Annotated in this window: 58 protein-coding genes, 1 pseudogene, 2 riboswitches and 1 other annotated feature (1 of these 62 running past the window's edge); of the genes and pseudogenes, 37 read left to right on the top strand and 22 right to left on the bottom strand. The window is 36.9% G+C overall.

The annotated features are described in order from the left end of the window. The 6 genes from H9650_RS17460 to H9650_RS17435 form a co-directional block, all read left to right on the top strand. Positions 1-281 carry the end of a sugar ABC transporter ATP-binding protein gene (locus H9650_RS17460; RefSeq protein WP_144541304.1) on the top strand. The gene continues 1,216 nt to the left of window position 1, outside the view, so 281 of the gene's 1,497 nt are visible here — the last part of the coding sequence; its start codon lies beyond the left edge, outside the window; its stop codon occupies positions 279-281. Further along, complete coding sequence (gene rbsC / locus H9650_RS17455) at positions 268-1,209, top strand: ribose ABC transporter permease (RefSeq protein ID WP_144541302.1); 942 nt, start codon at positions 268-270, stop codon at positions 1,207-1,209. Before H9650_RS17460 ends, rbsC begins: the two co-directional genes overlap by 14 nt. Before the next feature lie 15 nt (positions 1,210-1,224). Next, positions 1,225-2,151 carry a ribose ABC transporter substrate-binding protein RbsB gene (gene rbsB / locus H9650_RS17450; RefSeq protein WP_144541301.1) on the top strand — a complete coding sequence of 309 codons (927 nt, stop codon included), beginning with the start codon at positions 1,225-1,227 and terminating at the stop codon, positions 2,149-2,151. Between the two features lie 259 nt (positions 2,152-2,410). Next, positions 2,411-2,962 carry a biotin transporter BioY gene (locus H9650_RS17445; RefSeq protein WP_144541299.1) on the top strand — a complete coding sequence of 184 codons (552 nt, stop codon included), beginning with the start codon at positions 2,411-2,413 and terminating at the stop codon, positions 2,960-2,962. Positions 2,963-3,447: 485 nt separating this feature from the next. Further along, the gene (locus tag H9650_RS17440) at positions 3,448-6,258 is read left to right on the top strand and encodes a CHASE3 domain-containing protein (RefSeq protein WP_191697778.1); all 2,811 of its coding nucleotides are present in this window, start codon (positions 3,448-3,450) and stop codon (positions 6,256-6,258) included. A gap of 12 nt (positions 6,259-6,270) precedes the next feature. Beyond that, the gene (locus H9650_RS17435) at positions 6,271-7,128 is read left to right on the top strand and encodes a CheR family methyltransferase (RefSeq protein WP_151112800.1); all 858 of its coding nucleotides are present in this window, start codon (positions 6,271-6,273) and stop codon (positions 7,126-7,128) included. Between the two features lie 144 nt (positions 7,129-7,272). Here H9650_RS17435 and H9650_RS17430 read toward each other — a convergent pair whose 3' ends face one another. Beyond that, positions 7,273-8,409, bottom strand: coding sequence for a SpoIIE family protein phosphatase (locus tag H9650_RS17430; protein ID WP_151112802.1), 1,137 nt, complete (start codon positions 8,407-8,409; stop codon positions 7,273-7,275). A 280-nt stretch (positions 8,410-8,689) separates the two neighbouring features. On the opposite strand from H9650_RS17430, the gene H9650_RS17425 reads away from it, so the two are divergent. The 3 genes from H9650_RS17425 (at position 8,690) to H9650_RS17415 (ending at position 9,881) form a co-directional block, all read left to right on the top strand. Beyond that, a complete protein-coding gene (locus H9650_RS17425) occupies positions 8,690-9,160 on the top strand; it encodes a YbaK/EbsC family protein (protein ID WP_151112804.1) in 471 nt (156 codons plus the stop codon). A 16-nt stretch (positions 9,161-9,176) separates the two neighbouring features. Further along, the gene (locus tag H9650_RS17420; RefSeq protein WP_191697777.1) at positions 9,177-9,653 is read left to right on the top strand and encodes an NUDIX hydrolase; all 477 of its coding nucleotides are present in this window, start codon (positions 9,177-9,179) and stop codon (positions 9,651-9,653) included. Between the two features lie 75 nt (positions 9,654-9,728). Continuing rightward, positions 9,729-9,881, top strand: coding sequence for a DUF1540 domain-containing protein (locus tag H9650_RS17415; protein WP_144541288.1), 153 nt, complete (start codon positions 9,729-9,731; stop codon positions 9,879-9,881). 117 nt (positions 9,882-9,998) lie between these two features. Here H9650_RS17415 and H9650_RS17410 read toward each other — a convergent pair whose 3' ends face one another. Further along, entirely contained in the window at positions 9,999-11,453 is a 1,455-nt protein-coding gene (locus tag H9650_RS17410; RefSeq protein ID WP_191697775.1) for a phospholipase D family protein, read from the bottom strand. Positions 11,454-11,651: 198 nt separating this feature from the next. Here H9650_RS17410 and H9650_RS17405 point away from each other — a divergent pair, with 198 nt between their 5' ends. The 6 genes and pseudogenes from H9650_RS17405 to H9650_RS20905 form a co-directional block, all read left to right on the top strand. Continuing rightward, the gene (locus tag H9650_RS17405; RefSeq protein ID WP_225216152.1) at positions 11,652-12,632 is read left to right on the top strand and encodes an ABC transporter substrate-binding protein; all 981 of its coding nucleotides are present in this window, start codon (positions 11,652-11,654) and stop codon (positions 12,630-12,632) included. 18 nt (positions 12,633-12,650) lie between these two features. Then, on the top strand, positions 12,651-13,658 hold the full coding sequence (locus H9650_RS17400; RefSeq protein ID WP_144541284.1) for a FecCD family ABC transporter permease: 1,008 nt from the start codon (positions 12,651-12,653) through the stop codon (positions 13,656-13,658). Next, a complete protein-coding gene (locus H9650_RS17395) occupies positions 13,651-14,682 on the top strand; it encodes a FecCD family ABC transporter permease (protein WP_404814918.1) in 1,032 nt (343 codons plus the stop codon). Before H9650_RS17400 ends, H9650_RS17395 begins: the two co-directional genes overlap by 8 nt. 10 nt (positions 14,683-14,692) lie before the next feature. Next, a complete protein-coding gene (locus tag H9650_RS17390) occupies positions 14,693-15,490 on the top strand; it encodes an ABC transporter ATP-binding protein (RefSeq protein ID WP_191697773.1) in 798 nt (265 codons plus the stop codon). Positions 15,491-15,493: 3 nt separating this feature from the next. Further along, positions 15,494-16,270, top strand: a complete 777-nt coding sequence (locus H9650_RS17385) for an alpha/beta hydrolase (protein WP_151112814.1) — start codon at positions 15,494-15,496, stop codon at positions 16,268-16,270. A gap of 19 nt (positions 16,271-16,289) precedes the next feature. After that, positions 16,290-16,430, top strand: a pseudogene (locus H9650_RS20905) (AMP-binding enzyme); the annotation flags it as partial. A gap of 44 nt (positions 16,431-16,474) precedes the next feature. On the opposite strand, the gene H9650_RS17375 reads toward H9650_RS20905, so the two are convergent. From H9650_RS17375 to H9650_RS17365, 3 genes are read right to left on the bottom strand one after another with little or no spacing between them, the layout of a single operon-like run. After that, positions 16,475-17,131, bottom strand: a complete 657-nt coding sequence (locus H9650_RS17375; RefSeq protein ID WP_191697771.1) for a GAP family protein — start codon at positions 17,129-17,131, stop codon at positions 16,475-16,477. A gap of 9 nt (positions 17,132-17,140) precedes the next feature. Then, the gene (locus H9650_RS17370; RefSeq protein WP_191697770.1) at positions 17,141-17,884 is read right to left on the bottom strand and encodes a MerR family transcriptional regulator; all 744 of its coding nucleotides are present in this window, start codon (positions 17,882-17,884) and stop codon (positions 17,141-17,143) included. Position 17,885: 1 nt separating this feature from the next. After that, positions 17,886-18,032, bottom strand: a complete 147-nt coding sequence (locus H9650_RS17365) for a hypothetical protein (RefSeq protein WP_191697768.1) — start codon at positions 18,030-18,032, stop codon at positions 17,886-17,888. Between the two features lie 137 nt (positions 18,033-18,169). On the opposite strand from H9650_RS17365, the gene H9650_RS17360 reads away from it, so the two are divergent. Beyond that, a complete protein-coding gene (locus tag H9650_RS17360; RefSeq protein ID WP_191697766.1) occupies positions 18,170-18,844 on the top strand; it encodes a DUF4097 family beta strand repeat-containing protein in 675 nt (224 codons plus the stop codon). Positions 18,845-18,912: 68 nt separating this feature from the next. On the opposite strand, the gene H9650_RS17355 is transcribed toward H9650_RS17360, so the two are convergent. The 3 genes from H9650_RS17355 to H9650_RS17345 form a co-directional block, all read right to left on the bottom strand. Beyond that, positions 18,913-19,209 carry a phospholipase gene (locus tag H9650_RS17355; RefSeq protein WP_191697764.1) on the bottom strand — a complete coding sequence of 99 codons (297 nt, stop codon included), beginning with the start codon at positions 19,207-19,209 and terminating at the stop codon, positions 18,913-18,915. Between the two features lie 534 nt (positions 19,210-19,743). After that, positions 19,744-20,133 (bottom strand): hypothetical protein, encoded by a 390-nt coding sequence (locus H9650_RS17350; protein WP_151112822.1) that lies wholly within the window; start codon positions 20,131-20,133, stop codon positions 19,744-19,746. 228 nt (positions 20,134-20,361) lie between these two features. After that, on the bottom strand, positions 20,362-20,874 hold the full coding sequence (locus H9650_RS17345) for a helix-turn-helix domain-containing protein (protein WP_151112824.1): 513 nt from the start codon (positions 20,872-20,874) through the stop codon (positions 20,362-20,364). A 162-nt stretch (positions 20,875-21,036) separates the two neighbouring features. Between H9650_RS17345 and H9650_RS17340 the strand changes: the two genes are divergently transcribed. The 3 genes from H9650_RS17340 (at position 21,037) to H9650_RS17330 (ending at position 24,536) form a co-directional block, all read left to right on the top strand. Further along, on the top strand, positions 21,037-22,377 hold the full coding sequence (locus H9650_RS17340; protein WP_191697762.1) for an MFS transporter: 1,341 nt from the start codon (positions 21,037-21,039) through the stop codon (positions 22,375-22,377). A gap of 72 nt (positions 22,378-22,449) precedes the next feature. Next, positions 22,450-23,433 (top strand): ornithine cyclodeaminase family protein, encoded by a 984-nt coding sequence (locus H9650_RS17335; protein WP_191697760.1) that lies wholly within the window; start codon positions 22,450-22,452, stop codon positions 23,431-23,433. Positions 23,434-23,558: 125 nt separating this feature from the next. Continuing rightward, complete coding sequence (locus H9650_RS17330) at positions 23,559-24,536, top strand: ring-cleaving dioxygenase (protein WP_144541264.1); 978 nt, start codon at positions 23,559-23,561, stop codon at positions 24,534-24,536. A gap of 270 nt (positions 24,537-24,806) precedes the next feature. Here H9650_RS17330 and H9650_RS17325 read toward each other — a convergent pair whose 3' ends face one another. The 4 genes from H9650_RS17325 to H9650_RS17310 form a co-directional block, all read right to left on the bottom strand. Beyond that, a complete protein-coding gene (locus H9650_RS17325) occupies positions 24,807-25,949 on the bottom strand; it encodes a DHHW family protein (RefSeq protein ID WP_191697758.1) in 1,143 nt (380 codons plus the stop codon). A 13-nt stretch (positions 25,950-25,962) separates the two neighbouring features. After that, positions 25,963-27,348, bottom strand: coding sequence for an MBOAT family O-acyltransferase (locus tag H9650_RS17320; protein WP_191697756.1), 1,386 nt, complete (start codon positions 27,346-27,348; stop codon positions 25,963-25,965). A gap of 6 nt (positions 27,349-27,354) precedes the next feature. After that, entirely contained in the window at positions 27,355-27,840 is a 486-nt protein-coding gene (locus tag H9650_RS17315) for a DUF4358 domain-containing protein (RefSeq protein WP_191697754.1), read from the bottom strand. 213 nt (positions 27,841-28,053) lie between these two features. Further along, the gene (locus H9650_RS17310; protein WP_191697753.1) at positions 28,054-28,545 is read right to left on the bottom strand and encodes a QueT transporter family protein; all 492 of its coding nucleotides are present in this window, start codon (positions 28,543-28,545) and stop codon (positions 28,054-28,056) included. A 6-nt stretch (positions 28,546-28,551) separates the two neighbouring features. Further along, positions 28,552-28,596: riboswitch (PreQ1 riboswitch) on the bottom strand. 540 nt (positions 28,597-29,136) lie between these two features. On the opposite strand from H9650_RS17310, the gene H9650_RS17305 reads away from it, so the two are divergent. From H9650_RS17305 to H9650_RS17295, 3 genes are all read left to right on the top strand, one after another. Then, positions 29,137-30,105, top strand: a complete 969-nt coding sequence (locus H9650_RS17305) for a tRNA dihydrouridine synthase (RefSeq protein WP_191697752.1) — start codon at positions 29,137-29,139, stop codon at positions 30,103-30,105. Positions 30,106-30,422: 317 nt separating this feature from the next. Further along, entirely contained in the window at positions 30,423-30,938 is a 516-nt protein-coding gene (locus H9650_RS17300) for a sigma-70 family RNA polymerase sigma factor (RefSeq protein ID WP_151112836.1), read from the top strand. After that, entirely contained in the window at positions 30,931-32,142 is a 1,212-nt protein-coding gene (locus H9650_RS17295; RefSeq protein ID WP_191697751.1) for a hypothetical protein, read from the top strand. Before H9650_RS17300 ends, H9650_RS17295 begins: the two co-directional genes overlap by 8 nt. 768 nt (positions 32,143-32,910) lie before the next feature. Here H9650_RS17295 and H9650_RS17290 read toward each other — a convergent pair. After that, positions 32,911-33,705, bottom strand: a complete 795-nt coding sequence (locus H9650_RS17290; protein ID WP_191697749.1) for a polysaccharide deacetylase family protein — start codon at positions 33,703-33,705, stop codon at positions 32,911-32,913. Positions 33,706-33,813: 108 nt separating this feature from the next. On the opposite strand from H9650_RS17290, the gene H9650_RS17285 reads away from it, so the two are divergent. Next, complete coding sequence (locus H9650_RS17285; RefSeq protein WP_154309997.1) at positions 33,814-34,443, top strand: NUDIX hydrolase; 630 nt, start codon at positions 33,814-33,816, stop codon at positions 34,441-34,443. Positions 34,444-34,530: 87 nt separating this feature from the next. Then, positions 34,531-34,911, top strand: a complete 381-nt coding sequence (locus H9650_RS17280) for an SET domain-containing protein (RefSeq protein WP_144541244.1) — start codon at positions 34,531-34,533, stop codon at positions 34,909-34,911. A gap of 96 nt (positions 34,912-35,007) precedes the next feature. Here the strand turns inward: H9650_RS17280 and H9650_RS17275 are convergent, their stop codons facing one another. The 6 genes from H9650_RS17275 to dapF form a co-directional block, all read right to left on the bottom strand. After that, positions 35,008-36,363: a tripartite tricarboxylate transporter permease gene (locus tag H9650_RS17275; protein WP_144541242.1), complete on the bottom strand. Its 1,356-nt coding sequence runs from the start codon at positions 36,361-36,363 to the stop codon at positions 35,008-35,010. Then, positions 36,360-36,803, bottom strand: coding sequence for a hypothetical protein (locus tag H9650_RS17270; protein WP_144541240.1), 444 nt, complete (start codon positions 36,801-36,803; stop codon positions 36,360-36,362). Before H9650_RS17270 ends, H9650_RS17275 begins: the two co-directional genes overlap by 4 nt. A gap of 1 nt (position 36,804) precedes the next feature. After that, entirely contained in the window at positions 36,805-38,073 is a 1,269-nt protein-coding gene (locus H9650_RS17265; RefSeq protein ID WP_151112842.1) for a hydroxymethylglutaryl-CoA reductase, degradative, read from the bottom strand. A 126-nt stretch (positions 38,074-38,199) separates the two neighbouring features. After that, positions 38,200-38,751, bottom strand: a complete 552-nt coding sequence (locus tag H9650_RS17260; protein WP_144541236.1) for a helix-turn-helix domain-containing protein — start codon at positions 38,749-38,751, stop codon at positions 38,200-38,202. A gap of 132 nt (positions 38,752-38,883) precedes the next feature. Next, positions 38,884-39,444, bottom strand: a complete 561-nt coding sequence (locus H9650_RS17255) for a 3D domain-containing protein (protein ID WP_225216151.1) — start codon at positions 39,442-39,444, stop codon at positions 38,884-38,886. Between the two features lie 176 nt (positions 39,445-39,620). Then, complete coding sequence (gene dapF, locus H9650_RS17250; RefSeq protein WP_151112846.1) at positions 39,621-40,469, bottom strand: diaminopimelate epimerase; 849 nt, start codon at positions 40,467-40,469, stop codon at positions 39,621-39,623. A 171-nt stretch (positions 40,470-40,640) separates the two neighbouring features. Between dapF and H9650_RS17245 the strand changes: the two genes are divergently transcribed. Next, positions 40,641-41,201, top strand: a complete 561-nt coding sequence (locus H9650_RS17245; protein ID WP_318245421.1) for an STM3941 family protein — start codon at positions 40,641-40,643, stop codon at positions 41,199-41,201. A gap of 129 nt (positions 41,202-41,330) precedes the next feature. Here the strand turns inward: H9650_RS17245 and ypfJ are convergent, their stop codons facing one another. Then, complete coding sequence (gene ypfJ / locus H9650_RS17240; RefSeq protein WP_151112855.1) at positions 41,331-42,182, bottom strand: KPN_02809 family neutral zinc metallopeptidase; 852 nt, start codon at positions 42,180-42,182, stop codon at positions 41,331-41,333. Between the two features lie 111 nt (positions 42,183-42,293). On the opposite strand from ypfJ, the gene H9650_RS17235 reads away from it, so the two are divergent. From H9650_RS17235 to H9650_RS20815, 3 genes are read left to right on the top strand one after another with little or no spacing between them, the layout of a single operon-like run. Next, positions 42,294-43,328, top strand: a complete 1,035-nt coding sequence (locus tag H9650_RS17235) for a S66 family peptidase (RefSeq protein WP_191697744.1) — start codon at positions 42,294-42,296, stop codon at positions 43,326-43,328. Positions 43,329-43,331: 3 nt separating this feature from the next. Next, entirely contained in the window at positions 43,332-44,420 is a 1,089-nt protein-coding gene (locus H9650_RS17230) for an NAD(P)/FAD-dependent oxidoreductase (protein ID WP_191697742.1), read from the top strand. 21 nt (positions 44,421-44,441) lie between these two features. Then, entirely contained in the window at positions 44,442-45,350 is a 909-nt protein-coding gene (locus H9650_RS20815) for a methyl-accepting chemotaxis protein (protein WP_151112861.1), read from the top strand. Here the strand turns inward: H9650_RS20815 and H9650_RS17220 are convergent. After that, positions 45,343-46,005, bottom strand: a complete 663-nt coding sequence (locus tag H9650_RS17220; protein WP_191697740.1) for an HAD family hydrolase — start codon at positions 46,003-46,005, stop codon at positions 45,343-45,345. The genes H9650_RS20815 and H9650_RS17220 overlap by 8 nt on opposite strands. Before the next feature lie 76 nt (positions 46,006-46,081). On the opposite strand from H9650_RS17220, the gene H9650_RS17215 reads away from it, so the two are divergent. The 7 genes from H9650_RS17215 (at position 46,082) to H9650_RS17185 (ending at position 52,446) form a co-directional block, all read left to right on the top strand. Then, a complete protein-coding gene (locus H9650_RS17215; protein WP_151112865.1) occupies positions 46,082-46,372 on the top strand; it encodes a hypothetical protein in 291 nt (96 codons plus the stop codon). Between the two features lie 171 nt (positions 46,373-46,543). Continuing rightward, positions 46,544-46,645: riboswitch (purine riboswitch) on the top strand. Between the two features lie 135 nt (positions 46,646-46,780). Further along, a complete protein-coding gene (locus tag H9650_RS17210) occupies positions 46,781-47,371 on the top strand; it encodes a xanthine phosphoribosyltransferase (protein ID WP_144541217.1) in 591 nt (196 codons plus the stop codon). Further along, positions 47,364-48,644: a nucleobase:cation symporter-2 family protein gene (locus H9650_RS17205; RefSeq protein WP_191697738.1), complete on the top strand. Its 1,281-nt coding sequence runs from the start codon at positions 47,364-47,366 to the stop codon at positions 48,642-48,644. Before H9650_RS17210 ends, H9650_RS17205 begins: the two co-directional genes overlap by 8 nt. A gap of 77 nt (positions 48,645-48,721) precedes the next feature. After that, positions 48,722-49,039, top strand: coding sequence for a YbjQ family protein (locus H9650_RS17200; RefSeq protein WP_144541213.1), 318 nt, complete (start codon positions 48,722-48,724; stop codon positions 49,037-49,039). A gap of 211 nt (positions 49,040-49,250) precedes the next feature. Next, complete coding sequence (locus H9650_RS17195) at positions 49,251-50,525, top strand: MDR family MFS transporter (protein WP_191697736.1); 1,275 nt, start codon at positions 49,251-49,253, stop codon at positions 50,523-50,525. Positions 50,526-51,028: 503 nt separating this feature from the next. Next, the gene (locus H9650_RS17190) at positions 51,029-51,991 is read left to right on the top strand and encodes a GNAT family N-acetyltransferase (RefSeq protein WP_225216150.1); all 963 of its coding nucleotides are present in this window, start codon (positions 51,029-51,031) and stop codon (positions 51,989-51,991) included. Between the two features lie 11 nt (positions 51,992-52,002). Beyond that, positions 52,003-52,446: an SRPBCC family protein gene (locus H9650_RS17185; RefSeq protein ID WP_191697733.1), complete on the top strand. Its 444-nt coding sequence runs from the start codon at positions 52,003-52,005 to the stop codon at positions 52,444-52,446. A gap of 100 nt (positions 52,447-52,546) precedes the next feature. On the opposite strand, the gene H9650_RS17180 is transcribed toward H9650_RS17185, so the two are convergent. After that, positions 52,547-53,914, bottom strand: coding sequence for an aspartate kinase (locus H9650_RS17180; protein WP_154310007.1), 1,368 nt, complete (start codon positions 53,912-53,914; stop codon positions 52,547-52,549). A 370-nt stretch (positions 53,915-54,284) separates the two neighbouring features. Beyond that, positions 54,285-54,510 (top strand) — a binding site (T-box leader). Between the two features lie 57 nt (positions 54,511-54,567). Between H9650_RS17180 and H9650_RS17175 the strand changes: the two genes are divergently transcribed. Then, positions 54,568-55,716: a pyridoxal-phosphate-dependent aminotransferase family protein gene (locus tag H9650_RS17175; protein ID WP_154310008.1), complete on the top strand. Its 1,149-nt coding sequence runs from the start codon at positions 54,568-54,570 to the stop codon at positions 55,714-55,716. Positions 55,717-55,754: 38 nt separating this feature from the next. After that, positions 55,755-57,341 carry a phosphoglycerate dehydrogenase gene (gene serA / locus H9650_RS17170; protein ID WP_191697732.1) on the top strand — a complete coding sequence of 529 codons (1,587 nt, stop codon included), beginning with the start codon at positions 55,755-55,757 and terminating at the stop codon, positions 57,339-57,341. Positions 57,342-57,671: the final 330 nt, after the last annotated feature.

Genomic DNA, 57,671 nt, shown 5'->3' with positions numbered 1-57,671 from the left:
AATGGTTAGGCATTGAGCCTGATATTTTAATATTGGATGAACCGACACGAGGAGTAGACGTAGGAGCGAAAAAAGAAATTTACTCCATTGTGAACACACTTGCTGAAAACGGAGTATCTATTATCATGATATCCTCCGAGCTTCCTGAAATCATTGGAATGGTCGATCGAGTGCTCGTGATGCATGAAGGAAAGATAACTGGTGAAATAACCAAAGAAGAAATGTCACAAGAAAAAATAATGCATTACGCTACCGGAGGGGACAAAGTTGCTAAAATCTAGTTCACAATCAGTGCTACAAAAATTAGGGCCATTGCTAGGACTAATTTTACTAGTGGTAATCATCACTATTATGAGTCCAAACTTTTTAACTGTAAATAACTTAATGAATGTTCTAAGACAGGTTTCTATCAATGCTCTTATCGCATTTGGGATGACCTTTGTTATCTTAACTGGAGGGATTGACTTATCAGTAGGATCGATTTTAGCTCTTACGGGAGCTGTCACAGCAGGGTTACTTGCTGGTGGAATGGATCCAATTTTAGCAATGCTAATAGGTCTTGTTTTAGGGGCAATTTTAGGGGCAATTAACGGAATTATTATTTCTAAAGGGAATGTTGCTCCATTTATCGCTACTCTAGCAACAATGACTATTTATCGAGGACTAACCTTAGTTTATACAGAAGGTAGACCAATTTCAGGATTAGGAGATTCACTATCATTCCAAATGATTGGGAAAGGATACTTCTTGGGTATACCTGTGCCAGTTGTAACAATGGTTGTTGCATTTGCAGTACTTTACTTTATTTTGAAAAAGACGACATTTGGACGTAGAGTTTATGCAGTCGGAGGTAACGAGGAAGCTTCTCGTCTTTCTGGTATTAAGGTTGGCCGAATTAAAATTTATGTTTACGCATTAACTGGAGCTTTAGCAGCCCTTGCTTCGCTTATTTTAACATCTCGTTTAAATTCAGCTCAGCCTACCGCCGGTAACATGTTTGAACTAGATGCAATCGCAGCGGTAGTTCTTGGTGGTACAAGCTTAACAGGTGGTCGTGGTTGGATCGTTGGTACTTTAATCGGGGCTCTTATAATAGGTGTCTTGAATAATGGTCTAAATCTAATTGGTGTATCCTCCTTCTTCCAGCAAGTGGTGAAGGGTGCAGTTATATTATTAGCGGTTTTAATAGATCGCAAAAAAACAGTATAAAGGAGAAAAAACAGTATGAAAAAACTTTATTTTGCTTTACTGTTAATCGTAGCATTGTTCCTAGCAGCATGTTCAATGGATGCACCAGGCTCTGAGAAATCCGATTCTAAAAAAGAATCTACAGGATCAAAGGGTGACTATAAAATTGGTTTATCTGTTTCCACTTTAAACAATCCGTTTTTCGTAACATTAAGTGATGGAGCAGAAGCAAAAGCAGATGAATTAGGAGCAACAGTTACAGTTGTTGACGCACAAGATAATGCTTCAAAACAAGCAAGTGATGTAGAGGATTTAATCCAACAAGGCGTTGACCTTATTATCATCAATCCAGTAGACTCACAAGCAGTAGTTTCATCTGTAGAATCAGCAAATGCAGCAAATATTCCAGTCGTAACAGTTGACCGCAGTTCAGAAGGTGGAGAAGTAGTAGCCCATATCGCATCAGATAATGTTGCTGGTGGAGAGCTTGCAGGTGAATATTTACTAGAATTAGCAGGAGAAGGCGCTGCAGTAGTTGAATTAGAGGGTATCGCGGGATCTTCTGCAGCTCGTGACCGTGGCCAAGGTTTCAATAATGTGGCTGATGGTAAATTAGACGTTGTAGCTAAACAAACAGCAAACTTTAATCGTGCAGAAGGTTTAACCGTTATGGAAAACATTCTTCAATCTAACCCAGACATCAAGGGTGTCTTTGCCCACAACGATGAAATGGCATTAGGCGCTTTAGAGGCAATCGAAGCAGCTGGCAAAGATATTATTGTAATTGGCTTTGACGCTACAGATGATGCTGTAAAATCTGTAGAAAATGGTAAGCTAGCTGGTACAATCGCTCAAAAACCAGAACAAATTGGTGAAAAAGCAATGGAAGCAGCTATTAAAGCATTAAACGGTGAAGAAGTAGAAGCTTCTATCCCTGTAGATTTAGAATTAATAAAAAAATAATATATAGAAAAGCTATCCTACGGGATAGCTTTTCTTATAGGTATGCCGTGAACAAGAGTTCACGGTATTTTTATTCATTTTAGGAAAGCAAGCTAGCATATATCCACTTTCTGCCGTTACGCAACAAAGCAAGAATCTAACGGACGAAACGACCTAGATTGCAAGATTAGAAAGGGGATTGACAATATAAGCTTAATTACTTTATATTTGTGTTAACCAATATAAAAATGTGGTTAACTCATATGTGGGGGGAATAATTTTGAAAAAGGGAAATACATATCAGTACGTCTTAGCAGCAATTGGGGCAGCAATTATAGCAATACTTGCGCAAGTGACGATTCCGCTACCACTCGTACCAATTACAGGGCAAACCTTAGCAGTAGGTTTAGTCGTTACCATTTTAGGTATGAGAACAGGTGTATTATCAGTGATAGTATATATATTAATCGGTGCAGTAGGGATGCCAGTATTCAGTGGTATGTCGGGCGGATTAGGGGTTGTTATTGGACCAACAGGAGGCTATATTGTTGGATTCTTGCCATCAGCGATACTTATGGGACTTTACATGAAAAAATTTGGTATCACAATTTCACACGCCATTGTAGCAAACTTAATCGGTATGGTTGTCACATTGGTATTTGGTACAGTTTGGTTAAAAATCATAGCTGACTTGACATGGACAGCAGCGTTTATGGGTGGCGTTGCACCGTTTGTTATCGTAGGTGTAATAAAAGCAGTACTAGCTGCATGGTTTGGTGTTGTCGTTCGACGTCGCTTAGAAAAAGCTCATTTAATCGTGGCAACGGCATAAATGAGCGGAGTTACCGTGATAGTTTTAAGATTTACGGCTAGGGAGTAGATGAATAAATTTACTAACACTATCCTTAAAGTTATAATTTTTCAAAAAGAAACGGCGCTAGGGAATCATCCCTTAGCATCGTTTTTTTTTCTGCAGTTTTAAGTGTATTTCAGAAGTCATGACATATTTTGAAGTGGCAACATTGATTTAGTGCGGCTATGGAGGCTTATCGCTAACCGCCCCTTATAGCGGAAAACAATAATACTTAATTCCATATATACTTTTTTTAAAGTATATATGGAGACCTATCTATGTAAGGAAGCGAATGCGCTTTTCTTGCCTCAAACTACTTAATAGCTATTTAATAACCACGTTGATTTTCACATGCATAAAAATAGGTAATTAGTTAAATTTTTTATAGGGGCAAACACTGTTATTTTATAACCAATTCATATACTATTAGTATAGTAAAATCCGAATTAAAGGTAGGAATCAAAATGGAGGATAAATTTAAGTTTGGCATACGTTCCAAAATTACCGTTGGCTACATTATCATTATTCTTTGTTTATTTGCTTCCGTTATAATATTGAACAGTCAAATCCGTTCACTACAGCAAGAAAGAAATGATTTAATAAAATATAATACCGAAGTGGAAACATTTACAAATAATGTAGAAAAATATGTAATGGACATGCAAGCTGGTCAGAGAGGCTTTGTCATTACAGGCAACGAGAGTTACTTGGAACCTTATTATAAAGCTGCCGATGAATGGCAGGTAGAGTTTGATCAACTGTTTGACCTTTTAGAGGACAAGCCAAAACAGCAAGAAAAGCTTGTGGAGGTAAAAGGCACAATCGACCTTTGGATAGCAGAGGCAGGTGAGCGTGCAATTGATTTTAAGCGACAGAATAATGAGCAAGGGATTCAGCAATTCTATGCAAATGATCGTGGTCGTGAGTATATGCAATCTATCCGTAGTCAGTTTAACGATTTTAGAGAATACGAAAGAAATGATGCACAAACTAGAGCGCAAGAGTTAGATGATCGCAATAATATGTTGACTATAGGATTATTTGGTCTTTTAGTGATCGTTTCTGCTATTGCAATAGCAATGGCTAGTCAGGTCTCCAAATCGATTGTTCGTACTGTCAAAGATGTAACGGAAACTATTAAAAAGATTGCTTCAGAAAATGGTGATCGTAAGGAAAGAATTCATGTTACTACTAACGATGAGATTAAGGACTTAGCAATAGCAACAAACGAACTATTAGATAATCTCGATGACAGAGAATGGCTGCAAACAAGTCTTGCAGAAATTGTCACGAAATATCAAGGAGTAGGCTCGATTGATAAGCTCGCTAGTGTGTTTATGTCTGAAATCTCTAAAATGACAAACTCGTCTTATGGCGCTTTTTATGTGAGAGAGACAAACAATCAAGAAGTTCATTTTATAAAAAAAGCGGCTTTTGCTGACTCGAATTCTCAAAATGAGATTGGAAGAGAAAGCTTCCGATTGGGACAAGGACTAATTGGTCAATGTGCCCTTGAGAAAAATGTTTTTGTCTTTAATGAGATTCCAAAAGATTATCGCTATATTTCTACTGGATTAGGTGAGGTTCCGCCGCGAAGCATATTTATAGTTCCTATTTTGTTCGAGGATGAAGTAATAGCAGTAGTAGAGCTAGCGACAATGTCAGAGTATAGCAAATTACAGCAAGACCTCGTAACACAGATTGTGGAAACGTTTGGCTTATCTATCAATAGTGTTATGGGCCGTATGGAAATTGTTCGACTTCTAAATGAGTCAAGAGCAATGACAGAAGAATTGCAGGCACAATCTGAAGAATTACAAACACAATCAGAGGAACTACAAACTCAATCTGAAGAGCTACAAATGCAAACAGAGGAACTAACTCAGATTAATGAACAATTAGAAGAACGAACAAAAGATGCAGAAGCTAAATCGGAAGAATTAGAAAAAATTAGTCTGGAATTAGAGGAAAAAGCAGAACAGCTTACTATTCACTCTAATTATAAATCAGAATTTCTTGCGAATATGTCACATGAATTACGTACTCCTTTAAACAGTATATTAATTCTTTCCGAAATGCTTTCAGAAAACGGAAAAGGTAATTTATCTGAAGATGAGGCAGAGTTTGCAAAAGTAATTCATTCTTCGGGGGAAGATTTATTATCCTTGATCAATGATATTTTAGATCTTTCTAAAGTAGAGGCAGGAAAGCTAGAGGTTTTATTTGAAGAGGTTAATCTAAGCGAATTACCTGTTCAGATGGAGCATATATTCTCACCAATAGCCCAGAAGAAAAATTTAGATTTTCGTATAAGTAAGGCAGAGAATGTTCCTGATATTTTCTTTACAGACGAAAAACGCTTCCAACAAATTATTAAAAATCTATTATCTAATGCTATTAAATTTACGGAAAAAGGCTCCGTTGCTTTAACGATAAAGCAATTAGATAGTAATCTTCAAACGGAACAAATGTTAGATATTAGTAAAGAGTGGATTGAGATCTCTATTGCCGATACCGGAATAGGGATTCCAACGGACAAGCACGATTTGATCTTTGAATCGTTCCAGCAAGCAGATGGTGCAACTGTACGTAAATACGGAGGAACTGGTCTTGGTTTATCTATTTGCCGTGAGTTTGCTAAGCTGCTTGGTGGTTGGATTACCCTTCAAAGCCAAGAGGGAATGGGAAGTACCTTTACTTTAGTTGTTCCTAGTCTGCCAAAAGGTCCAATTTTAGAGCAGATTGATTTGAGCTTCGGAGAGGTTGCCTCTACTCAAGCGAAAGTGGAGGAAATACAAGAGGTACGGGAGGAACAAGAGAATTCAACTCTTGAGGAACAGGAGCAAAAGATAAAAGAGCAAGAGGAAAAGTTTGAAGCTCTTCCTGAGGATGCGAATGTATTTTCCAATAAAAATATTTTAATCGTCGATGATGATTATCGAAATATTTATGCACTCAAAACGGCATTAGAAAGACGAGGAATTAATATCCTTGTTGCTAAAGATGGTTTGGAATGCTTAGATATTGTACAAAGTAATGCAGAAATAGATGTTGTACTTATGGATATCATGATGCCAAATATGGACGGATATGAGACAATGTCTAAAATTAGAAATGAAATGAATATGACAGAATTACCGATTATTGCTTTAACGGCGAAGGCGATGAAAAATGATCGAGATAAATGTCTAGAGGCGGGTGCTTCTGATTATATTAGTAAGCCATTAAATCTAGATCAATTATTCTCTGTTCTTCGAGTTTGGTTAGCATCTTAAGGGAGTATGGAAATGGACAGTCAATATGAAAGTGGAGAGCTAGAGGGCGTTAATATTCAACATGAAGACTTAGAAGTAGATTTCCTGCTGGAAGCAGTCTATCGCTTATCAGGGTTCGACTTTCGGCAATATAATCGATCTTCCATTTCTCGTCGAATTCATAATCGGATGAAGATGAATGGAATTTCAACCATTACAGGTTTACTAGAAAAGGTTATTCATGAAGACGGTTTTCTAGAGCAATTACTAAATGATTTTTCGATCAATGTTACCGAGATGTTCCGAAATCCAACTTTTTTTAAAGCATTTAGAGAAGAAGTTGTGCCGATTTTGAGAGAATATCCTGAAATTCGTATTTGGCATGCTGGTTGTGCTACTGGAGAAGAAGTTTACTCGATGGCCATTTTATTAGAAGAAGAAGGGCTAAAGGATAAAACCGTTATCTATGCAACCGATATGAATGAGCAAGTGCTAGAAAAGGCAAGTAAGGGTGCGTTTCCTATACAAAAGATGCAGGCATATACTAAAAATTATATGCTTGCAGGTGGAAATAAAGCATTTTCTGAATACTATAAGGCGGATTATCAATATGCATATTTCCATCCTTCTCTTTTAGAAAATATTATCTTTGCACAGCATAATCTTGTTACAGATCAATCGTTTAATGAATTTCATGTAATTATTTGCCGTAATGTTCTTATTTACTTTACTCCTGAACTTCAGGATCAAGTACAACAATTATTCTATGAGAGCTTAAGTCCACAAGGTTTCCTTGGGCTAGGAGACAAGGAAACTTTAAAATTTTGTCAGGTGATGGATAACTTTCAAGAGGTAGTAGGTAGTGAACGTATTTATCAAAGATATAAATAAAAAGCAGGATTCTTATATTAAAATAAGAATCCTGCTTTTTCAATTCAAAGTGTTTCTTATGAAAAGGAGGATGGTCGTGACATAGGTCATCACAGCCATCCTCTCTAAAATTTTCAGTAATATATAAAGTCGCTTTTTCTATTCTTAATTGCATTGAACCATTAAGACGCACATGTCGTCGGGTTGATCCTGTTGCTTTTCTTTGGATAGCAAATTATCAATTATACCTTGAGAATGATCCCATTTTTTAGAGGTTAAAGTTTCAATTTGTTTTTCAGATTGTATCTCATTTGGCCCCATAGCCTCTAGAACCCCATCTGTATATAAAACAACTTGGATATTCTTCTCGTAGGAAATTACTTCCTTCTTAACTTCAATTTCATCAAAGAACCCTACTGCACAACAGCCTTTGTTAATCGGAACAACCGTTTCTTCATCAATTAGAGCAAATCCAGGTGGATGACCAGCATTAACATATTCTATCGTTTTTTGCTCTGTATCCACAATCATATAGATGGCTGTGAAATAATATGGTATACCAACCTTTTCGTTATGTATTAAAACCATATAGCGATTTAGCTCTTTAATAACAAGTTCCGGTTCCACTAATTGTTTAATAGCCTCTCTTAATACAGAAGATATAAACATACAAACTAGGGAAGCAGAAATTCCATGTCCCATCATATCTAGTAAAATCACGGCATGACGATGCTCGCTTATTTTATGCCAATAGTACATATCGCCAGCCAGATTGAAGGATGGTAAATATGAAACCTCAATTTGAATGTTTTTTTCATTTAATGGTGGGTTTAGAAGACTTCTTTGGACATGAGTTGCTAAATCTAATTCATATTGGATTTTGTTTTCATGCTGAGTATGCCAATCTAACTCTGCTTTTAAGCGAAGAGCAACTCTTATACGTGCCAGTAACTCTGTCTTATTTATAGGCTTAGTAATATAATCACTTCCACCTACATCTAGTGCTTCAGCTAATTTGTTTTTATCCTCTAATGCTGTCACGAATATTATTTGTACATCCTTAAATCGTTCTTGCTGCTTAATTCTCCTACAAGCTTCAAGACCGTCTATTTCAGGCATCATAATATCTAGTAATATTAAATCTACTGAATTACAGGTTGGATTTTGTTCGCCGATCTGTAAATAGTCAAATAGCTCCTGTGCGGATGTAAGAGATACAGTATCTTTATAACCAGCGCTATCTAATATTTTTTCTATTACAAATAGATTGACCGTGTTGTCATCTACCAGTAAAATCGTCATCGCTTATTTCCCCCTGTAGTGTTTAAAGATAGTGTAGTTAAGTTATCTCTATCTATTAAATTTCTATGATAACTCTTCTTATTTATTATACAAAAGAATATATGAATAGTGTATTTATAAGCCTTTTGCTTCAATGTTTAATATCTAACTTCTTATCCTAATCTTACTAAAATAGTTATTTCGGTAGCTTAATGTAAATATTAATTAGCAAGCTTCTATTTAATTTATTTGAATTATCTATATAATAAAATGAGAAAAAGAATCAAACGAGGTGAAGTAAATGGCAATCGAATTAGTTAAGGAGTATTTTAAAAGATTTGGTATGGAAGACAAGATTCTAGAATATGAAGCTTCAAGTGCTACAGTAGAGCTCGCTGCAAGTGTTCTTAACGTAGAGCCTGCAAGAATAGCTAAAACATTATCCTTCAAAAAAGAGGAGGATTGCCTGCTAGTAGTTGCAGCTGGAGACACTAAAATCGACAATGCTAAATTTAAAAGAACCTTTGGAGTAAAGGCTAAGATGCTTTCATCGGATGAGGTGGAAGAAAAAGTTGGCCATGCCATTGGAGGAGTTTGTCCATTTGGTATACCAGAGAATGTATTAGTGTATTTAGATATTTCCTTGAAAAGGTTTGATACAGTATTCCCCGCGTGCGGAAGTAGTAATAGTGCTATAGAGCTTACTTGTGAGGAAATATATACATATGCAAAAGGTGTGGAATGGGTAGACGTTTGTAAGGCTTGGGAATAGAAAAGAGGGGTGTAAAATGGATTTATCATTTAAAACTGATGAAGGCAGATTTAATTATCGTGTTGCAGGATTACTTCTAAATGAAAGTAAAGTATTAATTATGAAGGACGAGAATTCTCCATACTATTATTTTCCTGGTGGGAGAGTGAGCATGCACGAAAAAAGTGAGGATGCTATTCTCCGTGAAATTAGAGAAGAGCTCTCAGTAGATGCTGCCATCGAACGTTTACTATGGATCAACGAAAACTTTTTTGAAGAGGAAGTATTAAAAGAGAAATTTCATGAGATTTGCTTCATTTATCTTCTATCGCTAAAAGACGATAAGCTTTTAATAAAAGGAAATGAATTTGAAGAGAATGAAGAAGGGAAAATTCATACGTATTATTGGAAAACCTTTGACGAATTGAAAGAGTTAAATGTATATCCATTATTTTTAAAGAATAGATGTTCCGAGCTGCCAGAACATCTAACTCATTTTGTAGAGACTAAATAGTGTAGGGAAATCTCGCTTTTTTAGTATGACTTTTATTGAAAACGTTCATGCTAGAAAAGAGGAGGTGTGATACTAATGGCTAAAGATGTACTTTGTGAAGTGAACAACTGTAAGTTTTGGAGACAAGGAAACAAATGTAATGCAAAAGCTATTTATGTAGTAAGCCGTAAAGGAAACCAAGCTTCCAACAGTGATGAAACAGATTGTAAAACATTTGAACCGAAGTAATATATCTGCATGTCTATTATTACTCACCTAATCACACGTTAAAAAAATAATGTGTAAAAAACAGTACAGCTAGTCTCTCATAGAGGGCTAGCTGTACTTAAATAGGGGAGTATGGATTTAATAGGTCGTAATTTTTGTATAGCTTTGGAAGGCATAAATCCAACGCTGCCACCAAGTAAAATCATTTTGATACTCATTCACCTCTACCGTATACATAGCATCCTCGTTGTTCCATAGTCTTTTAAAATATTCCTCCATTTCAATAGCTAGCTCACTGTCATTTGGGGCAATGATTCTTACGTTGTTCTCTAAATTGTAATTATCTAAAGCACGTTCCGTATAGTTTGCAGCACCGTTTGAAATGATTGTATTTTTAGGGGTCTGAATCCATATAGCTTTTGTATGATATTGACCAATTACGGTGTTATACCATCGTATATTAATCTTCTCATTTGTATCCTCAAGCAGTTCTTGTACGACTGGGCGATTTGGCAATCCAGACTTTTCTCGACCAAAGGAATTCTCATTAGGGTCTAATATCAAATTTACCTCTACTCCGCGATTTGCGGCATCAACTAGTGCATTAACGATGTTACGTTCGGCGACAAAGAACATTCCTAACCAAATTTTATCTCCCTTTTTAGTGTCATTTATATCGTTCATTAATGCATCAAATATTTTCTTCTCGGTTAAATATTGTGCCTGATACTCTCCTTCTTGTTTCTTAGCCTGTATCCTAGGAAGCTTCGGTCCTCCTGAAAATACAGAAACAGCTTCCTCTGCCTCTAAAATATCATTAATAATTGGTCCATCTAATTTTATAGCTATATTGCCATGAAAACCACTGGCATCGTGTGGATTGGAGGAGGTAACAATTGCAGCTTTTTCCGTTATCAACGCTTTTCGATGATTAGCTTTTACGTTTAGAAGCGTCATATAAGAAGCAACTGTCATTTTCGGAGCTTCGCTAGCCATTGCATTGGCAATCCAGCCTTTGCCACCAATATCAAACCATTGAAAAAAAATGCGGTAAATTCCTGAATAGACTGGGGTTGAATCTCTTAAGGCATCTAAATCTGTATAGACAATTTCTACTCCAGCATCTCGCATTTTTTTGAACCATTCGCTTTCATAGGAGCCATACCCACGATTAAGAGGATCTGTGATAAATACAATTGGCATCTCCGGGTTTTCTCTTTTCTTTGCTGCTACTGTGGAGGAAAGTGTATCCGCTATATTAGGAAAGTCCTGATCCTCATCGTAATAACCATCTACTAGGAAAAAATCTAATACTACAAATTCCTCAGCTTCTTCAATAGTTTTATATACCTCATCAAAAATGTTATTTTCATGCACTGTATTTGTCCCTTTTTTATCCTGCGCATAAGTTAAATCCGTTAGAAATCGTATATTGTTTGTTTTATGTAAATCTCCTGCATAGGAAACGCCTTGGGGAAGTGGCTTAAATGTATGCCATAAGATCACAGCTATGTATATAAGAGCAAAAGCGGTAATAAAGGATGCGACAATCCTCTTCTTTTTGCTCCATGGCTTTTTAGTTTTTTTAGCCATGAAAAAACTCCTCCTATTAAACTTCTATTTTACATATAATATTCCCACTTTTAAAATCTACAAACTTATAATTACATCAGATTTATACTATAAATTAATTATTATTTATTTTAAAAATGCTATTGTAATAAATTTATTTTTGAGATATTATGAAAATGATAATCGTTATCAATTAGAAAAAATATAGGGAGATGAAAAATGATGAAAATTAAAAAATATTGGATGATGAGTGCAACAGCGATGCTAGCGTTAAGCTTAGCTGCTTGTGGAGATAAAGAGGAAAGTTCTACTGAAAAGGTAGAGGTAGAAGCTAAAGAAACTTCGAGTGATGAAGCAAATACAGAACAAACACTTACATATTTAGGCGAAGACTACGTGGTACCCGCAAAAGTAAATAATATTGTGGCAGCTAGTCTAGAATCTATGGAGGATGCAGCAATCTTAGGAGTTAAGCCAGTAGGCGTTCTTGCAATAGCAAATGCTATTCCTACATACCTAGCGGATGAATTAGAGGGAGCGGAACTCGTTGGAGATAAATTTGCTCCTAATAATGAGGCTATCCTAGCGTTAAATCCAGATGTGATTTTAGGCTCATCTAAGCATGGTGAAGAGGTTGTAACTGCATTAAATAAAATTCAAACAATGATTCCTTACTCTCATGTTGCAACGAATTGGAAAGAAAACTTGACGTTACTGGGTCAATTAACAAACAAAGAATCAGAAGCAGAAAAAATAATTACTGACTATGAAGAAAAGGCTGAGAAGGCTAAAGTAGAATTAGGAGAATCATTAAAGGATAAGGAAGTACTCGTATTACGTATACGTAAAGGAAGCATCAATGCTTATCCTGAATCTATTTACTTAAACCCTGTTATCTATGAGGATTTGGGGCTGAAAGTTCCAGAAGTAGTTACAAAAGCAGAGGCTCAGGCAGAATTATCTCTAGAGGCTTTAGCAGATGCAAATCCAGACTATATATTCCTTCAATTTGAAGCAAGTGAAAATACTGATAATGCAGCTGCCTTAGATGAGCTTTTAGAAAATCCGATTTTTGGTAGCATAGAAGCTGCTAAAAATGATCATGTATTTGTAAACGCAGTTGATCCATTAGCGCAAGGTGGTACGGCTTGGTCTAAAGTAAAATTCTTAGACGCAGCGATTGAAAATTTATCGAAGTAAAGTTAGGTGCGATGAATAATGAAAAACAAAAATACATTAGCTTCCATTATTTTAATAGTTTCTCCTCTGTTCATCGCGCTAGCAATAGTTTTATCTATATTATATGGAGCTAAAGATATTAGTCTACTAACAGTTTGGCAGGCGATTACGCAATTCGATGAAAATAATGTGGACCATAACATTATTATGACATCGCGGTTACCACGCGTAATCGCTGCTTTATTGGTTGGAGCTTTTCTAGCTGTTGCTGGAGCGGTTATGCAAGGTATTACCCAAAACTATTTGGCATCTCCTTCGATTATGGGAGTAAATGATGGCTCAGCGTTTGTTATTACAATAGCTATGGTCTTTTTTCCGGGGCTTCCTAATTATCAAATGATTATTCTATCAATGATTGGATCTGCAATTGGAGCAGGTCTCGTCTTTGGTTTTGGTTCCTTGATAAAGGGTGGTTTATCTCCGGTAAGATTGGCTATTATCGGTACAGTCATTGGAACATTTCTGAGTAGCTTAGCTTCGGCTATTGCAATGTACTTTCAAGTGTCGCAAAGTGTCAGCGTTTGGTATAACGCAAAATTACATACAGTAAATCCTGACATGCTATTATTGTCCATTCCTTTTGGTTTGGTTGGCCTCTTTTTAGCATTAGGTGTTGCCAAGTCGATTACAATTGCCTCATTAGGTGATGAGATTGCAGTAGGTTTGGGGCAACGGACAAAATGGGTGAAAATCATCAGTATTCTAGCAGTAGTCTGTTTAACAGGAACTGCGGTTGCCTTAGTTGGAAAAATAGGATTTGTTGGTTTAATCATTCCACATATTACACGCTTTCTAGTTGGAGTAGACTACCGATTCCTAATACCATGCTCCGCGGCTATTGGAGCGGTCTTTTTAGCTTTGTGTGATGTGCTAAGTCGCTTTATCAACTTCCCGTTTGAGACGCCAGTCGGTGTAGTGACCGCAATTATTGGTGTACCCTTCTTCCTTTACCTAATTCGGACGAGAGGGGGAGCACAGCGTGCATAAAGGCCCTTTCATACGATTTATTACAATGATGTCTATCTTTATTGGTCTGACTATTATCGCCTTTTATTTTCATATTACTAACGGCGCCTTTGATATAAACGTCATGGATATCATCAAAACCTTTCTACGAATAGATCCAAATGAAAAACAAGATTTGGTTATATTTGAGTTTAGATTACCAAGAATTGTAATTGCTGCATTAGTAGGAATTGGCCTAGGAATTGCAGGAACTGTTATTCAAGGAGTGACAAGAAATGGTTTAGCTGATCCCGGCATATTAGGGATTAATGCAGGAGCAGGAGCTTCCATTGTTATATTCATGTTTTTCTTTCAAATGTCTGCTACCAATATTAGTTTCGATAGCTGGTATTCCGTGTTTATCATGCCACTCTTTGGCTTCGTGGGAGGAGCACTTGCTGCAGCTATTATATATATTTTCTCCTGGAGAAATGGCGTGCTGGATATGCAAAGACTAATCCTAACTGGTATTGCGATAAGTAGCGGTTTTGGTGCGGTATCCTTATATATATCGCTCAAGATGAATGCGAGCGACTATGAAATGGCTGCTGTCTGGATCTCTGGCAGTATATATAATGCAAATTGGTCTTTTGTTTTATCAGTTTTGCCTTGGGTTGTTATTCTTGGCTATGCAATTTATCGCAAAAGTCATTTGCTGGATTATCTTCAGCTAGAGGACGCAAGTGTAAAGAGTCTTGGAATATCTGTGGAAAAAGAAAAATCTATCCTACTGCTGTGTAGCATAGGACTTGTTAGTGCATGTGTATCAGTATCAGGCGGAATTGGCTTCATTGGCTTAATGGCTCCTCATATTGCTAAAAGGTTGGTAGGCATTAAGCATCGATATGTAGTGCCGATGAGTGCTGCAGTAGGTATGTTTTTATTGGTCTTCTCTGACTATATTGCTAAGACCGTATTCGAGCCATCAGAGCTACCGGTAGGAATTATCGTTTCAATTATTGGAATTCCGTACTTTTTATATTTATTAGTTAAAACAAGAGCATAGGAGGATACCTATGATAGAAAGTATATTACGAGTGGAACAGCTTAGTTCAGGCTATGAAAAGCAAATTGTTTTCACAAATTTAAATACGTCCATTCAAAAGGGGAAAATAACTACAATTATTGGGCCAAATGGATGTGGAAAATCGACGTTGTTAAAAACGATTGGGCGTATTCTCCACCAAAAGAGTGGTAGGGTTTATTTACAAGAGCTAGATATGAAGTCACTGTCAACGAAAGATATTGCCAAACGTCTAGCGTTACTTTCGCAGAGTCCTGTAGCCCCAGCTCAATTGAAAGTAGAGGAGTTAATCTCTTATGGGCGCTTTCCACATAGAAAAAATATTGGAACTCTTTCAAAAAAAGATATAGAGATTATTGAATGGGCAATGAAGGTCACAAAGACAATCCAATTTCGCTCAAGAGAAATCGACCAACTATCCGGTGGACAACGCCAAAAGGTTTGGCTAGCAATGGCGCTCGCACAGGAAACTGAAATATTATTGTTAGATGAGCCAACGACCTACTTAGATATGGCGCATCAGCTAGAAATGCTTAAGATTGTGGAAGAGCTCAATAAGAAGCACCAATGTACCATAGTGATGGTATTACACGATATAAATCATGCTGCTCGCTTTTCTCATGAGCTCATAGCTATGAGAAACGGAGAAATAATAGAGACTGGAACACCAAAGGAAATTATAACAAAGGAAGTCATGAAAAAGGTTTTCCAAATAGAGGCGAAGATTATGTTCGATGAGGATACAGCTTCACCTGTATGCTATGGATACGAAACGTTAGAGGAGGTGTAATAGATGGATAAGGTGTTACTAGAGGATACAGAGCATTGGCAAATAGATTCCGAGTATACGAATTATCTATATGACATAAAGGTATCTATCCCAACCAGCGCACCTCCTAAGGAGGGCTTTCCAATCTATTATGTACTAGATGGAAATTGGTATTTTCAGCTTGCAAGGGATGTGGTGAAGCTACAATCACAGAACGCACCAAAAACTCTTATCGCGCCTTCTATCGTAGTTGGAATTGGACATTCTGGAAAAGAAGATGTAGCGCGCAAGAGAAGGTTTCTAGACTTTACACCAGAGGCAGAAGCCTATATCTATCCAAAGAGATTAAATGGGAAAGATATAGGGAAACACGGGGGAGCAGAGAAGTTCCTTGCTTTTTTAGAGAAGGAGCTAATACCAAGGGTGCAGAAAAGGTATCAGGTTGACCTACAGAAGCAGGCTCTTTTTGGTCACTCCTTAAGTGGCCTTTTTGTCATTTGGGCTTTGTTTAAGAAACCGAATCTTTTTTCATGCTATCTTTCCATAAGCCCTTCAGCCTGGTGGAATGAATATGAGCTATGTAAGGAAGCAGAGAATTTTGTCCGTTTCCCCAAAAATCTTCATTATAAAAAATTGTTTATATCAGCCGGTAGCAAAGAAGGCTTTATGGTAGAAGACGCAAATCATTTGTACACAGCTTTAAAAGAGAGTGTAAAAACAGAAATATTTATTGCACAGGATGAAAACCATGCATCAGTGGTACCATCTGTTTTAAGCAGGGCATTCCGATATTTAAATTAAACTAGGTTGTGGATGTGAATATTGTCGTTCAAACATGGCTCATTTTAAAGCTCCAAAAGCAATAGATTTTGTAGAGGCACTTCCAAAAACGGCCACAGGTAAGCTACAAAAATTCCGTCTTCGAGAAATGTACTGGAACGGACCTAAAAAAGTAAATTAATTCGCAAAGATCTCACAGCTTGCTAGCTATGAGATCTTTTATTGTTAAAGATAGTCTAAGCTGGCAAATATCAAGACTATCCCTACAATACACATAACCCAAGAAAGAGCAGAGTCTTTACTTTTAGATAGTCTATCGTTTAGTTTTCGAAAAGGCTGATGTAGCCAACGACCAAATAGTGTATACATAACCATCAATATAATGGATGGCAAGACCATAATTATATTGTAGATCCCGAGAATAGATGTCCACTCCAGTAATGTTAGATTGGACGTACTCATCAAGCCAATGGCAGCAAAATAAGGAAGCGCTGTTCCTCCTTCGATTAAGAAAGTAGTAAAACCAAGCTTAAACATGGTGAAAGTGGTTTTTTTGCTCGGAACCGAAGGAATGGCGGCTTTTTTCTTTGGCATATAAAAGCTTACGATAAACATAATCATTCCTATTAAAAATATTGTCCAGCTAAGAATCTGATGCTTAAAAAGCTCCTTGAAAAAATCAAAGGATAAAGTTATACCAAACATAAGAGAGACACCTAAAAAGAAATATAAAATAGCTATTGTAATTAGATATACAGATAGAAGTCTAATAAGCCTTTTCTTTTCCATCACTACTAAATAGAGAGTTACGCCAATTATAGTAGGGCTAAGCGTGTCCAATACAGCCAATCCCATAATCGTTAGAAGAATTTCCATATTCATAACATCCCCTCATTCCTTCTTGGCTAGGTAGATAGCGTAGGCACTCTCCAGAAATTCAAGTAAGTCTTGGTCAAGGGGATAGAGCCCTAGCTTTTCAGATTCTTTTTCTGATTTTCTAATCTCCCAAAGTTGATCGAGAAAATCGTTCTGTTGTCCATATTCTTGTATTCGTTTTTCTTCCATTTGTAAAATAATATGTTGGACGGTAGGAGAATGGGGTTCCTCTGACATAGAATCCTTTAATAATCCAATCAAGCTAATCCATTCAAGAGATGCTTCTTCATTACTTGACATATGGGGGAGTTGATCCCATTGCTCTAAATCTGTTTTAGAAAACGTAGATTCTCGAAACATTCTTTTGCTCTCTTTGTCTGTTACTGCTAGTTGCATTAGCTTTTGCAAAACAACTGCGTTATCTTCTCTTTCCATTTCATATGAATTTATTAATTCTCTTAAGGAAAGCTCAATTGTTTTTAATTTTTCTTGTTCATTTATGACATAATTCAGCTGTTCTTTTAAACTAGTGGACCAGCTCCATGTGTTGGAGTATAGCATTTGTTTAATTTCCTCTAGTGAGAAACCCGCTTTTTTGAGGAATTGAATTTGTAAGAGCTTTTGTAGTTTTTCCTCGTTATATAAACGATGACCGCCCTCCGTTTTAGAGGCGGGGCTTAGCAGATTAATTTTATCGTAATAGCGTAATGTTCTTACGGTAGTACCAGTGAGTTCAGCGACCTTGTTGATATGAAGCAATTTATCCATCCTCCCCTTTGGTTAAGTATTGTATGACATAGCCTACTCCTAAGCCTATCAATACCCCTGGAAACGCAGCATCGAAAACTAAACCAACTCCTGCACCTATAATAACGCAACCGTAAATAATGATATCCCCTTGTTTCATCAAATCTCCTCCAATCCTCCTTAATTATATAAAATGACGTTACGTCAGTTTCAAGTATTTTAAGAGAAAATTTAAATAGTTGTAAATGACCCAACGTCATCTTGTAAGGTGGTTCTAAATAGATTGGAGGGTAATAGATGAAAAAGTTATCATTAACAGGAATTATTATCTTAGTACTTCTTGTTTTGAGTGCTTGTTTTAAAGAAGAGGGAACGGAAGATTACGAAAGTAGAGAACTGGACAATATAAGGAGTATTGAAATTGATTATGGAAGCACAGATATTACATTGGAATCAGTTGAAACAGATTTTATAGAAGTGATGCTAGTGCTGAAAGACAATGGACCGGGTATCCGTTTGGAGGAGAAGGAAGAAAAGCTTATGATAAGTGTACGTAGTGATATTACTCGTCTATTAAAAATAAATAAAATGCCTAAGCTTCATGTAAAAATCCCTTCAGAATATAAAGGGGACATTATATTTAAAGGGTCTTCAGGAAAATTGAGAGGGGAGAACTTATCCTTATCCACCGATCATTTAGAGGTGAATGGGAGCAGTGGAGGTGTTAATCTGGATTTTCAAGATTTTCAAAGCAATCTCTTTGTAAAAGCGACAAGCGGTAATATAGACATTAAGTTGGACGATGCCAATCCTGATGTAGCTTGGTTTCTTCAATCTAATAGTGGTAATAGGAACACAAGCAAAATGTTTGTTGTGAAAGAAAAAGAGAAACAAGAAACAAAAGGAGTATTAGGAAGTGGAAAATATCTTATAGAATTGAAAACTTCCTCAGGAAATATACGGCTAGAGTAAAAAAGGATAGTGTAATTGCCATAAAAAACTACCGCCTTAAGTTGGTGGTAGTTTAAACATCTGTAATTTTAAAATAATCTTTTTCGAGGGGGTTTACAGGTAAAGTTGCTTTGGAAGCGCATATAATTGTGCAATAAACGGGCATGCCTCCCCGATTCGGTATGACGATTAACAAGTGGGCGGAGTCTTTCTATAAATTCGCGATCACATTCACATTGACTTCGCCCACTTTCGTAGCAAAAGTCGTGCATCATACATGTAGCATCTACTTCGTTTACTGGTGCTCCAGGTCCGCTGCACCCAGGGCCACACCAATTATAGCCAGGAACGCAAAAGCCGCGTTTTCTTTTTCTTCTTTGTCGCAAACTAACACCCCCTTCCCTTTATTAGTTAGGGTATTCTCATTTTTATATACGAACAAATACAAGCACCTAGCTGTCCAAAGTTTATTTATGTTCTAAGAAAAGCGCACGCACCTATGTCTGCCCCGACAAGCAAATGGAGGAAAGCGAGGAGGCAGCTCTTCAGCCACTGGAGCTTTTTTCCATTTGACCTCGAGGGGCAAGGTGCGGGAGCTAGACAAATAAAAAAGCGCACGCACCTATGTCTGCCCCGACAAGCAAATGGAGGAAAGCGAGGAGGCGGCTCCCCAGCCACCGGAGCTTTTTTTCATTTGACCTCGAGGGGCAAGGTGCGGGAGCTAGACAAATAGAAAAGCGCAGGCACCTATGTCTGCCCCGACAAGCAAATGGAGGAAAGTGAGGAGGCAGCTCTCCGGCCACCGGAGCTTTTTTCCATTTGACCTCGATGGAGACAATAAATATATTCAATAAAGTATTGCAATGTTATCTGTTTAAAAAAAGCAGCCCTAAGAAAGGCTGCTGTATCGTTTAATAGTATTAAGTTAAATATGGAAGTTTTTTAAATAACGAATATTGAATAATTGCGTCTGCTTCAGTTTTAGTTACTGTATTTGAAAAGCCGTTATGGTGTCCATTCTTGAAAATTAATGCTATGCCGTTATACAAGTCATCTAAAGTCATGAGAAATATAGTATTCTCATTTCTCTTGTCTATTAGTTTCAGCGTTTCTCCAGTGAGTAAAAGACGAGCTGCCCATTCATCTTGATATATCCCAGCAGGCTTTTCCACCCACTGTGCCTGTTCCTCTTTATGTATAACCCATTGGCCCCCTTCTAACACAGCATTCATTATATTTTCGATATACTCCTCAGTGATTGAAACAGTTACTTCTAATTCCTTCACTTGCTCAGAAAATATTTGATCCATTGTCTTTCCCCCTTATCATAAATTCCCTTCCCATTTAATTTACTATTAATTCATAGAAACTTTAATAATCCAAATCATGGAAAATGGGATATTTAATTAGAGTAAGAGAGAAGTTTATAGCATTTGCTTGGTTTTAAGCTATTAATATTTTAATTAAGATAATAATTATTTCTTTCGAAAAGATTTCAATTCAAACTTTTTTCCTACAGTTGAACTTATTATTTTTCCCTATCTAGAAGAAATTACTAAGAATCGAACCGGCTTGTCCGTGAGGTTGTACCAATAATGTAACAGATTGGCGTCAAACATCGTGGAGCCCTGTTCCTTCAATTCTTCTTCCTTGCCATCTACTACTACAGTTAATGTTCCTTCCACAACAAAAAGAAACTCGTGACCACTATGTGAAAAGGCATTTCCTTTGTCTTCCCCTGGTTGAAGAGTCACTAATATAGGGGTGTATGAAGCATCCTGTAAACCATTAGATAAATCCTTGTAATAAAACTGCTGTCTTATTTCAGCTAATTGATCGTTGGATGAGACATCTGAAAAGAAAACGGTTGGATTGACTTTTAGCGCATCTGCTATTTTTTTTAGGGATTCTAAAGTTACACTAGATTTTCCTCTTTCAACTTGAGAGAGGAAGCTAATCGAAACCTCTGTTAGTTCTGCGAGTTCTTTTAAGGTGAGCTTACGTTCTTTTCTTAAATCTTTTAAAATGGTTCCTATTGAATTAGAAGACATATGTATCTCTCCTTTTTTTCTCTATTAACCATCATACCTATTAAATGGAAATGCCTCAACGGTAGCTATATTAAATTTTTATTGACAGAAAATTTAAAACTATTAAAATGAAACTGAGGGAGAAATTAAAGTATCACTTCAATTTTAGAAAGGGAGATGTAAATGGATCCAAAACAAATGAGAAAGGTCTGGATTGCTAGCTTAGTAGGAAGTTCAATTGAATGGTTTGATTACTTTCTATATGGGACAGTGGCTGCCCTTGTTTTTAATCAGCTATTTTTCGTAACAGAGGAACCAACTGTAGGGTTATTGCTCTCATATGCATCATTTGCTTTAGCATTTTTTATCCGTCCATTCGGGGGAATCATATTCAGTCATATTGGTGATCGGATTGGTAGAAAGAAAACCTTAGTTATTACACTGAGTTTAATGGGAGTTGCAACGTTTGGTATGGGATTATTACCAACGTATCAGGCAATCGGAGTATGGGCTCCAATTCTTTTAATTACGCTACGATTAATCCAAGGTTTAGGTATTGGAGGAGAGTGGGGTGGTGCACTTCTACTAGCAGTTGAATATGCACCAAAAGAAAAACGTGGTTTATACGGAGCAATCCCACAAATGGGAGTAACAATCGGTATGGTAATGGGTACAGTTGCATTATCTATTATGACTCTACTTCCAGAAGGTTCCTTTATGACTTGGGGTTGGCGAGTTCCGTTTATCATGAGCGCTTTGTTAGTTATTTTTGGATTATGGATTCGTAAAGGAATTGAAGAAACACCTTCGTTTAAAAGGGTACAAAAGTCTGGAGAGATTCCAAAACTACCGATTGCAGATACGCTAAAATATCATTGGAAAGAGGTTATTATAGCTGTAGGAGCCAAGGTAGTTGAAACAGCACCATTCTATATTTTTGGAACTTTTGTTGTTTCTTATGCTACTGCTGAACTTGGCTTCTCTCGAACTGCGGTATTAAATACTGTAATGGTTGCCACAATAATCACCACTATCCTTATACCGATAATGGGAAGTCTCTCAGATAAAATTGGTCGTAAGAAGATTTATGTAGCAGGAACAATTGGGATGATTGTGTTTGCTTTCCCTTATTTCTGGATGCTTCAGCAGCAATCGCTTGTGTTATTGGTTGTGGCTACAGTAGTTGGACTTGGAATCATCTGGGCGCCAATTACTGCGGTGCTCGGGACGATGTTCTCGGAAATCTTTGATGCAAAAGTACGTTACACGGGAATCACATTAGGTTATCAAATTGGGGCGGCTTTAGCAGGGGGTACAGCACCGTTAGTAGCGACAAGTCTCATGCTTCAATTTGACGGTTCCTATGTCCCAGTAGCATTCTATATTATCTTCACGGCTGTTATTTCTTTATTAGCAATTTGGGCAGTTAAAGATAGAAGCCAGCAGAATTTAGATGATGTGACGGCAATACAAACTGATACACCAGTAACAAAGACAGCTAAAAAAGAATTAAGTAAAGTGTAATTCGCATGAACATAAAGCTCGTCTTACGCTAAGGTGGCAAGACGAGTTTTTATTTTGAAGGAGGTCCTTACAATGTTAGTGATAAATGAAAAAGAAATAATGCATACATATAAAATGCAAGATGCGATAAGGGATGTCAAAGATGTCCTAAAAGCAAAGGCAGCAAATAAAATAACAAATCCACATAGAACAGTAATTGAATTTCCACAACACGAAGCTTCAGCTTTATATATGCCAAGCGCCGATTTAGTTGGGGAGGTTACAGCAGTGAAGGTAGTCACTATCTTCCCGAATAATCCATTACAAGGGAAGCCCACTACACAGGGGGTTGTTTTACTTTCAGATGCAAAAAATGGAGAACACTTGGCAATGCTAAACGCCTCCTATTTAACAAGGCTAAGAACTGGAGCACTTAGTGGTATTGCCACAGATTACCTCTCTAAAAAGGATTCAAAGGTATTAACAGTAATTGGGACAGGAGCAATGGCCTTTGAACAAGTGCTTGCAGTACTTGCTGTTCGTAGCATCGAGCGTATTATTCTCGTCAATAGAACTTCCTCAAAAGCAGAAAGGTTTGGTCAAAAGCTAGCAGACTTTGGAGTCAACATTCCATATGAGGTGTTTGTGGATGTATCTGCTGCAGTTAGTCAGGCAGACATTGTCTGTTGTGCAACGAGATCTAATGAGCCGGTTTTCAATGGGAATGATTTAAAGCCAGGTACTCATATAAATGGAGTTGGCTCTTATTTACCTCATATGCTTGAGATGGATGTAGCGACCATAACCAAGTCATCCAAAATAGTAGTAGATGATATTGCTGGCGTTAAGGATGAAGCAGGGGAACTTATGTATGCAGATAAGATTGGTAAATGGTCATTCGAAGAAGTTCATGGAGAAATTGGTAAGCTTGTGACGGGGGAATTGAATGGCCGAGAGCAGGAACAGGAAATAACTTTATTCAAATCAGTTGGTGCAGCATATTATGACTTAGCTGTGGCAAAAGGTGTCTATGTAAAAGCGAAGGCGCAGAAAATCGGAACGGAAATAGATGTATGAAAAGGAGTCCGAGTAGCAAAATATGCTATTCGGACTTTTTGAATTGACTTCTATTTTTTTACATGATAAAATTATCTCGAATTAAAGATATATTAATTAAAGATAAAAAACTGGAGGAGTATAATATGAATCACTTAAAAGGTATGCACCATGTAACAGCTATTACAAGTAGTGCAGAAGAAAATTATAAATTTTTTACGAATGTATTAGGGATGCGACTTGTTAAGAAAACAGTTAACCAGGACGACATTCAAACGTATCATTTGTTCTTTGCAGATGATGTAGGAGGAGCGGGAACAGATATGACATTCTTTGACTTCCCGGGGATTTCAAAAGGTTCCCACGGAACGAATGAGATTTATAAAACAGCCTTTCGCGTTCCAACTGATGCGTCCCTTGATTATTGGGTGAAGCGCTTTGATCGTCTAAACGTTAAGCATACTGGTATTCAAGAGCAGTTCGGAGTAAAGGTACTATCGTTTGTAGACTTTGACGACCAACAATACCAATTAATTTCCGACGAGTATAATAAAGGCGTAGAATCAGGAACTCCTTGGCAAAAGGGACCAATTCCATTAGAGCATGCCATTACTGGACTAGGTCCAATTCATATTCGTATTGCTCAATTTGACTATATGAAGGAAGTTTTGGAGAAAGTGTTACTTTTTAAGGAGATTGCTCAAGAGGGAGATATTCACTTGTTTGAGGTCGGAGAGGGTGGAAATGGAGCACAGGTCATTGTTGAAAAAAATGTTGTTCTCCCTCCAGGTCGTCAAGGCTTCGGAACAGTGCACCATGCCGCATTCCGCGTGGAAGACAGAGCAGTATTAGATGAGTGGACAGAGCGTATGGAAAGCTTTGGATTCCAGACTTCTGGTTTTGTAGATCGGTTTTTCTTCCAGTCTTTATATGCTAGAGTGGCAAATGGCATTTTATTTGAGTTTGCTACTGATGGACCTGGCTTTATGGGTGACGAACCTTACGAAACCTTAGGAGAAAAACTTTCACTGCCACCATTCTTAGAGGCGAAACGTGCTCAGATTGAAAGCATGGTAAGACCTATAGATACAGTAAGAAGTACCATTGAGTTTGTGAAGGAATAATGTAAAAAGTCCATTTCCTATTGGAAGTGGACTTTTTTAAACTAGAATATATATCGAGTGGAAGACATTACTCTACAAATTGGTAATGTCTTTTGTTTTGCCAATGAAATTGTTGAACGATCATAAATTTTTCTATCCGGTCATAAAACCTTCGTGAACGGTCATAAATTTTTCTATCCGGTCATAAAACCATCGTGAACGGTCATAAAAAATTTTATCCGGTCATAAAACTATTTTCATTGCAAATCACTTAATTTATTTGCCGATTTCCTAGTTATTTAGTTTTAAGATAGATGGTTCGTCAACCAACGTGGAAGTGTTGAATAAAAACAAAACATCTTTAATATCATTATCAGACATATACTCATCAATGCTGCCATTATAATATCTAATGTCTATCACATGAATTTCTGGAACGTGTCTTGTAAGAAAAGGAATTACGTTATGCGCATAAGAGTCCTTAATGACTAGTAGCTTTTCTTGTTCAATCTGTTGCAAGTCAAGGTCGGTTGTAAGCGTCATTAGAGCATGAACACCGCCAAGAAAATAGGAGTACTGATCCTTCTTGGCAAGAAAGCTGTTATCGTACATACTCGTCATCGTTTGATTTGTATCTGCGATATACGTGTTTGTAGACGTGGAATCACGAGGAATATAGACTTGGATATCATCTGGAGATAAACCAACAAACTGCCCTCTTGTATGATAGCTTCCTAAAAATGAATTACTTACAGTTTGGATTAGGAAATCTTTTTTCGAAAGGAAATCCCACTTTTTCTGCTCTGCATATGCAACATATGCCAAATAAGCTCCATATGTCGTCCAATGATGATCCGTACGATAATAAATCGATTCCGAAGCATGCGGGCCTAGGAAATCAAAGCCATTCATAAAGGTTAAGCCTTTCCACATATGCTCGCCGATAAATTCATTTACCTTCTGTTGAGAATACGACGGTGCCAACCACGGTAAACGATCAGGAGAAAGACCAATCGATGTTGGCGCTAGCATGAAAGTCATGTCTACTGTCGGATGATTCGTGGCAAATTTATTCACCGAATCTATATATTGCTGAATCTTTGTATAATCAGGCTCTAAAAATTTTTCAAATAAATAGCCATCTTTCCCTTGATAGATTCCGTTATTTTCTTGCTGCAGCCTAGATTGTTCTGCAGCTGATTTTATGAATAACCATTTATCTCGAAATGGAAAGTGGTCTGTTACGAAACTCTCAGTCTCTTCTGCATATTGCTTAGATAATAAATTATCCCATGTAAGAAGCGGTGTAGCTTGTAAATATCTGTTCTCTAAATTCGAGAAACGTTCTTTAGGTAAAATAAAAAAGAAGAAAGCAAATAGAAACAGCGTTCCTACAAACCCTAAGACCAATAATTTCTCTGCATTCTTCTCCATGATTTCTACCTCCCTAAAAACGAAAATATAAGAATGGGTTAAAAGTTGCATCTACTAAATAGGAAACGGAAAGAAAAAATAGAAATCCGTACCAAACGAGATGTAAAAACGATAATTCATTCTTTCTTGGCCATTGCTTCTTAGGTAAAGAGGCAATAATCAATATTAAAAGCAAAATTATATTTGTATAAAAAAAGTACAACGTGTCATTATTCCATAGCGCTTGGTGATTTAATCCCGCCATGGCACTCAAGTAACTAAGTATTAAAGAAGGCTGATCAAAAACAAATAATACCCACCCTATGAGAATAAGAACTAGTGCGTACACATGTCTCGTCCAACGAGGTAAGCGGAAAAGTAGTTTCAATCCAACCCATTTCTCCATAAGGAGAATGACACCGAAATACAAACCCCATGCGATAAAATTCCAGCTAGCTCCATGCCAAAATCCCGTAAGAAGCCAAACGATGAGTATATTACGCATTTGAATGACTAAACCTCGACGATTGCCTCCAAGAGGAATGTAGACATATTCTCGAAACCAGCTACCCAAAGAGATATGCCATCTTCTCCAGAAGTCAGTTATACTCTGAGCAATATAAGGCTTGTTGAAATTCTCGTTAAATCGAAAGCCAAACATAAGGCCAAGACCAATAGCCATGTCGGAATAACCGCTAAAATCAAAATATATTTGAAAGGCAAATGCAATAATACCAAGCCAAGCAGTTAATACAGTCAGTGAATCTGGATTGGTATTTGAAATGGTGTCCCAAAGCAATCCAATATTGTTAGCAAGTAACACCTTTTTTGCAAGCCCAATAGTGAATCGCCGAACGCCCTCCGCAAACATTTTGATATTCTCCGTTCTCTTATGGAGCTGTTCAGCAATCGTGCTATATTTCACGATTGGACCCGCAACTAATTGTGGAAATAAGGCAACGAACGTTCCAAAGTCAATCCAGTTTCGTTGTGCTTTAGCTGTCCCTCTATATACGTCTATGATGTAGGACATAGATTGGAACGTATAAAAGGAAATCCCTATGGGCAGAGGAAGATCCGTTAAAGGAATACTTGTACCAAGTAACGTATTTACATTCTGGATAAGAAAATCAGCATATTTAAAATAAGATAACAGCGCCAGGTTAACTATAATAGAGCATGCGACAATCCATTTGCGTTTCAAAGAAGTCAAATTAGGTCTATCTAGTAACAACCCGAAGCTGTAATCCGTCAGAGTCGACACCAACATAATAACAATGTAAATCGGCTCTCCCCAAGCATAGAAAACAAGACTAGTTAAAAACAAAATCAGATTTCTAATCCGTCTTGGCGAACAATAGTAAAGTGCTAGAACGGCAGGCAGGAACAGGAATAAGAAAAGCAAGCTACTAAATACCATAGTGGCTTATTTTTGTTCAAAAAAGCTATCGTAGACTTTTAGAAGTTCGTCTGCATCTTCTGAGATGACTAATAATATATAGTTGCCTTTCGTAACAAGTTTATAGTTTTTGGCATTCTCATATTGGTCTGGAAGATACGTTTCGAATTGCTTTTGTACATTTTCTGCTCTTTGTTTTATTGCTGATTCTACGTCAGGTACATCTTTAGCATCTTTTACTTTCAAAATTGCAATTTCATTTGTTTTTACGTTCATCATTGGTATTCTAATCGAATATTCTTCGAGCTTCTCAGGATTTAGATTATATAAATCCTTTATTTGATCTGGTTCTAATTCCATTAGACTAGGTTGTTCAACTTTCTCCAACATTTTATCTGCCATTTCATTAGCTGATAGCTCCGGTTCTATTGTAGAGGACTGATCTTTTGAACAGCCCGCGATTAATAATCCTAATACGATTGTTAACATAAGAAAACTCATTATCTTTTTCATTGTTATGTAAACTCCCTTTTTTTATATTAATTTTGACGTCAATGCATTTAGACGTAAGGAGTTCATTTAAGTTACATAATTTTTTTAGTCAAGGTTAATTCATAGAGAAAGAAGGCAAAGTAAAAAGACCTAAGTCCAGTAAAATACTGAACTTAGGTCTTGGTAGTTGCTTTAACCTATTAGTTTAACTTTTGGGTCACTGTAAGGTTAAATTTATAGAAGTTCCTTAAATTTTAAACGCTTATTTAATGCAAGCATTAATGGAATACCTATTGCCATCACGACAAATTCGCCTAGAGCAACAGTATACCAGGTGTATGAAAAGATAGAGGCCGGCAAGTCAAAATATAAATGAAGCTCAATGGCTATAATAAACATAGTGAAGGTAAATATAAGCGTATTTATAATCATCCGCCAAAGATCACTCTTAATAAATTTTCCTACAAATATACTAATAGAAAGTGTAAGAATGGAATGACCTACACCAAAGGTTAAATCGTAGAGACCCATTGGTGAGAATAGATTTGTGATAAATACACCGATCACAATTCCAAAGAAATACTTTTTGTTGAACACAATAAGGTGATTAAACATTTCGGATATCCGAAATTGAAAAGCACCAAATGCAAGAGGCGCCACTAGCAGAGATACAGCTACATATAAAGCTGCAATAATTCCACTTGTAGCCATCGTTTTAATCTTCATATTCATTTCTCCTTAGTTTTTTTACGTGGGAGGTTCTCGAACCACGTTATAATTTATCGAACAATCCATAATATTAATCTAATAAAGGTAGGATGTCAAGAAGTCCCAATAGAATGATAGTTTGAAAAATAGTCTTATTTTTTTATTGTTATTCCATTTCATAACTCCTACTTTTTATAAAAAACACAAACAATAGAAGAGAGCATAATCATTTTTATATACTTTGAGTAAAGAATAAGTGATTTCCACTCTAGTCGGATACTTTCCGCGATGGCTTGTACCCCGTTTGTGGTGTCTTTTCTGCCTCACTCATCCCGCAGGAATCGACTTTCACTCCAATCAACAAAGTGACAAATGTTCGTTTCTAGTGGATCAGGAAACCTGTGTGAAGATAAATTAAATAAGCTAGGTTATACTATAATAATGACTTAATTGACATCCCTTGAATTGCCATATTCATTACGCACAATTTAAGGGTTAGTTTGGTTAACTATTATAAACTAAAATTTAATTGATTTAACATGAGATATATGTTAAAAAAGTAGAAGCATTTTATCCCGTAATGCATAATGAGAGGATTTGAATTTCAATATGAATGATAATTTTTGGCGTGATTTACCGCGACCATTTTTTGTACTAGCACCAATGGAAGATGTGACGGATGTTGTTTTTCGACATGTAGTAAGTAAAGCTGGTAGACCGGATGTGTTTTTTACAGAGTTTACAAACACGGAGAGCTATTGTCATCCAGAGGGACAGAAAAGTGTTCGTGGACGATTGATTTTTACAGAGGACGAACAGCCAATGGTTGCACATATATGGGGAGATAAGCCTGAACATTTCCGACAAATGAGTATTGGTATGGCCGAGCTAGGCTTTAAAGGCGTAGATATTAATATGGGCTGCCCAGTACCAAATGTGGCAACTAGAGGGAAGGGAAGCGGCCTTATCTTACGCCCGGATGTCGCTGCAGAAATTATACAAGCAGCAAAAGCGGGAGGTTTGCCGGTTAGTGTGAAGACAAGGATTGGTTACACGGAGGTAGAAGAGTGGCAGGATTGGCTAACACATATATTGAAACAAGACATAGCTAATCTTTCTATCCATCTGCGTACAAGAAAGGAAATGAGCCAAGTAGATGCCCATTGGGAGCTGATTCCAGAAATCAAGAAATTACGTGACCAAGTGGCACCAAATACGCTATTAACAATCAATGGAGACATTCCTGACCGACAAACTGGCCTTAAGCTCGTTGAACAATATGGCGTTGATGGGGTTATGATTGGGCGTGGTATTTTCAAAAATCCTTTTGCTTTCGAAAAAGAGCCGAAAGAACATAGTACTTCGGAATATCTTGATCTTCTAAGATTGCAACTGGATCTTCAAGATCAATATTCAGCAGAATTGCCACGTTCAATCACAGCTCTGCATCGCTTTTTCAAAATATATGTCAAAGGATTCCGAGGGGCAAGTGAATTAAGAAATCAATTGATGAACACAAAGTCAACTGATGAAGTGCGAGCATTGCTCAATAACTTTGAATCAAACAATGCTGATTGATGACAAATGGTAGAATGATATAACTACAAATAAATAACAACATACTACGCTGTTAAAGTACAGAAATGAATACGATAGCGAATACACCAGCATATGTATGCATTCATCTACACTTATCACTAAGTGGTTAAGTGAATTAGTTTAAAAAGAACGAATTTCCAAAGAGGAAATTCGTTCTTTTTTCTTTGAGTTGTAAGGTGATACACGGAATTATCTTAACTGAAGCTATGAGTTTAAAAAATAATCAGTTTTTTTAGAAAAAACAAACTTTAGTGGTCTGAGAGTCGTTTAATATAGTGAAAGGAGTTGCGAGCAGTTTGTCGATAAATGATTTAAGAGAGTTAATGCTTCAATATACAGAGCCATTAATACGCTTAGCTTATGGATACGTGAAGGATCTTCAAGCGGCAGAAGATATTGTACAAGAAATATTCATTAAGTTTTATCATCAGCAGAATAATTATGAAGAACGCGGTGAAATGAAGGCTTATCTAACAAAAATGACTGTTAACAAAAGCAAGGATTACTTGAAGAGTTGGGCGTATAAAAAAATTCTGCTTCAAAATAAATTTTTTCCACAAGAAGGTAAAGAGAGCAGGGATGAACTAGTTAGAAAAGATGAGCAAGCAATAATTGGAGACGCCATCCTTGGTTTGCCTTTAAAACATCGGGAGGTTCTCATTCATTTTTATTTTAATGAATGGTCCATTTCAGAAATAGCGCATGTTTTATCTCTCCCAGAAAGTACAGTAAAAACTCGCATAAGTCGTGGCAGAGAACTTTTAAGAAGGCAACTGAAAGAAATTGAATGGGAGGTGTTTTTAAATGAATGACTTTATTCCTCCAAAAATAAAAAATTTAACGGAAAGTAAGAAACGTGTCATACAAAATGTAGAAAGTGCGATTGAAAACAATTCAGGTTCAGTAAAAAATAAATGGCGGTATGTAGTAATAGCCACTATTCTAACCATGTCATTGATGATTTTTGTATTAAACGAAGTACGGACTGAAAATGTTCCTTCTACAGCTGAACAACATATTGGGTTGTCACAGCCCGCAATCTCCAATGAACAAGGTATGCTTTATCTACAGGGAATCACATTAGGTGATCCACAATCACAGGTTATTAAAATCTTTGGTGAAAATTATACTAAAGAACATGAGGACGGAAGTGGGTCTGATTACGTCATGGTTTACGAAGATAATATGAGATTCTATATTTATCAAGATAAAGTAGAACTGATTATATTTATGAAAGTAGATAAAAATTATTTCTATAAGTTATTTAATAATTATGATGGTTTTAAAGTTGGATCTTCTGATCTAGGTGACCATGATCGTTTTATATATTCTAAAGAGACTAATCACATATTAAAAGCAACTACATCAGTTCCAAATAAAGACCTCTATTTATATCTAACATATGCAGCACCAGAAATTATGGAAAATCCAGATTTTATTGAAGCAGAACGTATATTACAGGATTCCCCCGAATATGTAGCTAAAAATGAAGAAGAACTATCTATTCTGGATTCTGAAGCGGCATATGAAATGTGTAAGAGAGTGCTGACTGACTATTATAAAGCGGTATGGAACGGCTCGGATATTGAATTGGGTGCATTTATTGATAACGAAAATCTGAAACAGTATACGCAAAAGAAAATTCAATACCAATTTGACATGTATTCAACGAACGATCTGACTGATGATTCGGTGAAGAGTGTTGATATTGGCACTCGGGGAGCGGATTGGGAAGTGGAGTATACTGATGACGCAGATGGGGGGGTTCTCTATTTAAAATTACCTACGGAAATTAAAAATATTGTAGGTAGTTATGGTGAGCCCACTGAATTTCTCGTACGCAATGTAAACGGCAAATTAGTCATTGTTGATTGGTATACGGATGCAAAAGATAGTTATGATTTCATGGTACGTGGAGAAAATCTAACAATTGACAACCCGAATATTTGGAATGATAGTGAATGGGTTAATAAATTAAATAGTAAACAGATTGAATTTTCGGGCTCAATTCGATAGTTATTTACTGCTAACTTATCTAACAAAGTAGTCCAATATGAATCGTGCTATAAACTAATTTCACTTATTAAACAAAGGGTGCTTTAGTTAAACATGATCATTATTTCAATGGTCTATTTTTATAGTAATTGAGTTTATATTGGAATGCGTATGGACATAATTTGATACTAGGAAGGAGAATGATAAAGAAACCAACTATAGAGTTTAAGAAGAAATTTAGTAAGTAAGTAGATAAATATCTTGATACTTTTAAATGTAATTTTCTATTTACAAGTTAATTTATAAAAGACACCTAATTCGATTTAGGTGTCTTTTTTTTATAATTCTACTTGTTGTAAAATTGAAGTTTAGTATTTTTTAATGTGGGCGAATGCACAGACGGTAAATCCTTACAAAGCATAACCTAAATCGAGATCAAAAGGAGGAAAAAATAATGACACAATTTAATTACGATCGATATGATGATGATGACTATGAATACGGTTATGACAGTTATGGGAGACGCCGCAGAAGACGACGCCCACGTTATCAATACCCGTTTTTCCCTATATTCCCGTTCTTTCCAATTTACCCACCATACCCACCATACTATCGTTATCCATACTACAACCCACCGTTCAACCGTCCTTATGGCTATTAATATATAAAATGTCTACTCACTAAAACTAGGACCGACAGAATTTTAAGTAAAAATACTGACGGTCCCGTTTCGTTTATTATGTGTTTTTATAAAAGTTAAAAGACATAAAATCCTTATGTTCTAAAGTTTCATAAAGTTTCATCGCGAAAGAAATTCTGTACGACATGCTGGTCCTCCTGATAGGTTTTCAGCGTATAGCCTTCCTTCTGGAGCCATTCAATAATGGATGGAAGTGCCTTTGTCGTCTGGCTTCGATCATGTAGTAGTACTATAATGTCTTGATCTCCAGATTTATATGCCTTCTCCACTTCTGTTTGAACATTTGTTATTATTTCTTGAAATTCCTCATCCTTGTATCTCCAATCGTTAGAGTCTACATCCCAATCCCATAGTTTATAATGCTGTTGTTTCAATTTTTCTTTCATAGGAGTAGTTAGATGTGGCTTACTGCCATAAGGTACACGTATAAGCTTAGAGCTGTGTCCAGTCATCTGATCAATGAGACTTACACCGCTATTAATCTCATCAATAAATGCTTGAGCATTTTTATATACCTTTTCTTTATCGTGGGTCATACTATGTGTTCCAATATAGTGCCCATCGCTAGCAACCGCCTTCACAATTGCCTCATTGTCTTTCATATGCTTTCCTAAAAAAAAGAATGTTCCATTGACATTATATTTCTTTAATATACTGTTATGGGTAGTCGTGAATTTGTTAGGACCATCATCAAAGGTTAGGTAAACGTTAGCTTTAGAGCTTGGAGCAGGTGCTGGAGTTGGAGCAGTCACCTTTTTTCGTTCTAATAATCTATTTATATGTTTTTCTACCACCTTGTGGTCTGAAGCAGCAATACTCAACGTTGGAAACGTTAGAGCGCTTATTAGCAACGATACACAGAAGAGCAATAAAAGCTTTCTCATAAAAATCACCTATTTTCTTCGAATTTTCCATGACTGCATTATTTATATATACTCAGTAGAGAGTCTATTTAGAAGAAAAAAGTGTATTTAATATAAGGAAGTGTTTATATGGAAGATGAACTTTTGAAGATATTTGATGAGGATAAAAATTTCGTAGGAGTAGCAACACGAGAGGAAATACATAAGCTGGGGCATTGGCATGAGACATTTCACTGTTGGTTTATAGGGAGTGACCATGGTGAGAATTACATATATTTGCAACTTCGAAGTGATGCTAAAAAAGATTATCCCAGCCTATTGGATATTACAGCAGCCGGTCATATCCTATCCAATGAAACAGTGGAGGATGGCATCCGGGAAGTGGAGGAGGAGCTAGGTATTAAAGTTCCTTTTCATCAACTCAATTCTATAGGAGTTATTGGTTACACCATCATTTCAGATAAGCTAATTGATAGGGAATTTGCTCATACTTTTGTTTATAGAAGTTTTCCATCTTTAGATGAGTTCAACCCTCAATTAGAGGAAGTAGCAGGAATTGTCCGGACAGAATTTCGTGCTTTTGCAGACCTATGGAGGGGAAGAGAAGACGAAATAAAAGTTGAAGGAGTAAAATTTGATGATCAAGGTAATAGTAGTTCCTACATAAGAACTGTAGGAAAAGAAAGCTTTGTACCTCATCCTTCAGCTTATTTTGAAGCAATTATTAAGGGGATAGACGAATTGTTAGAGAGGGAGTAGTTTGGCTTTTTATAAATAAAAGGAGCCCATTGTTCAAATTAATGTTACAGTTAAATAGAAATTTTTAAAGATGAGAAGGAGAACAACATGATAGAAGTAAAAACATCTCCATTAAGTAATGGAGAATTCAATAGAGGGGTATTTGCTACGCGCGATATCAAAAAAGGAGAGCTTTTACATGAAGCACCTGTCATTGCCTATCCAAACGAACAGCATCAATACATTGAGCAAACTATAATAGGTGATTACGCTTTTGAGTATGGGATAGGTAAATCTGCCATTCTTTTAGGCTATGGAATGCTATTCAACCATTCGTATGAACCTAATGCTACATATGAGATTAATTTTAGAAATCACACATTTGACTTCTTTGCTTTTACGGATATTAAAGCCGGTGATGAGATTCTCATTAATTATAATGGTGATGTTGATGACAAAGATGAACTTTGGTTTAATAAGGAATCTTAAGAAATCCGTTAGAAATTAACTCAAATCAAAAATCAACCTTAATTAGTTCATAAAATGCCCATCCAGCTCTATGTGAAGTTGGATGGGCATTTGTAATTAGAAACCAAACAGTTGAAGTATAATCCAGCTAGAAGCGTAAAATACCATAAATTGTACTCCAGCACCAATACCTAAAATACGATTTAATAGACCACCAACAGTAGCAACAGTTAATGTTAGTACAATTCCTAAGAGTTGTGCTTCATGATAAGCCAGTAGACATGCCAGCCCAATAAACATAGCAACAATCGCTTCTTGACTAACATATTTTAAAACTAATACAGATGCTTTACGCGCATAATTCATAGAAAATGGATAAGCGATTAAAGAAGCAACAGTAATTCCTATTAGACCAAAAATAAAAAATTCCCATGAAGTTAAATAGGTATGCAAGTTATTAATAGGCTCTACTGTAAACACTGGTGGTGCATTGAATAACGGAGAAGCTGGTCCTAATGCCACTGGACTTAATGGAATACCAAATGCTATTAAAGGAATAATAGCTTCTGCGATATAAGTAGATTCGGTTACCCCATTCATAACTGTCAGACTTGTAGTTGATTTTTTGTAGGCACCCTTCGTTCGAGATCCGACTATTTCTCCCATTAACGATGTCATTCCTACAGGGCTAAATACAAATGTTAATGACGATAAAAATGTGGTGATAGAAGTAAATATGGTCTGTCTTCCTGTAAGTATTTTAAATGGATTTGGAAAATAACCTTTCCAGGACTTTGTTTCTGGTGCTAAATGATATTCATTGGCTTTATCTCTTTGAAGACTTTTTCGAGCACTAGAAGATGCTGCTATTAAAATATCAGATAACATAGGGCCAATCGCAATCCCTAAGAAAAAAGTAATCGATAGATGCTTATCTAATATGGAAAAACTTAATGTATCTAAACTCTTGATAAAAAATGCAAAAGGTATGATTAATAAAACACTGGCCCATTTACCCTTTGAAAAATAGGCAATCAAGAAAGCGGCTATTGTAAAAATTAGGCCAGAAGAAGATTTAAAGAAGTCGGCAAATTGACCCAAAAATTGTCCAAGCAAAACAGCAGTAGGTAATGCGATAAAGGCACCGATGATACCGCCAGAAATCATTTTACGTAAAGCTATATGAGGCATACCCATACGTCTTAAAGTATTCGCATGATCTATTAACGGTACGGCTGTTGTATCACCTGGAATTCCCATTAAAGCAGTGGGAACTGCGTGTGTGAGATGTTTGGATAAAACTGCTGCCATAAAGAATGCAAACACACCTTCGGGAGGGGCACCTAAAAGAATTACAAGCAATGTAATAGGGACCATAATTGCCGTTTCATCAGTCCCAGATATTAAACCAATTACGGAAAATACAATTGCTCCAAGTAAGGCAAATAAAAGTGCAACTAAATAAATACTCATTTGTGATCCTCCCTGTGAGCATTGTTAAAATTAGAGAGAACTCCGAGCTCTTCCAATTCCTTTTTAGTAACAGGATCTTGTTCTATTAAGCGCAATTCTTCTTCATAATCCAGTTGAAGGTCTTGAAAAACTTCTCTTAAATTTTCAGAAGATACCTCATCCTCCACAAGAATACGCTTAGGTCTAAATACGGCAGAATTAACGATTAATATTGTGACAGTACCTGCGATGCCTAACAAAAGAGAGTAAGAGTTGACCATTTGAGCTTCAGCAAATTTAGGGAAAATATATTGTCCTAATTTATATCCACCTAGACTAACAAAAACACTAAGAATAATAGAAAAAATGAGTTGTTTACCTGAGATGGTATCCCCTAATATCTCAACGAATTTCACATTGATGTGCTCATCTACTAAACTAGCCTTATTTTTATTGTCCATTCTAACCCTCCTTTTGAATTTCTTCAGTTATTTGCAAGATACGATCGTAACGTAAATCTTTTTCATTAACGGCTTTTTGAACTATTAAATCAATATTTTCTTTTCTTGCTCCTGCCATTACGGCTAGGTTTTTAGCATGAAGGCGCATATGACCAGTTTGAATTCCTTCTGCTGATAAAGCTCTTAAGCTGGCTGCATTTTCCGCTAAACCAACAGAAGCTATGATACCGGCCAGTTCAACAGCAGATGTTACATTCATTATTTTTAAAGCAGCTTTAGCTACTGGATGTGTTTTTGTAGCACCACCAATTATTCCAACTGCCATGGGAAGTTCTATAGAACCTACTAAATTTCCTTCCTCATTCATCTCCCATGTTGTTAAAGAACGATATCTTCCAGATCTGGCAGCATAAGAATGAGCGCCAGCTTCGACTGCTCTAGTATCGTTGCCAGTTGCTAGAACAACAGAGGTGATTCCATTCATTATCCCTTTATTATGAGTTGCGGCTCTATAAGGATCAGCATCAGCAAATTCGTAAGCGCTTACAATGTTTTTCACTACTTCAGGTCCTCCAAGAGACTCTGCAGAGAACACACCTCTTGCTCTAATTAAACGTTTATCCGCGAGGTTAGTAATTATTTTTAATACGACACGTCCTCCTGTAATTTTTTCTATTAGGGGAGAGACAGCCTCAGCCATTGTGTTAACCGCATTGGCTCCCATGGCATCTTTAGTGTCTACGATTAAATGTATTACAAGCATAGTTTCTCTTACTGTATTTATAAGATGAACCTCTAAATCCTTTGCTCCGCCTCCTAATTTTACTAATGTTGGATCTTGCAGATTACAGTTAGCTAGTATTTCTTCTTTATTCTCATAGATTCTGGCTTTAGCTCCGTGTGGATCTAATATATCCAGTACTTGAATTTGTCCCCGCATGATAGTTCCTGTCGAAGAAGTAAAGAACCCTCCTAAATCATAAGCAGCTCGAGCAGCATTACTTGCAGCAGCTATTACAGAAGGCTCTTCTGTAGCCATTGGGACAAAAACGTCGTTTCCATTTATTTTGAAATTAGCTGCTACTCCCAAGGGAATACTAAATTGACCGATAACATTTTCAACCATAGAATCAGCTAACGCCATAGGAAATGCTTTATTACCAGTGAGTATATTTGTTTCCTCATCTGTTAACCCCTTATTATGTATAACGATTTCTAACCTTTCTTCTAACGTTAATTGATAAAAACCCCTTATTCTAGAACTAGACATATAAAACTCCCCTTTCAATATACTTCCATTCAACAAAGTTGAATGGCATTATACTCAATGTATAATAATATATATCTTTTGTAAAGTTAATATGCTATTTGTTCTGAATTTTTATAATAATTTATTTCATTGGTTTTCAACGTAAACTGTTAAGACTGTTGTATGGCTTTTACTGTTTGAAAGAAAAATATGCGGCTTTTTCCCAGAGAAATATGCTGAGTCACCAGCTGTCATTTCATACTTTGTTCCATCGTAAAGTAGATGGATTGAACCTGTAAGGATGAAGATAAATTCATCGTTTTCATGTATGTAGGGTTCTATGTTTTCGGCTCCTGGTAAAACAGTTACGATAGTTGGGCTGATTATGCTCATATTTTTTTTGTTGGCAAGTAATTCATATTCATATCCGATCTCATTCTTCTCATCTATTGCTTCACGTTTATCTTTTCGAACAATAGATAACTCCCCATGTTCCTCTTGCTCGATAAACCAAGAAGTAGGACTATCAAGGGCTTTTGCTATGTTAGAAAGGGTTACTAGAGTTGGGGTAGTTAAGCCGTTTTCAATTTTTGATATATGACTCTTAGTAATCCCAGCTAAATCAGCTAAAACTTGTTGAGTCATTTTTTTCTTTGAGCGAACACTTTTTATTTTCTTTCCTATATCTTTACTATTCATATTAGGCACCTTCTCCTGGATTATAATGAAACTCTTTTTAAGTATAACAACTTAATATGAGAGGGCGTACCTATTAATTGAATTGTATAAATAGAAAAACCAGCTTCTATTGTGAGAAGCTGGCTACATTAACTATTCTAATATTTTTATTGTTACGTTTTTACGTCCCCATTTATAAGCTTCACTTGTAGTCGAGAAAAATACGTCGATTTTATTTCCTTTAATGGCTGATCCGGTATCGCCTGCTACAGCGTAACCATAGCCCTCCACGTGAACTTTAGTTCCAATCGGAATTACATCTGGGTCAACAGCTATGACTTTAACGTCTGGGTTCTTCTTAAGATTGATACCAGAGCTAGTTATTCCTGTACAACCATTACACTTGGCAGTAAATGCACTTGCTGACACCGTGAATTCCTTTACTACTTTATCACTAGTATTAGTTCTAGAAGGTGTTTTGGATTTTTCTTTAGATGTAGGAGTTATTGATAGTTTCTGGTTTAGCTTAATATCGTCTGTAGTTAAGTTATTCCATGTTTTTAAGTTTTTAATAGAAACTTTATATGTCTTAGAAATTTTGTATAATGTTTCTCCTTTTTTTACTGTGTGAGTTGTTGTTGCTGCGAAAGCAACATTTACTCCACTGACCAATAGTACTATTGTAATGATAAGTGATCCTAATATTTTCTTCAAATACACTATCCCCCTGCTATTTAGTCTAAACATATAGTATCAGTTGAATGTTACAAGTGTATTACAAGGGATTACCATTATCATTACAATTGACAGTATTTTCAGTAAAAATATAAAAAACGGAAAAAACATGCTACCAAACCTTTTTGCCGAGTACATCTAATAGGTCTTATTCATTATTTCGACCAGTCAATAAGACCGGTGAATACAGTAGTAGCAGGACCGGTCATGTATACAGTGTCAGCTGTATAACGAATAATCAGTTCTCCGCCTATTAGTTTGACATGGATATCAGTATTTTTATCGCAATATCCATTTAACACAGAAGCAACCACTGCTGCACAAGCTCCTGTTCCGCATGCCAAAGTTTCTCCACTTCCGCGCTCCCAAACTCGCATTTGTATAACATTTCGATTCTCGATTTGAATAAACTCAGTATTCACACCCTCTGGAAACATAGGGTGATGTTCAAATTTTGGTCCAATAGTTGGGAGGTCTAGTAGGTGAATGTCGTCACTGAATATTACACCATGGGGATTGCCCATAGATACTGGGGTTATAGAATACGTATGATCTTCAATGGTGATTGGATAATTAACCTGCATAGTCTGGTCCTTGACTACAATAGGGATATTGAAAGGTTCTAATATGGCCTGCCCCATATCTACAGTAGCAGACTTCATTTTCCCATTCTCTATATGTAATTCAATCTTTTTCAATCCGCTCAGTGTTTCTATATGAAGAGTTTCTTTTCGTACGATGTCGTTGTCATACACATATTTCGCTACACAACGGATGGCATTTCCGCACATTTTCCCTTCACTGCCATCTATATTGAACATCCGCATTTTTGCATCTGCCACATCAGAAGGGCATATTAAAACAATTCCATCTCCGCCTATGCCAAAATGACGATTGGAAATATCCTTGCTTAATGCTTCGGGATTTTCTATTTTATTTTCAAAGCAATTGATATAAATGTAATCATTTCCACAGCCATGCATTTTCGTAAAAGGTATCATCATTTTTTAGCCTTCTTCCAGTTGTGATTTGTTCTATTATAAGTTTGAGGAAGTTAAGTGGTCAACATGACTGGTATATTCATTTTATGTAAAATGTTCATATTGTATATTTTAGGTAATTTGAATAAAATAACCAATATGGTTAATTAGATAATTTGAAAGGGGAGTGCTCGTATTAAAGAGTTTGTCGTTTATCAAAGTAAAAGAAAACAGTTAATGTTTGTTTTGATGGGAATTCTGATGGTTGTGACTTGTGTATTTCTTCTTATTACAAGTTTCGAAGAGGATAATTTTCAAAAGTTAGTCCTTATGGGAATTGGTGGTATAGGGACAATATTTTTTGGCTTTTGCTTGGGCTTTATTATCAAGCAACTAATCGTAGGGAAAAAATTAGTCGTTGTAAATGAGGAAGGATTTTATGATTTTTCTTCAGCGATTGCTAGTAAGCAACTTGTGGAATGGGGAGGTGTTAGAGAAATAGGTATTTTCTCGATATCAGGACAGTCCTTTATTACAGTACACTTATTTGATGGAGATGCTTACATAGAATCACTGCCTTCCATTAAAAGAGGGGCTATACGTGCTAACCTAAGATTAGGCTCTGGTCATATTAATATTAATATATCAACAGCAAAAGGTGTAACAATAGAAGAGTTGCTACAAGTGATGAGCGATTTTTACTTAGCATATTTAAAGCAATTACCAGAAGTTGATGTAGAAACAGTCAGGTCATAATATTTTAAAGACTCAAATGAGGCTATCATATAAGAACCTACCCTCTGAAGTCAAATGGAGAAAAGAAAGGTACGTCACGTTTATCTTTTCTCCATTTACTTACTTGGGGAAAACGCACTTGAATTTTATTTATGGAGTTTTAACACTAAATGTGTCTCCACCTTTAATTGTTCCATTTTCAAAGCCTTTATAGAACCATTTCTTCCGCTGTTCTGATGTTCCATGGGTGAAGCTTTCAGGTACCACATAGCCACGAGCTCTTTTTTGAATAGTGTCGTCTCCAACGGCACTAGCTGCAGTCAGTGCTTCCTCTAAATCGCCCTCTTCTAGTAAATCCATTCCTTGAGCATGCTTTGCCCAAACCCCTGAGTAATAATCAGCCTGCAGCTCGAAGCGAACAGAATATTGATTGTATTCCTCTTCACTTAACTCTTGTCTAAGGGAGGATAGCTCATTGCTTTTACCTAGAAGGGTTTGAACATGGTGTCCAACCTCATGCGCTATAACGTATGCCATTGCAAAATCTCCTGGGGCATTGAACTGCGTTTGAAGCTCCTTGTAGAAGCTTAAGTCTATGTAAAGCTTTTGATCACCCGGACAATAAAACGGACCTACAGAAGCACCAGCTGTTCCACAGGCAGAATTTACACTATTCGTATATAAAACAAGTGTTGGTTCCTCATATTTAAGTCCGTTTTCTTGAAAGATTTTTGTCCATACCTTTTCTGTGTCTGCTAATACAACCGAAACAAATTCAACAAGCTCTTTTTCCTCTTCAGTTTCCTCATAAGGAACCGAGCTGTTAGTTGTTTCGTTACCGCCTAAATTTCCTAACAGCTCATCGGGATTTCCTCCGAGTAGCGTAACTAATAGTACTATAATTAATCCGAAACCACCGCCAATGCCAGCTATTGCTTTTCCGCCACTCATTCCACGACGGTCCTCTACGTTTGAACTCCGTGTACGACCTCTATATTTCATACCCTTCACCGCCTATTTAAATTCTTCTATATTCTTATACCCATTTAGCTAAAAGAATAGGCATCCAAATGATGGTGTTTGAATTATAATGAAGGAAAGGGGGATATGATTATGTTGATAAAGCCGAAAATGCTTCAACCGGGAGATAAGATTGCAACCATTAGTCTATCGTGGGGTGGAGCAGGAGAACCTGATTTAAGATGGAGATATGAGCAAGGTGTAGAAAGATTAGAAAAGGTATTTGGCTTGGAAGTAGTAGCTATGCCAAATAGTTTGAAGGGATCAAATTATTTATATGAAAGTCCACAGGCACGTGCAGAGGATTTGATGAATGCATTTAAGGATACATCGATAAAAGGAATTGTATCGAATATTGGAGGCAGTGATAGCATAAGATTGCTACCTTACATAGATTTTGAAGTAATCCGAGAAAACCCTAAAGTTTTTATTGGATATTCCGATGCTACTGTGACCCATTTATTTTGTCATAAGGCAGGGATTTCTTCTTTTTATGGGCCAGCTATTCTGACTGATTTTGCAGAGAATGTAGAGATGCATGAATACACCATAGAATCTTTGAAAAAGACGCTATTCTCTAATGAAGTGATTGGAGAAATTAAACCGTCACCATTGTGGACTAGTCAACGATTGGAATGGGCTATTGAAAATAAGTATATAAGCCGTGAGATGAATGAAGATGAAAAAGGCTACGAATTGCTGCAGGGTAAAGGTATTGTAAATGGCAGACTAATCGGTGGCTGTATTGAGGTGTTGGAGTTTGCGAAAGGCACTTCGCTTTGGCCAGATAAATCTTATTTCAAGGATTCTATACTATTTTTTGAAACCACTGAGGATTTACCTCTTCCATCTAATATCGAATACTGGCTTCGAAATTATGGAACCCAAGGGATACTGCAAGAAGTAAAAGGTATTATTTTTGCAAAGCCTCAGCACGAAAAGTATTATGAAGAATACAAAGAATCCATTATTACGATTATGAATGAGCTTGGATTAAATGATTTGCCGATTTTATATAATTTAAACTTTGGCCATACAGAACCTAAATTTGTTACACCATATGGAGCAATGGCAGAAATTAATTGTGAGGAAGTAAAGTTTTCAATTATAGATAGTGGAGTTGAGTAATAGATGTCTTCTTATGTAGTTGTGGGTGGTGGAATCCTTGGCGCTTCCACCGCCTATCATCTTGCAAAAAACGGTGTGAAAGTAACTTTGGTTGATCGTCAGGACAAAGGTCAAGCCTCAGCAGCCGCAGCAGGAATTATATGTCCATGGATTTCTCAGAGAAGAAATAAAAAATGGTACGAGCTTGTGAAAAATGGCGCTAAATATTATAAACAGCTAGTGATAGAGCTAGAGGAACTAGGTGAAACTGCTACAGGTTATAAGCAAGTAGGAGCTATTGCTCTACAAAATGATGAAAAAAAACTGCAAAAAATGTTAGAAAGAGCAATGGAGAAAAGAATAGATGCACCTGAAATTGGGGAGTTGAGAATCCTATCTCCGTTAGAAACGAAAGAAAAATTTCCTATCATCTCAGAGGATTACCATTCACTTTATGTGGAAGGAGCAGCTCGAGTAGATGGTATGGCAATGAGAGATGCTTTAACTAGTGCTGCAAAAAAACTAGGAGCAGAGGTCGTATATGGCGATGCTGTATGGAAGGACAATAAGCTATTTATAGACGAGATGGCCATAAATGCAGAAGCAATTATACTCACCAGTGGGGCTTGGGGAAATGAGATTCCCTCTGTATTAGGTTTAGATTTAAATGTGACCTTTCAAAAGGCGCAAATAATGCATTTCCAATTAGAGAATTTGTCTACTGGAGAATGGCCAGTCGTTCTGCCTCCAACCAATCAATATATGCTAGCCTTTGAAAATGGACAAGTGGTAGCAGGCTCTACTTATGAAGAGCATACTGGTTATGATATTAGGGTAACAGAAGAAGGTAAAAAAGAACTGCTAGAAAATGCATTTAGTATTGCAAAAAGCCTAAAAGATGAGAAAATAAAGGAAGTAAGAGTTGGTTTTCGTCCATATACGCCTGACTTTTTACCTGTATTTGGTAAATTGAATGGGCAGGACGGTATTTATTTTGCAAACGGTTTAGGGGCTTCTGGTTTAACGGCTGGACCATTCGTTGGTTCGGAACTAGCTAAACTAGTATTAGGAAAAGAAACAGTGCTGGATCCTGAAAAATATACACCTAATTAGACTAGGCGTGGGGGAAGAGAAATGAGTTACTTACAAACAGAAGAAGTTAATGACATGACCGTAGTGGAAGCTTTGGAAAAAAACTTGGCAATTATTCGTTTTGATATGGATCGCCGAGTGGCATTTGTAAATGAGAATTTTGCGAAAGAACTTAAGTATACAGTAAGTGAAGTAATGGGGATGCATCACCGAGAATTCTGCTTTCCAAGCTTTGTGAACAGTCCGTCGTATGAAAAGCTTTGGAAGGATCTGTTTGCAGGTAAGTCATTTTTTAATAAGGTAGAAAGAAAAGACAAGCATGGCAAAAGTGTGTTTCTAGAAGCTTCTTATATGCCTATTTTTGGTAGTAATGGCAAGGTGCTTGGCGTCACCAAAGTAGCTACTAACGTAACGGAGCGCCACCAAATTTTAATGGGTGTCACAGAAGAGCTGAAGCATATGTCTGAGAATTTGAGCAACCGAGCAGAAGTAGGTATTAAAAGAAGTGAAAATCTTCTGGAAAGAATAGATGAAATCGCTGCTGGTTCTAAGGAAAACACCACTACATTAGATAATCTGCAAAAACAGGCCGATTCGATTAAAGGAATTGTTCAGACCATTAGAGAGATTGCTGCACAAACTAATCTTTTAGCATTGAATGCAGCAATTGAGGCAGCAAGAGCTGGAGAGCATGGACGTGGTTTTAATGTAGTAGCTCAAGAGGTTCGTAAGCTAGCTGGAAGAGTTGAGGCTTCCATCGTAGAAGTAAGAGAAAATATTGAAGGAATAGCGAAGCAGGTCGATAAGGTAACTGCGAGCAATAGCTACTCGCAGACAGTTATAGAAAAAAGCCAACAGGAGATACGAACTGCATTAGACGAGTTCAAGGATATTTCTACTGCTTCTGAAAAGCTCGAAAATCAGACTGCGGAATTCAGCAAACTTATTTAAAATTATTTATAAGAAGAGGAACTTCAGCTAAATCATCTATCACATAATCGGCAGAAGGAGCGGGCCAGTATTCATCCCTTTTCCAAATTGTTTTGAGTCCGACTGTTTTCGCAGCAATTATGTCGTTCGCAGGGTGATCGCCTATATATACAGCTTCTTCTGCTTTAGCACTAAGCTGCCTAAGAGCCTTTTCAAAAATGCGTGGATCGGGTTTTTTCATTTCCTCCCATTCAGAAATTAATATAGTATCAAAATAAGTATTGATTTTTAAAAAAATAATATTATTCATTTGAAACTGGCCCTTTCCATTGCTGATTATTCCGAGCGATAGGGACAGTTTTTTTAATTGCTCTAGCATGGATATTAGATTGGGAAAGGGTACACAATATGTATGGAAGTTAGTTATGTAATGATTTAATAATTCTTGTTGGGAGATGCTCTGAATATTAAATTCTTGAATTAGAGATGCATAGACGAAATCTTTCCAAATATAACCTCGATTATCTAATTCTATAAAACGAGTACAGAAATCTTCCTTTTGAATATGGTCAAAGTGTGTATGAAGTTCGTCGTATTGACTAGAAATAAACCTTTTTAATGACTCATCTCTATTCAACATAGTACCATCTAAATCAAAAATCACGGCTTTGATCAATATATATGCACTCCTTATTGTTTAATGATGATATAAAAACATGATACACTAGTATGTGCTAAAGGAGGTGACGTTTTTGAGTGAGTACTCCATTATTTATATTGAAGTTAAGCGAGAAATTGACTTCTATTTTCAGATGCAGCATATAGAATCTAGCTTTACGTTGCAGATGGACGGAAGGGAGATTGTCTCTGCTCAGCATCAATTTAAATTCCAAAATGTTCACGACATATCCCACAAGCCCTTTTCATTTGGAGGGGGAATCTTATATTTGCATACCAATCAAGGCGTCTTTTCCTACAATATTAAAGAGAACCCCGCTTACTTTATAGAAGCCTTCAAAACATTAAAATCTTCATTCCATTAGAAACCAACCAAAACACATGACTTATTCATGTGTTTTTAAATTGCCTTTAATTGTTACAGGTGCCTGGCACCTGTAACAATACATGTAACAATTGAAATATATGAACAGAATTTTAAGAATGATAGAACTTTTTTATATTATTGTAAAAGAATTTTTCCGTGCTATAATGAGAGCATTCAAATAGTACCTACTCGTATAATCTCAGGAATATGGCCTGCAAGTTTCTACCGACTTACCGTAAACAAGTCGACTATGAGTGACAATGGATAAAGGAATTGGGACACAAAAGTGTAACCATTTCTTTTATTATTCGATTAATAACTCGAATGACATTGCTCCACTTGTAAGGATGGAGCTTTGTCATTCGAGTTTTTTTGTATCCCAAATATAAGGAAAGAAGGAATTCCAGTGAAATTATTAAAGGATAAAATTGTAGAAGAAGGTAAGGTTTTATCGAAAGATGTTTTAAAGGTGGATGCATTTTTAAATCATCAAATTGATCCTGTAATTATTAAAGCTATAGGAGAAGAGATAGCAGACCGATTTGCAGAAGCTGGAATAACAAAAATTTTAACGATTGAGTCTTCAGGGATTGCTCCTTCTATGTTTGCAGGTTTAGAGCTTGGTGTTTCTGTTGTTTTTGCAAGGAAAAGTAAGTCTGTGACCCTTTCCGGAAATTTGCTTACGTCTAAAGTTCATTCCTTTACTAAAAATGTGACAAGCGATATTTCGGTATCTAAGGATTTTCTTCAAGAGGGTGACGTCGTGTTAATCATCGATGACTTCCTTGCTAATGGACAAGCAGTTCTCGGATTGCTTGAGATTATTGATCAGGCTGGAGCAACTACAGCTGGTGTTGGAATTGTGATTGAAAAAGGATTCCAACCAGGGGGAAAACTAATTCGTGAAAAAGGTATTCGTGTAGAATCTCTTGCTATCATTAAATCCTTGGAAAATGGAACTGTAGAATTTCTAGAAGGAACACCTACATATGAATAATATATTTAAAAATACTACACTTGGCTTACAGCATGTGCTTGCTATGTATGCAGGAGCAGTAATTGTTCCGCTAATCGTAGGGGGAGCTCTTGGTCTTAGTTCAGAGGAATTAACATATTTAGTTGCCATTGACATTCTAATGTCTGGTGTCGCGACCATTTTGCAAGTTATGAGCAATCGATTTTTCGGTATTGGTTTGCCAGTCGTGCTAGGATGTACATTTACTGCAGTAGGACCAATGATTGCAATTGGAGAAGAATACGGAATATCTTCTATTTATGGTGCTATTATTGTTTCCGGAATAGTTGTTATTTTAATCAGCGGCTTTTTTGGTAAGCTAGTTAGGTTCTTCCCACCAGTAGTAACTGGTTCAGTAGTAACTATTATAGGAATTACCCTAATCCCTGTAGCTATTAACAACATGGGTGGTGGCGATGGGGCAGAGGATTTCGGTTCCATTCAAAACGTTCTATTATCATTTGGTACATTAATATTTATTGTATTGTTATACCGTTTCTCTACTGGTTTTATAAAAGCTATTTCTATATTAATAGGTATTATTGGAGGAACAGTTGCTGCTTATTTTATGGGTATTTTAGACTTTACTGCGGTAAAAGAAGCTGATGTGTTCCATATGATCCAGCCATTATATTTTGGGATGCCGACTTTTGAGTGGTCTCCTATTATTACCATGACATTAGTGGCTATTGTTTCATTAGTAGAGTCAACTGGGGTATATTTTGCTCTAGGGGATATGCTAAATAAAAAAATTCAAAAGGAAGACTTAACTAAAGGGTATCGTGCTGAAGGAATTGCTGTTTTACTAGGCGGTATCTTTAACTCGTTTCCATATACTACATTTTCACAAAACGTTGGGCTTATGCAAATCTCTGGTGTTAAAACACGTAAAATTATTTACATCGCGGGTGGGATGCTAATATTCCTAGGATTTATACCTAAGATTTCTTCCCTTACTACCATTATTCCAGAGGCTGTATTAGGAGGAGCCATGATTGCCATGTTTGGTATGATCGTTTCTCAAGGAATTAAGATGCTAAGTACTATTATTGCAGACTCAGAATCACCTGATAATGCAATGATTATTGCATGTTCAATAGGTATCGGCTTAGGAGTTACGGTAGTACCTGACTTATTTGTGTCCTTACCTGACAGTGTGCAAATTTTGACGAGTAACGGAATTGTGGCAGGAAGCTTCACAGCAATCGTATTGAATATATTATTTAATATGATCCCTACTAGAAAGAAAATATAATAGATTCAGAATAATCAATGCTTCTCCTCCAATAATACTGTATGATAAAAATAACAACATGTATTGGAGGAGTATTTATGTTAGTCACTACAACGCCTACTATTGAAGGAAAAACAATTGAAACGTATCATGGCATAGTGTCTGGAGAGGCCATTATGGGAGCAAATGTCGTACGAGATCTCTTTGCCTCAGTTACAGATATTGTTGGAGGTAGAAGCTCTGCCTATGAAAATAAATTATCCCAAGGTCGTGAAATTGCAATAGAGGACATGAAGACCCTTGCTAGCAAGTTTGGAGCTAATGCTGTAATTGGTGTAGATCTTGATTTTGAAACAATCCGTGAGGGCATGATGATGTGTGTGGCAACTGGAACTGCCGTTACATACAGAGACTAATTGGTTACAGTCAAAAGTCGTAAACCCATCCTAGGGTTTATGACTTTTTTATTTTTGCCGAATTCTTTCTTCCTAATAAAACCAGATCAAACTTAATAGAATATAGTCTGCTATATTTTTTAAAATACTATAGAACTATATAAAAATCTATTCCGTATGTCGAAATAATATGGGAGATAGCGTTTAATTTATAATTTGAGAGGTAAACATCATGAGAATTAGAGATTGGAATCGTAGTTTACAGGTTCGTTTATTTGGTGAATTTTTTAGTAATTTAAGCTTTTGGATGGTCTTTCCGTTTTTAGCTATATACTTTGCAGATGAGTTTGGGGCAAGTATGGCAGGATTGCTGCTTGTCATATCCCAAATATTTTCCGTTGGTGCTAATTTAATCGGTGGTTATTGTGCGGATCGATTTGGTAGAAGGACGATGTTATTTTTTTCTGCAACCGCAGAAGGTTTTGCTTTTATTTTATTTGCCTTCGCCAATTCACCTTGGTATGAATCACCGACGCTTAGCTTCGTAGCCTTTACTATCGCAGGTATGTGTGGTTCATTTTATCACCCGGCAAGTCAAGCAATTGTTGCTGATGTTGTGCCAGAAAAGGATCGCAGTACGGTTTTTTCCGTATTCTATACATCTATTAATATATCTGTCGTAATTGGACCGATAGTAGGGGCAGTCCTATTCTTTAATCATCGCTTCTTATTGCTTTTAGTATCAGGTATTCTCTTCTGTTTAGTAGGTCTAGCATTACGTTTTCTGACGGAGGAAACATTACCAGATGAGGTAAAACAACAGTTAAAAGAAAGTGGCGGAAACGGCTGGGTTCAAGTAGTGCTCAACCAAGTGAAGGCATACGGATTGATAGTAAAGGACAAAGTGTTTTTCCTATTTATAATAGCAGGGATTTTGCTAGCGCAGACGTATATGCAGCTAGATATGCTTATTCCTGTTTATATGAAGGATGTCATTGATGTCCAGGTTCTTGGTAATTTATTTGGCAGGGAATGGACAATTACTGGAGAGGGTTCTTTCGGTATTCTGTTATCTGAAAACGGCTTATTAGTAGTCATTTTCACGGTGTTTGTAACTCGTTGGATGACGAAATATCCAGAACACAAGGTATTCTTTTTTTCGTCTCTCTTATATGCTATTGCTATGCTCATCTTCCCAATGACTGCGAACTTCTGGGTTTTCCTGTTTGCTATGGCTGTGTTTACATTAGGAGAACTAGCTACAGTAGGATTGCAGGAAAGCTTTGTATCTAAGCTTGCACCAGAGGATATGCGTGGACAATACTTTGCGGCTGCTAGCTTACGATACACAATAGGCAGAACGATCGCCCCGCTTGTTTTACCACTTGTTACTTGGATCGGTTTCACTTGGACGTTTGTTATACTAGCAGTACTGGCACTGCTTAGTGGGTTCATATATCTTCTTACGTTCAAAGAATATTATAAAAGACAAGCGAAAAATAATTAAGCTGAAGGGAACTTGTTATACAGTGGGAAGAGCGAGGAAGATAAGCCTTCACTAATATGTAAGAGAAGAAGAGGGCTTTTCGCTCTCTCTTTTTTCATTTTCCGATAAATTGGACAAGGGCTGGTCTCCATTGGAGACCAGCCCTTGATTTTGTATGAGGTAAAACATAATCTTTGAATTTTTAAATTTCATCCCGAATGTTCGGGGAATAATTTCCATGAAAGACTTAAGCTTTCAATGCCGCGGTAAATTGTTCCACTGGTTGTCTTCTAACCTAAGCAACATAAACCCTTCCTGCTTTTACGTCCTTGCGACCCTATAGTCGCTCCAGTGTGAATAAGTATGTTCAAAAACACGTTAGTAGAATGCCAGATTTCTCTTTTATGTCCTACCTAAATTGTTAACAACCTATAATATATCATATTTGTTATTGATGGTCAACAAAATTGTGATAAACTATTCTAAACTATAACAAGGTTGGTGGGAATATGGAAGTTTGGGACATGCTTAATAATTTTAGAGAGAGAACAGGAATGACTCATATTCGAGGTGAGGAAATGGAGGAGGGTACATTTCATGAAGTAGTCCATGTTTGGATTATGAATGATGAAAATCAGCTTTTGATTCAAAAACGTCAGCCGTGGAAAAAGGGATGGCCGAATATGTGGGATTGCGCAGCTGCAGGCTCTGTTTTGAGCGGAGAAACTACTGAAATTGCAGCAGTGCGAGAAACAAAGGAAGAGCTGGGAATTGATATAGAATTGGAGCAGGCAGATATTTTATTTACGGTCAAATTCCCTAGAGGCTTTGATGACAACTACCTAATAAGAAAGAACGTGAAGATAGAGGATTTAATGCTTCAATACGAGGAAGTGACAGATGCCAAATGGGCAACTATAGAGGAAATTAGAGAAATGGTTAACCGAGGAGAGTTTATCGCTTATCACATATTAGAAAATGTCTTTGAAATAATTGAATCGAAAATTTCCTTGCATAAAGCAAAGATGGAAGATGCTGAAGAACTATATGAACTTCAAAAACAAGTTTTCTTACCACTTTATACAAAATACGAGGATCATCAAACAACCCCTGCATTGCAAAGCTTTGAAAGATTCACTGAACGCCTACTTCAGGGGACATTTTATAAGATTTTAGAGGCTGGTAAATTAGTTGGTAGTGTACATGTGTACAAAACAGCGCCAAATATCATGCGATTACATATGATTAATATTTTAGATAGTTATCAAGGAAGAGGACTGGCTCAGAACGTGATGAAACGTCTAGAAATGATGTATCCAGAAGTGAACAGCTGGGAGCTCGATACAATTCTTCAAGAAGAAAGAAATTGTTATTTATATGAAAAGATGGGCTATGCTCGAACTGGTAAACAAAAGGTTCTCAACGAAAAAATGACCATTATTTCCTACGAAAAGCATGTTGGTCTTGCCCAATTACAATCATTATAGGAGAAGAAGCGATGCCAGAAATTAACCATCAAACGTATATCAAAGTAAGTATAGATAAAGTATTTAAAACTCTTTCAACTGCAGAAGGATGGAACGCTTGGTTCACCAATCAAACTTCTCTTCATATGGAGCAAGACGGCACGGGAGAAATTCGCTTAAAATGGGATGGATTTGGTCAGGAAAAGCTGGAACTAGAGGATGGCGGTAGAATTTTGAGAGCTGTTAGGGACGAATCCTTTGTTTTCCAGTGGTCTCCGGGCGAGTTGGTCACGACCGTGGAATTTAAATTAGAACCGTATCAAAAAGGAACACTTATTATGTTGAAAGAAGTGGGCTATTCCAATTCAGACAAGGATATAAAAACATGCATTAACTGTGCGGTGGGATGGGGAGAGGCCATGACGCTTCTTAAAATATATTTGGAAGAGGGAGTTGTATACAAGGAAGATTTGTAAGGATTAATTACTTGAACACCTTTACTTAAAAGCAAAGCTTAAGCGTAGACAAAGTTGAAACTAAGACTTTGTCTACGCCCACCGGATGTCATTTTAATAATTATCCTATTGTTACAGATGCAAAAAATTCCTGATATAACTCTTGAAGAATTTTGTTTTCATTGCTTTGATGAACGCCAAAGGAAAGGCTGACCTCCGATGATCCTTGATTGATCATTTCGATATTAGCACCAGTCCTAGCGATTGCAGTAGCAGCTCTAGCAGCAAGTCCTGTACTATTGTTCATTCCTTCTCCAACTATTACAATCATGGAAAACTCGTGACGGAAGTGAGCATCCTCTGCATGCAGCTCCTCCGTAACCCTTTTTATGATTCTATTTTCTTTTTCAGGTGTCAGTTGGTGGCTTCGGAAGATAACCGATATATCATCTAACCCAGAAGGAGTATGCTCATAGGAAATATGCTCTTCCTCTAAAATTTGTAGTAGCTTACGTCCAAAACCAATTTCTCGGTTCATCAAATATTTACTTACATATAGAATAGAAAATCCACTGTCTGCTGAAATTCCAGTAATCGGGCGACGATTAACTTTTCGGGAAGAAACAATTTTCGTACCAGGTGCCGATGGATTGTTCGTATTCTTAATGCAAACGGGAATTTTAGCCTTATAAACAGGCATTAATGCCTCGTCATGAAACACAGAGAATCCCGCATAAGAAAGCTCGCGCATTTCCCGATATGTAATTTCCTCGATTTCAACTGGACAGTTCACTACCTTCGGGTTGGCGCAAAAAACAGAATCTACGTCTGTGAAATTCTCATAAAGTTCCGCTTTTACGGATGCAGCTAAAATTGATCCGGTTATATCTGAACCACCTCTTTCAAATGTACGGAGCAATCCATCCTTCGTGTAGCCAAAAAATCCAGGGAAAACAATTACTTCTGCTGTATTTTGTAAGTTATTTTGAAGATTTTCGTAAGCCTCTGGCAAGGCAATCGCCCGTTCAGGAAAGTCATTTATCACCAATCCAGCTGATTTAGGACACATATATCTTGCTGGGATTCCAATACTAGTGAAATAAGTAGAAATTAGCTTCGCATTATTGTCCTCTCCACTGGCTTTAATAGAGTCCACAAATAATTCCTTATTTGAATGATCCATAGAAAGCCTGGATTGCAAATCCTTCTCAATCACATCACAAATGAGCAATTCTAAGTTCAGCCCTAACGCAATTTCCTTATACCGGTCTATTACAGCGTGTAGGCATTGCTCTGTATTTTCTCCATTTAAAGCTGCGTAGGCAAGGTTAATCAATAAGTCTGTCACCTTCAGATCTTGTTCGAAACGTTTGCCAGGAGCAGAAACCACTACATATTTTCTTTTGGAATCAGCTTTTATGATGCTAGCGACCTTTTTAATTTGTTCTGCGCTAGCTACTGAAGTGCCTCCAAATTTACTTACGATCATCTCATCAAATCCTTACTATTATGTTTGTTTGTATTTATGGGAAAAACAAATGATTTTATACAGTGTACAAATTTTAAACTTATACGTCAATATGTAAGGCTTAATTTCTTTAAAATAATCACTCATAATATGTATGATTAATTTTTTTAACTTAATATAGTTCGTGTTTTGGTTTCGTTTTACTAATAATGTCAAAATTACAACACAAAAAATATTATAAATACGAATGATTAAATATTTTTTTATTTTTGAAAATAGCTTTATATCAAGGTTTATAAGCGTTGTAAAAAAATGATAGCGTTTCCAAGTTTTCAAACTATATTGACAACTGAAAATAACCTAAGTATGATAGGTTTAATTCAATAAGCGTTAAACGATTTTGACAGAGATAAGCTTTGCATTTTGTAAATCTACAGAGAGCTGATGGTTGGTGCAAATCAGTGATTTCGTATGTGAAGTAGCACTCTTGAATCGGTGAACTGAAAAAAGTAGGCTCATCCGTGAATGCGCGTTAAGCATATGAACTAAGAGGCTGCAGAACGTTTGCAGTAAATTTGGGTGGTACCGCGTGAGTTTTTTAGCTCTTCGCCCCTTACATTTTATGTAGGGGACGAAGGGCTTTTTTGTTTTTAAAAATAAGGAGGAGAAAAATTATGCTTCAAGATCAAACCATTTTACGTATTCCAGGACCTAGTCCAATTCCACCAAGTGTGCAAAGAGCCATGAACCAATCAATGATTGGTCACCGGGGCAAGGAAACCTCGGATATGCTTAAGAAAATTGCTCCAGGCTTGAAAAAAGTTTTTGGCACGACTCAAGAAGTCGCCATTATTGCAGGGAGTGGAACAGCTGGACTAGAAACGGCAGTTGTAAATGTAGTGAAGCCAGGAGAGGAAGTGCTTGTTGTCGTAACAGGTGCCTTTGGAGATCGTTTCACTAAAATATGCGAAGCGTTTAACATTAAAGTTCACGTATTGAATGTTGAGTGGGGAAAGGCATTAAACCCTGAAGAAATAAAGGCTTTTCTAGCAGGGCATCCAGAAATAAAAGTAGTCTTTTCAACTTATTGCGAGACATCTACTGGAGTATTAAATCCAATTGATAAGCTAGCTTTAGCAGTTCAAGAGGTTTCAGATGCATTAATAGTGGTAGATGGAGTTTCTTGTGTGGCAGGAGTAGAAACAAAAATGGATGAGTGGGGAATCGATGTAATGGTAACTGGTTCTCAAAAGGCATTCATGCTTCCAGCAGGATTAACCTTTGTAGCTGCTAGCGAAAAAGCTTGGAAAGTCATTGAAGAAAACGATCAGCCTAGATTTTATTTAAGTCTAAAAAAATATAGAGATAATTTATTGAAAGATACTACACCGTTTACACCTGCTTTGTCATTGTTATTTGGGCTGGAGCAAGTTTTAAGTTTATTAGAAGCAGAGGGGCTAAACAATGTATATTCTCGACATGCACTAATGAAGGATATGACACGCGCTGCTTTCAAAGCATTAGGCATACCTTTATTGACTTCAGATGAAGATGCTTCTCCAACAGTTACTGCGGTTCAACCGGAAGATTTTGATGCAGAGGAGTTCCGTAAGATTCTGAAAAAAGAATTTGCTATTTCTATAGCAGGAGGTCAGCAGCATTTAACCGGCAAGATTTTCCGTATTGGGCATATGGGGTATTGCTCTCCAGCAGACCAGTTACAAATCATTAGTGCAATTGAGGTAGCTCTTAAGAAACTAGGTAAGAATATCGAGCTTGGAAAAGGTACAGCGGCAGCACAGCAAGTCTATTTGGCTCAATAAAAGACTTAATCATTTCAAAGATAAAGGAGAAGAAGATCATGGCATACAATATTTTAATCAGTGACCCACTTAGTGAGGATGGTATTTTTCCATTAAGAGAAGCAGATGGCTTTAAGATAGTAGTAGATACAGACTTAACTCCCGATCAACTAGCAGAAAAAATTGGTGAATTCGATGCGTTGCTTGTACGTAGTCAAACTCAGGTTACCCGTGAAATCATCGAAAAAGCAACAAATTTAAAAATTATTGGTCGCGCAGGGGTGGGTGTAGACAATATTGATCTACCGGCAGCAACTGAGCGCGGAATTATTGTAGTTAATGCACCAGATGGCAACACAAACTCTGCAGCTGAGCATACTATTGCAATGTTAATGTCTCTTGCCCGTAAGATTCCACAAGCATTCCATTCATTGAAAAATAAGAAATGGGATCGTAAAACTTATATTGGGGTAGAGGTAAAGAACAAAACATTAGGTGTCGTTGGATTTGGTAGAATCGGTCAAGAGGTTGCGGTTCGTGCGAAAGGTCAACGAATGAATGTAATTGCTTATGACCCTTTCTTAACTCCCGAAAAAGCAGAAAAGCTAGGTGTGCAATTTGGTACGGTTGAGGATGTAATTAAAGCGGCTGATTTTATCACCATACATACTCCATTACTAAAAGAAACACGCCATCTCATTAATAAAGATGCATTTGCAAAAATGAAAGATGGTGTACAAATCATCAACTGTGCTCGTGGAGGAATTATTGATGAAGAGGCTTTATACGATGCAATTTTGTCAGGCAAAGTTGCCGGAGCAGCACTAGACGTGTTTGAAGAAGAACCATTCGTAGAACATAAACTTTTAACATTGCCACAGGTCATCGCTACTCCTCACTTAGGTGCGAGTACAGTAGAAGCACAAGAAATTGTAGCAATAGACGTGTCATATGATGTAGTAAGCTTTTTAACAGAAGGAATAGTCAAAAATCCAGTTAACTTGTCCTCTGTACCGAAAGACGTATTAGCAAAAATTGAGCCATACTTCAATCTTACTGAACAGTTGGGCTCATTTCTCAGCGACTTAACTGAAGGCCCTCCAGAAGAAATAAATATTACTTATGCTGGAGAGCTCGCTAATTTTGATGCGCGACCATTATCCCGCAATGCGGTAAAAGGTCTGTTGAAAAGCAAACTAGGTGAATCTGTTAATGACGTAAACGCTAAGTTCCTTGCGGATCGTCTAGGAATAACAGTAAATGAATTAAAAACTCCAAAATCAAAAGGATTTACTAGTCTCATTACTGTAGAAGTGAAAACTGCTACAGGGTCAAGAAAAGTTTCTGGTACATTATTAAATGGACTGGGTGGACGTATCGTTCGTGTAGATGATTTCATCGTAGATGTTGTGCCTGCTGGGTATTTATTGTTTATCCGTCATAAAGACCAGCCTGGTGCAATTGGACGTGTAGGTATGCTGCTTGCAGAGGAAGGTATCAACATTGCAACGATGCAGGTTGGACGTTCTGAGGTCGGTGGTGATGCAATCATGATGCTTACTATTGACAAACATGTAGAAGTGAAGGGAATTGAGAAATTAAAAGCACTAGCAGATATATATGATGCAACTCCAATTGATTTGTAAGATGGTAGATTTCCGCTTTAGTCGGACGCTTTCGGTGGGGTGAGCAATAAGCCATCACCGTCGCTTACGCGTCGTTAGTGATGGCTTATCTGTCTCACTGATCCCACCCGAGTCGCCGCCTGCCACTTCAATCATGGAGTGCGGTAAGGGAGCAGTAGTGTGGATTTATTCATGAATAAATTACATGATTATGAGAATCGATCCACTACATTTTATATGATATGTATGAACAATAAATGGTAGATGTCGAACACTTTCGGTGGGGTGAGCAATAAGCCATCACCGTCGCTTACGCGTCGTTAGTGATGGCTTATCTGTCTCACTGATCCC

Origin of the sequence: Psychrobacillus faecigallinarum, assembly GCF_014836595.1 — a bacterium.
Lineage (GTDB): Bacteria > Bacillota > Bacilli > Bacillales_A > Planococcaceae > Psychrobacillus > Psychrobacillus faecigallinarum.
The sequence above is the reverse complement of the archived record's forward strand: the minus strand, read 5'-3'. Positions and strand labels throughout refer to the sequence as shown.

Coding starts and splice junctions, on each gene's coding strand:
- rbsB (WP_144541301.1), top strand. CDS start 1,225: ATGAAAAAACTTTATTTTGCTTTACTGTTAATCGTAGCATTGTTCCTA.
- H9650_RS17440 (WP_191697778.1), top strand. CDS start 3,448: ATGGAGGATAAATTTAAGTTTGGCATACGTTCCAAAATTACCGTTGGC.
- H9650_RS17435 (WP_151112800.1), top strand. CDS start 6,271: ATGGACAGTCAATATGAAAGTGGAGAGCTAGAGGGCGTTAATATTCAA.
- H9650_RS17430 (WP_151112802.1), bottom strand. CDS start 8,409: ATGACGATTTTACTGGTAGATGACAACACGGTCAATCTATTTGTAATA.
- H9650_RS17425 (WP_151112804.1), top strand. CDS start 8,690: ATGGCAATCGAATTAGTTAAGGAGTATTTTAAAAGATTTGGTATGGAA.
- H9650_RS17420 (WP_191697777.1), top strand. CDS start 9,177: ATGGATTTATCATTTAAAACTGATGAAGGCAGATTTAATTATCGTGTT.
- H9650_RS17415 (WP_144541288.1), top strand. CDS start 9,729: ATGGCTAAAGATGTACTTTGTGAAGTGAACAACTGTAAGTTTTGGAGA.
- H9650_RS17410 (WP_191697775.1), bottom strand. CDS start 11,453: ATGGCTAAAAAAACTAAAAAGCCATGGAGCAAAAAGAAGAGGATTGTC.
- H9650_RS17405 (WP_225216152.1), top strand. CDS start 11,652: ATGATGAAAATTAAAAAATATTGGATGATGAGTGCAACAGCGATGCTA.
- H9650_RS17400 (WP_144541284.1), top strand. CDS start 12,651: ATGAAAAACAAAAATACATTAGCTTCCATTATTTTAATAGTTTCTCCT.
- H9650_RS17390 (WP_191697773.1), top strand. CDS start 14,693: ATGATAGAAAGTATATTACGAGTGGAACAGCTTAGTTCAGGCTATGAA.
- H9650_RS17385 (WP_151112814.1), top strand. CDS start 15,494: ATGGATAAGGTGTTACTAGAGGATACAGAGCATTGGCAAATAGATTCC.
- H9650_RS17375 (WP_191697771.1), bottom strand. CDS start 17,131: ATGAATATGGAAATTCTTCTAACGATTATGGGATTGGCTGTATTGGAC.
- H9650_RS17365 (WP_191697768.1), bottom strand. CDS start 18,032: ATGAAACAAGGGGATATCATTATTTACGGTTGCGTTATTATAGGTGCA.
- H9650_RS17360 (WP_191697766.1), top strand. CDS start 18,170: ATGAAAAAGTTATCATTAACAGGAATTATTATCTTAGTACTTCTTGTT.
- H9650_RS17350 (WP_151112822.1), bottom strand. CDS start 20,133: ATGGATCAAATATTTTCTGAGCAAGTGAAGGAATTAGAAGTAACTGTT.
- H9650_RS17345 (WP_151112824.1), bottom strand. CDS start 20,874: ATGTCTTCTAATTCAATAGGAACCATTTTAAAAGATTTAAGAAAAGAA.
- H9650_RS17340 (WP_191697762.1), top strand. CDS start 21,037: ATGGATCCAAAACAAATGAGAAAGGTCTGGATTGCTAGCTTAGTAGGA.
- H9650_RS17335 (WP_191697760.1), top strand. CDS start 22,450: ATGTTAGTGATAAATGAAAAAGAAATAATGCATACATATAAAATGCAA.
- H9650_RS17330 (WP_144541264.1), top strand. CDS start 23,559: ATGAATCACTTAAAAGGTATGCACCATGTAACAGCTATTACAAGTAGT.
- H9650_RS17325 (WP_191697758.1), bottom strand. CDS start 25,949: ATGGAGAAGAATGCAGAGAAATTATTGGTCTTAGGGTTTGTAGGAACG.
- H9650_RS17320 (WP_191697756.1), bottom strand. CDS start 27,348: ATGGTATTTAGTAGCTTGCTTTTCTTATTCCTGTTCCTGCCTGCCGTT.
- H9650_RS17315 (WP_191697754.1), bottom strand. CDS start 27,840: ATGAAAAAGATAATGAGTTTTCTTATGTTAACAATCGTATTAGGATTA.
- H9650_RS17310 (WP_191697753.1), bottom strand. CDS start 28,545: ATGAAGATTAAAACGATGGCTACAAGTGGAATTATTGCAGCTTTATAT.
- H9650_RS17305 (WP_191697752.1), top strand. CDS start 29,137: ATGAATGATAATTTTTGGCGTGATTTACCGCGACCATTTTTTGTACTA.
- H9650_RS17295 (WP_191697751.1), top strand. CDS start 30,931: ATGAATGACTTTATTCCTCCAAAAATAAAAAATTTAACGGAAAGTAAG.
- H9650_RS17290 (WP_191697749.1), bottom strand. CDS start 33,705: ATGAGAAAGCTTTTATTGCTCTTCTGTGTATCGTTGCTAATAAGCGCT.
- H9650_RS17285 (WP_154309997.1), top strand. CDS start 33,814: ATGGAAGATGAACTTTTGAAGATATTTGATGAGGATAAAAATTTCGTA.
- H9650_RS17280 (WP_144541244.1), top strand. CDS start 34,531: ATGATAGAAGTAAAAACATCTCCATTAAGTAATGGAGAATTCAATAGA.
- H9650_RS17275 (WP_144541242.1), bottom strand. CDS start 36,363: ATGAGTATTTATTTAGTTGCACTTTTATTTGCCTTACTTGGAGCAATT.
- H9650_RS17270 (WP_144541240.1), bottom strand. CDS start 36,803: ATGGACAATAAAAATAAGGCTAGTTTAGTAGATGAGCACATCAATGTG.
- H9650_RS17265 (WP_151112842.1), bottom strand. CDS start 38,073: ATGTCTAGTTCTAGAATAAGGGGTTTTTATCAATTAACGTTAGAAGAA.
- H9650_RS17260 (WP_144541236.1), bottom strand. CDS start 38,751: ATGAATAGTAAAGATATAGGAAAGAAAATAAAAAGTGTTCGCTCAAAG.
- dapF (WP_151112846.1), bottom strand. CDS start 40,469: ATGATGATACCTTTTACGAAAATGCATGGCTGTGGAAATGATTACATT.
- ypfJ (WP_151112855.1), bottom strand. CDS start 42,182: ATGAAATATAGAGGTCGTACACGGAGTTCAAACGTAGAGGACCGTCGT.
- H9650_RS17235 (WP_191697744.1), top strand. CDS start 42,294: ATGTTGATAAAGCCGAAAATGCTTCAACCGGGAGATAAGATTGCAACC.
- H9650_RS17230 (WP_191697742.1), top strand. CDS start 43,332: ATGTCTTCTTATGTAGTTGTGGGTGGTGGAATCCTTGGCGCTTCCACC.
- H9650_RS20815 (WP_151112861.1), top strand. CDS start 44,442: ATGAGTTACTTACAAACAGAAGAAGTTAATGACATGACCGTAGTGGAA.
- H9650_RS17205 (WP_191697738.1), top strand. CDS start 47,364: ATGAATAATATATTTAAAAATACTACACTTGGCTTACAGCATGTGCTT.
- H9650_RS17200 (WP_144541213.1), top strand. CDS start 48,722: ATGTTAGTCACTACAACGCCTACTATTGAAGGAAAAACAATTGAAACG.
- H9650_RS17195 (WP_191697736.1), top strand. CDS start 49,251: ATGAGAATTAGAGATTGGAATCGTAGTTTACAGGTTCGTTTATTTGGT.
- H9650_RS17190 (WP_225216150.1), top strand. CDS start 51,029: ATGCTTAATAATTTTAGAGAGAGAACAGGAATGACTCATATTCGAGGT.
- H9650_RS17185 (WP_191697733.1), top strand. CDS start 52,003: ATGCCAGAAATTAACCATCAAACGTATATCAAAGTAAGTATAGATAAA.
- H9650_RS17180 (WP_154310007.1), bottom strand. CDS start 53,914: ATGATCGTAAGTAAATTTGGAGGCACTTCAGTAGCTAGCGCAGAACAA.
- H9650_RS17175 (WP_154310008.1), top strand. CDS start 54,568: ATGCTTCAAGATCAAACCATTTTACGTATTCCAGGACCTAGTCCAATT.
- serA (WP_191697732.1), top strand. CDS start 55,755: ATGGCATACAATATTTTAATCAGTGACCCACTTAGTGAGGATGGTATT.